The following is a 57,671-nucleotide window of genomic DNA, read 5'->3' on the forward strand; positions in this document are numbered from 1 at the left end:
GCTACAAATTAAAGTTCGAATAGTTACAAACAACTACAAACCAATTAATTACAATATAAATTATGTATGCTTTTTAATAAAGAAAGAAAATAAAATCTTATATGAACTGTTCATGATAGATACAAAAACAACTTTTATTTGTGGATAAAATTTCAATAAAAGAGCATTATAATAACGATACTTTTTCATTTTTTAAAAAGGCAGAGTAATAATCAGGAATATTGCTTTCTTCAATACCACGCACAGTTTCTTCAAGCGGATAAGCTATCTGTATAATTTCTGGAAAAATCTGTTCTTCATCTAATCTTAAAATTAAATAGGAAGCTAATCTGTTCTCTTCTTTCGAACGACCTACAGAACCACAGTTAACTGCCCATTTTCTATTCTCAAACTGTTTTTTAAATGATAAATGAGTATGGCCCATTACAATTAAATCAGCCTTTGAATCTTCCAGCATATTCATAAAAACCTCATCATTTTCCGACTCATATAAATAAGTATCATTGCTTTCCAGACTGGAATGCAACAGTTGAATATTCCAATGCTTATTCCCTATTTTATAGTTTAACTTTAAATGAAAAGGAAGTTCAGCTAAAAATTTTTTATTCTCTTCTGTGATGTATTTCTTAGAATGATCAATAGCAATAAATCTTGCCTCCGTTTCTTCTTCTGAATGCTTACTTAAAGGAAAAACAGGTAAATCAAAAGCGATTCGTTCATCATGGTTCCCCAATAAACATGGGATATTCAAGTTTTTAATTTTTTCTATTACTTCATTTCCCCAAGGAGCAAAATCAACAAGATCACCTAAGCAGAATTTTTGACGGATTCCTCTTTGCTCAATATCATTCAACACCGCATCCAGCGCAGGAAGATTTCCATGCACATCACTAAAAACTGCTATCTGTATCATTATCATTCAATTTACATAACAAATTTACAAGAGAATGATGAGATCAGGATGAACAGACTGCATGACATTTTACATAAATACAAATATTTTAACTATCATTTTTATAATAGATAAGTATTAATTATACTATTTTAATTATACAAACTTCCATCATAACTTTGCAGAGTAAAATTTAAACAATCATAAAAAAATGAAAAAAGTACTAATCATCAACGGAGGACAAAATTTCGGACATTCCGGAGGAAAATATAACCAGACTATTGCAGAAAATACATTAGAAGTTCTTAAGGAATTTGAAAATGTAGAAGTAAAAATAACCAATGTGAGTGAAGAATATAATAAAAATGAAGAAGTTCAAAAGTTTGTCTGGGCAGATTATATTATTTATCATACTCCGATCTGGTGGTTCCAGCTTCCGAATGGATTAAAAAAATATATTGATGAAGTTTTCACTGCAGGTCATGCCAAAGGAATTTACATGAGTGACGGAAGAAATGCGGCCAATCCTGAGATCAACTATGGTACAGGAGGAATGCTTGGTGGTAGAAAATATATGCTAACAACAAGCTGGAATGCACCTGCAACCGCATTTACACTTCCGGGAGAATTTTTCAATGAAACCAGTGTAGATGATGGACCTTTATTTGGGTTCCATAGAATGAACGCCTTTGTTTCATTAGAAAAAATGGAAAGCTTCCACTTCCATGATGTGGAAAAGAATGCTAATATAGAGCGTGATATGAAGCTTTACAGAGATCATGTGAGAAACGTATTTGAAAAAGAATTAAAACCGGAATTAGTATAATGAAAATTCACCTTACAGCAGTTATAAAAGCCAAAGAAGAGCATCAATCAGAAGTATGGGAAGTTCTTCAGAATATGGTAAAAGAAACAAGAAAAGAGGAAGCATGTGAACTGTACAATCTTCATCAGGGAATTGAAGACAAAAACCAATTCGTCTTCTATGAAATCTGGAAAAGTGAAGAGGGGTTAGCACAGCATAACCAACAACCTTATATTCAAGATTTCGGGGCTTTGGTTGATGAAAAACTTCAGGAGAAACCTCAGATTTATATCACTAGCCTTATTTAATCATGAAAAAGACAGCACTTTTATTTCTTACCCTTTTCACCATTGGATTTATTCAGGCACAACATCAAAAATCTACTTCTATGAAAAAGAAAATTTTATTTGTCGTAACCAGCCATGATAAAAAAGGCAATACAGGCGAAAATACAGGATATTATTTAGGCGAAGTTTCTCATCCATGGGAAGTTCTTCACAAGGCCGGCTATGAAATTGATTTTGTGAGTCCGAAAGGCGGAACACCTCCGGTAGACGGATTCGATTTAAAGGATCCTGTAAACAAAGAATTCTGGGAAAACAAGGAATATAAAAACAAAATCGATCATTCTTTACAACCATCACAGGTTAATTCAAATGATTACTCAACCATCTTTTATGCAGGAGGACATGGAGCGATGTGGGACTTTGCAGACAACACAGAATTGGCAGGTATTGCTTCAAAAATCTATGAAAATGGAGGGATTGTAGCAGGTGTATGTCATGGCCCTGCCGGCTTGGTGAATATTAAGCTTAATAATGGGAAATATCTTGTAGACGGGAAAAAGATCAATGCTTTTACCAATGAAGAGGAATCTGAAGTGAAATTAACAGACGTTGTTCCTTTCTTGTTAGAAAACAAACTAAAAGAAAGAGGGGCCAAATTTGAAAAATCAGGACTTTGGCAAAATCATGTGGTTACAGATCAACGAGTAATTACAGGGCAGAATCCACAATCTGCAAAGAGCGTTGGGGAAGCCATATTAAAAGAATTAAATAAATAATTTTATAACAATAAAATGGAATATAGAAAATTAGGAAATACCGATCTTGAACTATCTGTGATTACACATGGAGCCTTTGCAATCGGTGGAAATATGTGGGGAGGAAATGAAAAACAGGATTCTATTAACTCTATTCACGCCTCATTAGATCATGGGGTAACTTCTATTGATACCGCCCCATTCTATGGTTTCGGGTTGAGTGAAGAAATGATAGGACAAGCAATTAAAGGAAAAGACCGTTCAAAAATCCAATTATTAACCAAATTCGGGTTGGTATGGGATGGAAGCAATAAGGGAAAGGGAGAATTTTTCTTTGATGCTGAAGATGACGGAGAAACAGTTCCGGTTTATAAGTTTGCTTCTAAAGAAAATATCATCAAAGAGGTTGAAGAAAGCTTACAAAGACTAGGAACAGATTATATAGACCTTTTGCAACTTCACTGGCCAGACAACACAACTCCTATCTGCGAAACAATGGAGGCTATGGAATTATTGATTCAACAAGGAAAAATCCGTACTGCCGGAGTAAGTAACTATACCGTTGCACAAATGGAAGAAGCCAACAGAACACTGAAACTGGCAAGCAATCAGGTTTCTTATAGTATGTTGAACCGTACTATCGAAAATGATCTTGTCCCTTATTCTTTGGAAAATAATTCTGGAATCATCGTGTACAGCCCAATGGAAAGAGGACTTTTAACAGGTAAATATTTCAAAGAAGACAAATTGAAAGATAATGACCACAGAAACGGTTATTTCTCGCAGTTTGATTTAAATAAAGTAAAAACTTTTCTTGAAAAAATAGAACCTATCGCTCAGGAAAAAGAAGTAAGTCTTTCACAATTGGTATTGAGATGGACAACTCTTCAACCGGCAATTACAGTAGTATTGGCAGGAGCAAGAAATGCACAACAAGCCATCGAAAATGCAAAAGCAATGTCTATAGATCTATCTAAAGAAGAACTGGAATTTATCAATTCGGCTTTACATCAGCTTTAAATTCTTTTTCTATAAACAAATAAAAAGCTCCTTTTGAGGGAGCTTTTTTAATTATCATTTGTTGACAAATAATAAATCTTTTTATTTTGCAATCGGAAGATGTGTGCTCACTGCGATTCTGTTCCATGCATTGATGGTTACAATTGCAATGATGATCTGAGCAATCTGAGCTTCGTCAAAAATTTGTTTAGCCTTTTGATAAGTTTCCTCAGTCAAGCCGTCATGGCTAATCAATGTAATTTCTTCTGTCATCGCCAAAAGCACCTGCTCATCTTCTGTAAAGAAATCTTTTGCTTCTCTCCAGCCTTCCAAAATGAAGATTCTTTGTGGAGTTTCTCCATATTTTAAGGCATCTTTTGTGTGCATATCAAGGCAAAAAGCACATTTATTGATTTGAGAAGCCCTGATCTTAATCAATTCTTTCTGAATATGGCTTAAAGAAATGGTTTGTAAATAACCCTCTAATCCCATCATCGCCTTGTAAGCCGCTGAATCTACTGTTGCAATATTTAATCTTGCGCTCATTATATTATTATTTTTTGGTTAATTGATCTATACTAAAAGAATATCGTTGCTGAACAGCCAGTAAAAGAGCTGCTGCACTTCCCACCCAAACAGAATAATTGAGTGGAGCTTTAGAACCTAATGCAATGGTCATAGACACTGCAAAAATCAGCAATAAAATACTAGTCCCATATGCTGCTATTTTGGTTTTAAATCCTAAAATCAACATCAATGGAAACAGAATTTCCAGAAAGGTGGCTGCATATGCTGAAAAAGTACTCAATGCTTCCGGAAGAAAAAAGGTCAGCTGTCTTGTATATTCTTCAAAACTGGCCATACTTCCCCATGACGAATTTTCTTTGCTCCATAACCCGAACCGGTCTGCCACTGCAGAAAGCATGGTTACCCCGAGAGCAAGTCTTAAAAATAGCTGCGGAAATTGATTTTTCGTATCTGTCATTGTATTGGCTTTTAATAACATGACAAATTTCCGGTTTCTAATCCGTAAAAATCTTAAACTGGTTTAAGAACGTAATTTTGCTCTGATTTCACTCAGATATTCTGGCGTAAAACCCAAAAAGGAAGCAATTAAGTATTGCGGAATTCTTTGGATAAACCAAGGATACAAAGTACTGAAATGCACATAATATTCTTCTTTTGTCATCTCATAAATATAACGGATTCTTTTTTCGGCAGCAGCATAAGCTGTTTGGTATACCATTCTGAAATAGCGTTCCATAATGGGATGCTTTTCCAATAAAAGCTCCTGAGACTGAAAATCAATGGTTAAAATTTTGGAATTCTCTACAGACTGAATATTAAAGCTTGATTTTATCTGTTTTTCAAAAGCAAAAGTATCTGACATCCACCAGTTTTCTATAGCAAACTCCGTGGTTTGTTCTACTCCTTTTTCATTGACAAAAAACTTTCTCAGACATCCTTCCAAAACAAAATACTTCAACTTACAAACATCACCCTCAAGCATCAGGTTTTCTTTCTTTTTTACTTTTAAAACCTGAAAAAAAGAAATGATGGAAGCAAATTCCTCGTCATTGACCGTAATGAATTTATCTAAATGTGCTTTGAAAGTTTCCATTGTAAAATTTAGTAACCAAACTTAACTTTATTTTTTTAGTTTTACAATGAGAAAATATTGAATCATGGAAATCATTGCTAAAATTCTGATCGCAGTCGTTGCACTGGAACATATTTATATTCTTTGGATGGAAATGTTTGCATGGGAAACAAAAGGAAAAGAAGTTTTCAAAGCTGCCCTTCCTGCAGAAATGTTTAAACCCACCAAAGGATTAGCCGCCAACCAGGGCCTTTATAATGGTTTTCTGGCTGCAGGATTGATCTGGTCATTTCTGATTAAAGATCCGCAATGGCAAACGAATGTAGCACTCTTCTTTTTAGGATGTGTAGCCGTGGCAGGAATCTATGGAGCAATTTCAGCGACTAAAAAAATATTTTTCGTTCAGGCTTTACCTGCTATCCTTGCCATTATTGCTGTTTTATTGAAGTAATTTCATTGCCCGTATTTTTAAAGATCTTCTTAAAAATATATACATGATCAATACCCTCTTATCTTTTATGATAAGAGAAAAATTACTATGAATATTTCCTCCCATCATCAGACTTAAAACCAGCTTCTTACGTCTCAAAAAATCCATTTAATATAAAATTCGTAAATTTGCATCGTCATAAAAGATTGATACACAATATTTTTATATTGACCTGCATTGTGATGAGATGTAGAAATTCAAGTTGTTCAGTACACATATCCGTAATTACTTCATCAGTAATTTAATTGTAGAATCGATGTAAAAGATTAAGTTCTTTTTACACGATACACTCTTTTTCTAGAGTATAATCTATTGAAATATTTAAAATAAACATAAGGCCTTAGGTGCTTTGTGGTCTTATTTTTTTTGTGAAAAGCTTCTATCATGATAAGAAGCTTAGTAGATTATTTTATGCTATCATCACCAGAACAACAACGTAAAATGGGGTATAATGAATTGGTGTACAATTTTTTATACCATTAATTAAAAAATCTGAATATGGAAAAAAATGAAAACAGTAGAAAAGTAAAACTTAAAGTTGAAGATCTGACTATTATTTTTGGTAAAAACAAAGAGAAAGCACAGGAACTTTTAGACAAAGGTTTTTCCAAAAAGGAAATTCTTGAAAAAACAGGCTGCACCATAGGAATCAATAAAGCAAGCTTTGAAATCTATGAAGGTGAATTCTTTGTCATCATGGGATTGTCAGGAAGTGGAAAATCCACTTTATTACGCTGTCTAAACAGACTGAATGAGCCTACTTCAGGAAAAGTATACATCAATGACGATGATATTACCAGTAAAAACAATAAAGAACTTCTGGAAGTAAGAAGAACGGAAATGAGTATGGTGTTTCAAAAATTTGGATTGCTGCCTCATCATACTATTTTAGACAATGCCGGTTTCGGACTGGAAATCAGAGGAGAAGACAAAGCTTCCCGTGATGAAAAAGCACAGAAAGCACTGGACATTGTAGGATTGAATGGTTTCGAAAATCAGTATCCTTCCCAACTTTCAGGAGGAATGCAGCAGAGAGTAGGATTGGCGAGAGCTTTGGCCAACGATCCTGAAGTATTGCTGATGGATGAAGCTTTCTCCGCACTGGACCCTTTGATAAAATCTGAAATGCAGGATCAAATGCTTGAGCTGCAAAATACATTGCAAAAAACCATTGTCTTCATTACCCATGATCTGGACGAGGCCATTAAAATTGGAGACCGTATCGTTATTATGAAAGATGGTGTCATAGAGCAAATAGGAACAGCGGAAGACATTTTGACTAATCCTGCAAGCGACTATGTAAAAGCATTTGTAGAGAAAGTGGATCGTAAAACAATTATCACCGCCAGATCTTTGATGTTCGACAAAGCTACGGTGGTACGTTTCAGAAAAGATGGTCCTGAAGGAGCTTTAAGAAAAATGAGAGCAACAGGATTGGAAAACTTACCTGTCGTAGATTTTCAAAATAAATTCCTGGGGTTTGTGATCCTTAATGATGTCGTTCGAATTGCAAAAAAGAAAGAACCTACAGTAGAATCAATTATCAACAGCAACGTTCCTTCAGTTTATCCGGAAGTTACCGTAGAAGAAATGCTACCGTTAATTTCAGGAAATAAATCGGCTATCGCCGTGGTAGACGAAAACAATAAATTTTTAGGTCTTATCACCCAATTATCTCTCATCATAGAAGCTACTAAGTTTAACGAAGAAGAGATCATTGAATTAAAAGAAATCGCAAACAATCAATAAGATGAATAAAACTATAGATATAGGTCAATATGTAGAAACTGCAATCAATTGGCTCACAGAAAATGGAAAACCTGTATTTGATGTCATAAAACACGTAGGAAACTCTTCTATTATGGGAATTGAATGGGTTTTGGTACACACTCCCTTTTATGTTATCATTCTCTTTTTTACGCTGCTCGCATTATGGAAAGCCGGAAAAGGCATCGCTGTTGTCACGGCAGCCGGGCTAAGTTTAATATTTTTAATGGGATTATGGAAAGAAACCATGGAAACCCTAGCCCTTATTTTTGTAGCAACCATAACGGCCCTTATTATTTCTATCCCTCTGGGAATTTGGGCTGCTAAAAGTAAAATAGCCGCCAAAATTATCCGCCCTTTACTGGATTTAATGCAGACAATGCCTGCATTTGTTTATCTGATTCCAGCTGTACTATTTTTCAGTATCGGTAAAGTACCCGGAGCTTTTGCAACCATCATTTTTGCAATGCCGCCTGCGGTGCGATTAACGACATTGGGAATTGAAGCCGTTCCGAAAGATATCGTAGAAGCCGCCAGAGCTTTTGGAGCGACCAACCGTCAGATTCTATTTAAAGTAGAACTTCCTTTAGCCATGAAAACGATTTTAACAGGGATCAATCAAACCATACTATTATCTCTATCCATGGTTGTTATTGCAGGAATGATTGCTGCAGGTGGTCTAGGTGAAAAAGTATTGGAAGGAATTAATAATCTGGATATCGGATTAGGATTCGAAAGTGGTTTATCCGTTGTGATTTTAGCCATTATCCTTGACCGGATTACCCAAGGATTTGTAAAGAAAAAACAATAAGATGAAACAATTAAAATATCTATTTTTTCCCTTTTTAATAGTGGTATTGGCTGCATTAAATTCGTGTGAAAATATAAAAAACTCTAAATATATTACCATAGGAATGGTAGATGGCTGGGCGGAAGATGTGGCGATGACCCACGTTGCTAAAGCCATTTTGGACCAGCAGGGATATCATGTCATTATTCAAAAAGCCTCTACAGATATGATTCTGGCTTCGATGAATAATGAAGATACAGACCTTTTCATGGGAGTCTGGCTTCCTTACACGCACGCTAAAAAACTTGCTAAATTTCCTGGATTGGTTCATCTTGGAACCAATTACAACAACGGCCGTATAGGATTGGTTGTTCCGGAATATGTGCCTGTTCATTCCATTGAAGAACTTAATCAACATCAGGAGCAATTCGATCATAGAATCATTGGAATTGAGAAAGGTGCCGGATTAACAACCGGAACGGATAAAGCCATTATTGATTATAAACTGGATTATAAACAGATCAACTCCTCTACCATTGCCATGATCACCGAGTTACAGAATGCCATACAACGAAAAGAATGGATTGTGGTAACGGGATGGCAGCCTCACTGGATGTTTGGCAAAATGAAGCTTAAGTTTCTTGATGATCCCAAAAAGATCTTTGGTGAAGCAGAGCAGATTAAAACCTATTCCAGAAAAAGCTTTGGTAAAGATCATCCGGATTTAGCCAAATTCTTTTCCAAAGTCCATTTTGATGATGAAACGATGTCTGATCTTTTAATGAAAATGGAACAGAGTAAAAATAAAGAAGCCACCGCTAAGGAATGGGTAGAAAACCACTCTGAACTGGTCAAGTTATGGTTAGATAAAAATTAATATAACGATATAATTTGGTATTACTTAAAATCCTCAACTCTCCATGAGTCTGAGGATTTTTTTATTGACACTCTATGATTCAGAAGAATTCATCGATTCTTTGATCTTTTCTCTATGGATTATACCCCAGTTAACCAGCGTTTCTGTCACCGGAAATACAGATTTCCCATACTCTGTCACTGCATACGTTACCGTGATGGGTTTTGTATCCTGAATCGTTCTTGTGATCAAAAGATTGGTTTCCATTTCTTTTAATTCTTTGCTCAGCATTTTAGCGGAAATCCCCTCAATACTGCGTTCCAGCTTTTTAAAATGAATCATTTGATCTGGTCTGTTCGTCAGATATCTTAAAATCATCAGTTTCCATTTTCCTCCCAATACATCCAGACTGTCACGCATTGCAAACAACTCTTCCGTACAGCTGGCTTCTCTTTCGATGCCGTTTTCTATGATTTTTGCCATAATAGTTTCATGAAGGTAACTAGTTACCATTAGTTAACTAGTAGCAAATATAAACTATTCCCTCTTTACATTTGTACATCAAATTAAGAGTATGAAAGCAATTATTTTAAATGAAAAATTTCAGCTTGAAGATGGAATTACAAATCAGCCACAACCTAAAAACAATGAAGTCTTAATTCAAATCAAGGCAAGTGGCTTTAATCCTATCGATTATCAAATGCTGGAAAATGAATTGGAACGAAAATTAATCAAGTCACCCATATTAGGCCGTGAGTTATCCGGAATTATTGTAGAAAAAGGAACGGATGTCACTCAATTCAACATTGGAGATGAAGTATTTTGCGGAAGTGGCTCTATGGGAAGTAATGGGACTTATGCAGAATACATTTCAGTTCCGGAATCCATTGTTTCCCTTAAACCAAAAAATATTTCGTTTGAGCAGGCGGCTGCTATACCATCAGCAGGACTTACTTCGCTGCAAATTTTTAACCGTTTACAATTACAACCCGAGCAAACCATTCTTGTAACCGGAGCAGCCGGAGGAGTGGGATCATTTTTAATCAAAATTTTACTCGCTCATCATATTCAAAATTTCATTGTAACGGTGGGCAGTGAAGAAAACAGGCAAATGCTTATCAATTTAGGAGTAAAAAACAATCAGATAATCAATTACAAACAGGAAAATCTGGCCGAAAAGATTTTAAAAGCCAATAATAATCTTCCTTTTGATATTGGAATTGACCTCGTAGGAAATTATATATCTGAAATCACAGCTGATGTTTTAAAGATCAACGGAACTTATGTAGATGTGACTGCTTTAGTAACAAAAGATGCCCATGAAATGCTCTTCAATAAAGGATGTCTGATTATGAATATCTCTAATTATAGCTACAGCATGATCAAAAAGTATGATTATTACCAAAACAGCTTGATCGAAATTAAAAACCTGATTGAAAGCGGAGCTATCCCACCACCACAACACAAAGTAATAGGAGACCTTTCCCTGAAAACGGTTCTTCAGGCACATTCTATACTTAAAAACAACCAGACGCAAGGTCATAAACTTATCATGAAACACTCATCAACCCATGAATAAAATACCAAGACGCATTGTAACAGGAATCAAAAACGGAAAGTCCATCATTGTGGAAGATCAGCAGGTAAAAAATGCAGTAGAACATCTTCCGGGACTGATTATTTCAGACATCTGGAATACTCAAAATACTCCTGCAAGCTTAGATTTTGAAACCACAATTCCCAACACAGGATTTCCACAAACCCCAAAAAACGGAACCTATTTCAGGTATGTGGTCATTCCACCGGATAAAGATTTAGGTGTTGAGTTTAAAAAAGGAGAACCTCATCCCATGATGCATCAAACTCCAACGCTGGATTACATTATTATTCTTTCCGGAGAACTTCATCTGATTATGGAAGAAGGAGAGACAATTCTTAAACCTGGAGACATTGTCATCCAAAGAGGAACCAACCATGCATGGAGCAACCGGTCTGATGAACCTTGCATTCAGCTGGCGGTGTTGATCGATGCTGAAATTTAATATTAAAAAATTTCCCACAGATCACACAAATACCACAGATAAAAACTCACGCAGATCTAGCGGATTATGCAGATTTTACATAAACATCTGCGTAATCTGCGTAATCTGCGGGAAATAAAATATAAACAGTATTCAATTTTATCGCAGATAAAATCTTTGCGTCTTAAAAAGGATTAAGGAAAGATAAAACTTTGCTTCTTTGCGTTTTTCCAACCAAAACCATCCGATTACAAAGCAGAAATTTCCAACAGCTTCTGCGTCATTTTTTCAGGCGTCATCTGTCCTTCCTGATAATACACCAGATTCTGATGCTTATCCAGAAATACCCACAAAGGATAAACTGGCTGGTTTTTGTTTTTTGATAAAGCCAATGCTAGTTCATGAATTCCTGAACTTCCATTGGATAAATACTCAAATTCCTGCCCTTGAAAATGGATCTTATTCCTTGTTTTCTCTGCTTCAAAATTGATCAGATAAAAATTATCATTCATCATTTTAACAAGATCCTTATCCTTATTTAAACGAAAGGATTCAATTTTGCAAACTATACACCAATCCGTATAAAGATGGATTACTACCGGTCTTGGAGATTCTTTTTGCAGAAATTCCAGCTCAGAAAAAGTGCCTGTCTTCATCTGAGACAGATAAAAACAGGGCACTAACATTAAAAATAAAGCTATTTTTTTCATTTCAGGGTATATTTTACACCCAGAAACCCTCTGATACCTTGCATTGGGGCATACCCATAGGCTGTATCGAAAGTATAGTGGTTAGGGTTGTTGACAGGGTCATCAACATGTTTATCAAATGGGTCAAACGGTCTCATCAGAGGATCTTTAGGAGTAAAGTTGAATAAGTTTTTCACCCCGCAATACACTTCAAATCCGGATTTGAAGCTTTTTGAAACCTGAATATTCGCCAGAGAATAAAATGGTGAATACTCCGGACGGTAGTCATTCGGTAAAATGGGAAGTCTCATTGGACCATAAAACTGTCCAGTGAAATCTATGGTCAGATTACTCGGAAATTTATAGGTAATATTATAGGTACCACTCCACTTTGGAGCGTGTAGCTGCTGTGTTTTTTGATTTTCATTGTCAAATTTCTGATACACATCAAGGTAGGTTACTCCTAAATTGACACTTAAAGGAAAAGAAAAGCTGAAATCTACATTCAAGGAAGCCCCCCTTGAAATTCCATACCCTTGAAGGTTGTCATAAATAATTTTATTCGGGTCAGAATCAAAATCACCAACGATTTTATTACTGAAATAAGTATAAAACGCAGAAGCATCCAAATTCACCATACGGTTTCCTACAGGTATTTTCCAGATGTAATTTAAATTTCCGTTGACAGATCTTTCCGGCTTCAGGTCTGATTTCACAACAACTTCCCTTGAACCCGTCAATGCTGCATGGTCTTCCGTAAATAAGTTTACGACTCTAAATCCTGTCCCAAAATTGAATCGTAACGTATGATAAGGATTAGGTGAAAACTTCCAAGCTAATCTTGGAGAATGCACTGAGTGATGTACCTTATCATAATCATATCGATAACCCAATAACAGGGTATTTTTATCATTGATCTCCCACTGATCCTGAACAAATGCACCCCATATCGGAGACTTCATTGGTGCATTGGTTACTCCGTCTGAAGCTAAAGTTCCCGGTGTATTATCATCATAGAATGTTCTTTTAAATGTAAATCCGGCTGTAATATCGTGCTTACCGAAACTTCTGTCCCAATACGTTTGCACAAAAGCCACTTTCTGCAGAGCATTGAAAGGATTCGATCCGTAAAAGGAGTTCTGATCATGATAATTGTAAGAAAACTGGGTAACAATATGTTCTTTCATAGGCCATTCATACAACCCGAAAATTTCTGCTCTATTGGTATAAATGCTTTCTCCATACACCTGATCACTTCCACGGAAAGATTTGTTCCATTGCATTTCTCCCCCAAAACGATCTTCATACAAATATCTCATGGCAAAGCTTGCCTGTCTGTTTTCCTTTCTTTTAAAATTCCATTTATTAAAAACTGAGATTCGGCTTTGTAAAGCTGCATCAGCGAAATTATCTTTATTCTGATCTATTCTTTCCTGAAAGCTGAAATAATTTAAACTTAACAATGAAGCAGCATTCTTTCCTACATTAAACTTTGTAGAAAGATCAAGATTATTCTCACTCCACGTACTGGTCATCATATCTACACTTAGTTGAGGGGCTGTCAGTGCATTTTTGGTGATAATATTAATCACTCCACCCATTGCTTCAGAGCCATAGATAGAAGATGCAGGACCCTTTACCACTTCTATTCTATCCACAAGGCTATTGGGAATTCCGCTCAGTCCATATACTGTGGAAAGAGAACTTACAATTGGCATCCCGTCAATCAGGATCATGGTGTATGGTCCTTCCAGTCCGTTGATATGAATATCTCCTGTATTGCACACGGAACAGTTCAGCTGTGGTTTTACTCCATTGACCATCGCAATAGCCTCAAAAATACTTGGCGTCGGGTTTTTCTGAAAAAATTTCTGGTTGTAGATTTCCACTGCAACCGGACTTTTGGATCTGCTCATTGGCTTTATAGTACCAGTTACCACTACATCCTCAATATTACTCGTCTTGATCTCTTTCTTGAAAACCTTTGTAGAATCTGTGTTTTTATGTTGATTTAAACTTAAACTATCCGTCTCCTGTGCAAAACAATAGGAAGATAGAAAAGTAATAGAAAATAATATTCGCTTCATGAAATTAAAATTGTTAGACAAATCTAACAATTATTTTTGAATTACAAAACTTGCTGAAAAATATTTGATGAATTCAATTCATGAAAAATGATTAAATTTGAGAAACTACATATGAAAGTAAAATGAGATATCATCTAGCGGGAAACATCCCACCAAAAAGGCATACTATCTTTAAGTCTCCAGAGGATAAATTTTACTATGAACAGCTTTTCGGAACAGAGGGCTTTCACGGTATTTCTTCTCTGTTATACCATATTCACCGTCCTACACAGATCAAATCAATCGGAGAACCGAAAGATGTAACTCCCAAGATTGCGGTGGAAAAAAATGTTGCTCCAAGAATGTTTAAGGGAATGAATGTAACTCCTGAAGATGATTTTATGGACAGCAGAAAGATCCTTTTGATGAATAATGACCTGAAAATGGGATTGGCAAAGCCAAGAAAATCAATGGATTATTTCTATAAAAATGCAGAATGTGATGAGCTTTTATACGTTCATCAGGGAACCGGAATTTTAAAAACTTTTATAGGAGATCTTGAATTTGTAACCGGTGATTATCTCATTATTCCAAGAGGTACAATTTATCAGGTAGAACTTAAGTCTGACGATACTGTATTCTTTGTACTGGAAAGCCACTCTCCTATTTATACTCCGAAGAGATACAGAAATGAATTCGGGCAACTTCTGGAACATTCTCCATTCTGCGAAAGAGATATGATTGCTCCCGTTTTCAAAGAGCCGGTAGATGAAAAAGGAGAATTTTTAATTAAAGTAAAAAAAGAAAACCAGATTACAGACTTCATCTATGCAACACACCCATTTGATGTGGTAGGCTGGGACGGATATTTTTATCCTTATAAATTCAATATTAAAAACTTTGAACCTATTACCGGAAGAATTCACCAACCCCCACCGGTTCACCAGAATTTTGAGGGACACAATTTTGTAGTTTGTTCATTCTGTGCAAGAATGTACGACTATCACCCATTGGCGGTTCCTGCTCCTTATAACCACTCCAATATTGATTCTGATGAAGTGTTGTTCTACACAGAGGGAGACTTCATGAGCCGTAACCATATTGATCTTATGGACTTCACTCTTCACCCAGGCGGAATTGTACATGGACCTCATCCAGGTGCCATGGAAAGAAGTATCGGTAAAAAGTTCACTGAGGAATATGCCGTAATGGTAGATCCTTTCCGTCCTTTAAAAATTACGGAAGAAGCCTTAAAAGTGGAAGATCCATCTTATAAAACTTCATGGTTAGAATAATTTCATCTTGGAAATAAACAGTTTTAACTCTTTCAGATCAAGTACAAAAGTCACAATAGTAAAGAGCCTAAACAATTTTATATAAAAGTATTACTAATTACATACAAAAGACGCTTTAAATCCTTTATTTAAAGCGTCTTTTTTCGTAAATTTGTGAGGCATGGTTAACATCTATAATCATCATTATTTTCATAACAAACCCTAAGTAATGGTGGTTAAATAAAAATCAATATTACATGTTAGAAAGAATCAGATTAGAAAGTCTACACCAAAAGGTAACAACAGCTGAAAATGCTGTAAAAATGATTAAAGACGGTATGATCATAGGATCTAGCGGCTTTACAAAGGCAGGCGACAGTAAGGCTATACTGCCAGCACTTGCCGAAAGAGGAAAAACGGAAGACCTGAAGGTCACTTTAATGACCGGTGCATCATTAGGGCACGGTACTGATGGGAAATTAGCAGAAGCTAATGTATTGAAGAAAAGGATGCCGTTTCAGGTAGATCCAATCTTAAGAAACAAAATCAACAATGGTGAAATTCTCTTCATCGACCAGCATTTAAGTGAAAGTGCCGAGCTTCTTCACACCAAAAACCTTCAAAGCATTGACGTAGCAATTATTGAAGCAGCCTATATTGAAAGAGATGGAAGTATTGTTCCTACCACCTCTGTAGGAAATTCTGTAACGTTTGCAGCTTTGGCTAAAAAGATAATCATCGAGATTAATACGGAGGTTCCCGAAGAGGTTTATGGAATTCATGACATCTACCAGGCTGAAGATTATCCTTACAGAAACGTTATTCCCATTGTAGCTCCATGGAACAAGATCGGAAGAAAAAGTATTCCTGTAGATCCTAATAAAATTGAAGCCATTGTTTTCACCAATCTTAAAGACAGCCCTGCAGACATTGCAGAACCAGATGAAAAGACAACAGCTATTGCCCAGCATCTTCTTGGTTTCTTCGAGAATGAAGTTCGTTTAGGTCGTCTTACAGATCGATTACTTCCCCTACAGGCGGGTATCGGTAAGGTTGCTAATGCAGTTCTAACAGGCTTCAAGGATAGTAATTTTTATGATCTTACAATGTTTTCCGAAGTGCTTCAGGATAGTACATTTGACTTGATAGATTCCGGTAAATTGAGTTTTGCTTCAGCATCATCTATTACCGTTTCCAAGGAATGCTATGAAAGAGTTTTAGGAAATCTTTCAAAATATAAAGACAAATTTGTTTTAAGACCTCAGAATATCTCCAACACTCCTGGACTTATCAGAAGATTAGGAGTTATCGCTATAAATACCGCTATTGAATTTGATATTTATGGAAATGTAAACTCTACGCATATCGGAGGAACAAAAATAATGAACGGAATTGGAGGTTCTGGAGACTTTGCCAGAAATGCCTACTTAAGTATTTTCGTAACACAGGCTGCATCCAAAGGAAATAATATCTCTCACGTTCTGCCAATGGTTTCTCATACAGACCACACAGAGCATGATGTAGATATCTTGGTTACAGATGTCGGATTGGCTGACTTAAGAGGACTGGCTCCTAGAGAAAGAGCACAGAAGATTATTGATAATTGTGTACACCCTGATTATAGGGAAGAATTGCAGTCTTATTTCGACAGAGCATGTGAAAGAGGTGGTCACACTCCTCATTTGCTGGAAGAAGCATTCAGCTGGCATTTGCGATTCTCCGAAACAGGAAGCATGAAACAAACAACAGATATTGAAGTTCCTAATTAGGAATATCATTACCCCTATGAAAAGGACCGAATGCCATGCATTTGGTCCTTTCTTTTTTATACATTTATTTCTTCAGCCGATATGACAAAAGTCTTCTAATATCTGTGAAATATTTAGAATAAGTAAGGATTATAAAGATTATCTTTGATAGAAGATAGGTATTTTATGAGACAAAAAGATAATATCAACCCCCTGTCATGAATATTATTAAAAAAGTAAAATATGCAAAATTACATAAGCGCAGAAGAAGCAATATATACGATCAAAAGCGGTAACCGTGTATTTTTTCACGGTAGTGCATGTACTCCCAATTTCCTGATTGACGAGGTAGCAAGACAATCACACCGATTAGAAAATGTAGAAATGGTATCCATTACCCAACAGGGAAATGTAGAGATTGCAAAACCCGAATACAAAGACAAATTCTTTATCAATTCTTTATTCGTCTCAACTCCTGTACGTGATGCAGTAAACTCTGACAGAGGAGATTTTGTACCGGTATTTCTAAGTGAGATCCCAATTTTATTCAGAAAAAACATTCTTCCTCTGGATGTTGCGCTGGTAACAGTTTCCCCACCGGACAGACATGGTTTTTGTACATTGGGAACATCAGTGGATATTGCAAGAGCTGCCGTTGATACAGCAAAAACAATTGTTGCCCTTGTTAACCCAAGAATGCCGAGAACCCACGGAGACGGAATGATCCATATCAGCAGAATTCATAAACTGGTTTGGCATGAAGAAGAACTTCCAACCGTAGATTACAGCTCAAAAGTAGGTCCTGAAGAAATGCTTGTAGGAAAAAATGTAGCAGATCTTATTGAGGATAAATCTACTCTTCAAATGGGTATAGGAACCATTCCTGATGCCGTTTTAAAATGTTTAAGCAACCACAAAGATCTGGGAATTCACACCGAAATGCTGAGTGACGGAGTGATTGATCTTATCCAAAATGATGTTATCAACAATAAATACAAAGGCTATAACGATAATAAAACCATTACCAGCTTCTGTTTTGGAACCAGAAAGCTCTATGATTATGTAGATGACAATACTGTTTTTGCATTCAGAGATGTAAGTGAAGTTAACTTTCCAATCAACATCATGAAGAACAAAAAACTGGTTGCCATTAACTCAGCTATAGAAATTGACCTTACAGGACAGGTATGCGCAGATTCTATCGGAACTTTACAATACAGCGGTATTGGAGGACAAATGGACTTTATGCGTGGTGCAGCATTGAGTGATGATGGAAAACCTATCATTGCTATAACAGCAAGAACAAAAAAAGGAATCTCAAGAATTGTCCCTTTCCTGAAGCAAGGAGCAGGTGTTGTAACCACAAGAGGACATATTCACTATGTCGTTACAGAGTATGGAACAGCCTATCTGTATGGAAAAAACCTACGTCAAAGAGCACAAGAACTTATCAGCATTGCACATCCTGATGACAGGGAGATGCTTGAAAGAGCAGCCTATGAAAGATTTAAGCACTGATAATCAACTGTTAATATTTCAAATATCTTTTTTTATTTAAAATTAAAAAACATATATTTAACTCTATCAAATAATTCACAAAAAAGCCTTAACATTTTGGCAGTATTTTTGATAAAACTCTTTCTAAAACAAGGAATTTGAAGACTATATATAATTCGATACGAGAAGAAGTTGCAAAGCATTCTAAAGTAAGGAATTCTGTTTTGGGGAATGTGAATGAATGGAAGAGAAGCCATTATATTATTCTTTCCGAAATTATTAAAAACGAACTATCTGAATCAGAAGAACTTAAAGGCGGTAAAAAATTCGAAATTGGTAATACTATTTCGCATGTTACCTTACAACGATTTTTTGAAAATGACTATCAGGATAAAACCCACAGTGATCTGAGGTTTTTAAAAACGCTGGACAAAATCTGCATTTTTTTGGGGCATAAGGATCTTAATGATTATGTCCTTTCCGTAAGGGATATACATCAACATCAACAAGAAGTAGATGAACATTCATTTGTGACGCAGATGGTGTATGACTATTGTGCTACTGCTTTCGAATTTTGCAAACAGTTTCCTAATCATAATACTGAACTCTTCAAAGATTTAGTATTTGATGATTCTCCATTTCTCGAAAGAGTTTCCCAATTCAGTAAAGAACTGTGTGACAAAGATTTTCATTTGGTAACCAAAAACAACCGTTCCAATTATGAAGTATTTGATCTTAACATCGTTACTGATGAACCGGACAAAAAAATATTGGAATCTCAAGAATTTTGGAATCTATTATTTAAAGTAGGAGAAACAGGAGAAGAGCATTTCGTTAATCAACTCAGTACACAGATCTATTTTATCCGAAAAATAGACAATATCTGGAAAATCTGGGATAATTACAATCCGGATGCCGGAAGCTTAAACAGAAAAATAGAAACCAACTAAAAATAAGAAAGCCGCAGAGATAATCTGCGGCTTTCATGTTCGAAATATTTTTTTCTCACTTGTTTTTTGTAATACAAATGTAAGGGCTTGATTTTAAACTAAAGAAACTTAAATATACTTAAGTGAACTCTTCTTGAACTTTATGTTAAATATATTCAATGAATCGGCCGTAATACTTTCGCAATGTCCAAGTTTTTTGTATTTTGCATACCAATAAAATAAAAGTAAAAGAGAAAATATGTCAACACTTACATTTGCCGAGAAAATTGCTCAAGCAGAGAATTTCTTACCAATTAACGGTACAGATTACATTGAGTTTTATGTAGGAAATGCAAAACAGGCTGCTCATTATTACAAAACCGCTTTCGGTTTTCAGTCTGTAGCTTATGCTGGTCCTGAAACAGGAGTAAGAGACCGTGCATCTTATGTGCTTCAACAAGGAAAAATCAGATTGGTACTAACAACAGGACTTACATCTGACTCTCCTATCAGCGAACACGTAAAAAAACATGGTGACGGAGTAAAAATTTTGGCACTTTGGGTAGATGACGCTTACGCAGCATTTGAAGAAACTACTAAAAGAGGTGGAAAACCATATTTAGAGCCTGTAACTTTAACTGATGAGCAGGGTGAAGTAAGAATGTCCGGAATCTATACCTACGGAGAAACAGTTCACATGTTTATTGAAAGAAAAAATTATAACGGAGCATTCATGCCTGGGTATGAAAAATGGGAAAGTAACTACAACCCTGAAGAAGCAGGCCTACTTTATGTAGACCACTGTGTAGGAAATGTAGACTGGAACAGAATGATCCCTACGGTAGAATGGTACGAAAAAGTAATGGGATTTGTAAATATCCTTTCTTTTGATGACAAGCAGATCAACACAGAATATTCGGCATTGATGTCTAAAGTAATGTCAAACGGAAACGGTTTTGCAAAGTTCCCTATCAATGAACCGGCAGAAGGTAAAAAGAAATCTCAGGTAGAAGAATACCTTGATTTTTATGAAGGTGAAGGAGTACAACACATTGCAGTTGCTACTAAAGATATTATCCACACTGTAACTGAATTGAAAAAACGTGGCGTAGAGTTCCTTTCTGCTCCACCAGAAGCATACTATAACATGGTTCCTGAAAGAGTAGGTCATATTGATGAAGATCTTAAAAAACTTCAGGACTTAGGTATACTTATTGATCATGATGAAGAAGGATATCTATTACAGATCTTTACTAAGCCTGTAGAAGACCGTCCTACCCTATTCTTCGAAATCATTGAAAGACATGGCGCACAAAGTTTTGGTGCCGGAAACTTCAAGGCTTTATTCGAAGCATTGGAAAGAGAGCAGGAAAGAAGAGGTAATCTTTAATTTTACATTAAGAATAGCAGTTTTGTCAGAATTCAGAATTCTGGCAAAACTTTTTTTATAAAACACAACATATGAAAAAAATTATAATCGGAATTTTATTCTTTGGAACATTAGGCCTAAAAGCACAATATGGATCATTGAACTCAATTCTAGACAGACTTGAAGCAAGAAGAGGCATCAATCAAAATCTTGAAAGTGTAAATATCGACAACAAAAAGTTTGTTTTCATTAAAGATGAGACAGACCATACAGAAAGAGATTTTATTGTTATCAAAGGAAATAATGCTACTTATGTAGAGGTTTTCGATGATAAAGCTACTGGCGAAAGCAGCTCCAATGTTTTTACCGGTGATATTGTCAGAAAAAAGAATATCGTTTCCTTAAGAGCAAATGTGCTGGAGGGTAAAAAAATCCCAATGCCTGTTACTAAAACTCTATTGCTGACAAAACAAGACAATATTCTCTACCTCATCGATGTTAATACCCGAGACCGATGGATTGATGAAGAATCTTACTCGAAAAAGGCAAAATAAACATCTTGGGGAAACTTCTCAGGATGATATCTAATCTAATTTAAATCTAAACTTATGAAATCATTTGTAGACTATTCCTCAAATTCGGATTTTTCTATACATAATATTCCTTTCGGAGTTGCAGTTTTCAACAAAGAATATATCGGCTGCTGCACCAGAATCGGAGATCAGGTTATTGACCTTGCAACCCTTTATGATCTTGGTTATTTTGATGATATTGAAGGATTGGACGACAATGTTTTTGAAGCCTACACCATCAATGAATTTATTGAATTGGGTAAACCTGTTACCAATGCTGTTCGTACAAAAATCCAGACATTACTTCAGGAAGGTTCGGCATTATCAAAAGACCAAAAAACTATTGAAGATGCATTTTATGACCTCGACAAGGTAAAAATGATGATGCCTGTTCACATCCCGAATTACACAGACTTCTATAGCAGCATTGAACACGCTACCAATGTAGGAAAAATGTTGCGTGATCCAGCTAACGCTTTATTACCTAACTGGAAGCATTTACCGGTAGGTTACCACGGAAGAGCTTCTTCTATCGTTGTTTCAGAAACGGAAATCAACCGTCCAAAAGGTCAGATGAAACCTGCTGACGCAGACAAACCTATTTTCGGGCCTTGCAAGCAATTAGATTTTGAATTGGAAATGGCTTTCATCATCAACAAAAATACGGAGATGGGAGAAAGTATTTCTACTAAAGATGCTGAAGATGCCATCTTCGGAATGGTTGTTTTCAACGACTGGTCTGCAAGAGATATTCAAGCTTGGGAATATGCTCCGCTTGGGCCTTTCCTTGCGAAAAACTTCGGTTCGTCTATTTCTCCATGGGTAGTTACTCTTGAGGCTTTAGAACCATTCAGAACTTTTTCTCCTACACAGGATCCTGAGGTTTTGGAGTATTTAAAATTTGAAGGTGACAAAAATTACGATATCAACCTTGAAGTATATATCCAACCTGAAAACGGAGAGCAAAACCTAGTCTGTGAAAGCAACTACAAATATATGTACTGGAACATGGCACAGCAATTAGCTCATCATACCATCAACGGATGCAACATGGAAGTGGGTGATATGTATGCAAGCGGAACGATCTCAGGAAGTGATCCTAAGTCTTTCGGTTCTATGATGGAATTAACATGGAGAGGTCAAAATCCTTTATCATTAAGCAACGGTGAAGAAAGAAAATTCATTGAAGATAATGATACAGTTACCATGAAAGCTTGGGCTGAAAAAGATGGTGTAAGAGTAGGTTTCGGTGAAGTTTCTGGTAAAATTATCCCAACACTTTAGTTTTTCACCACAAAAGTCACAAAAGAATTTATGATTACGCAGTCATTTTTAACAGATTTGACCTATAAAATAAACGGAGCATGCATAGAAGTTCACAAAATTCTAGGGCCTGGTTTATTGGAAAGCGTATATCATAAATGTCTGGAAGAAGAATTTAGATTAAGAAATATTAGTTTTAAATCTGAACTGAAAGTTCCGGTACATTATAAAGGAAAAGAAATTAACTGTGATTTCTTTTGCGACTTTTTGATTGAAGACCTAGTTGTGGTAGAATTAAAGTCAGTTGAAAAGCTTAATGATATTCATAGAGCTCAACTTCTTAACTATATTAACTTAATGAAGAAACCCAAAGGCATTTTAGTCAATTTTAATGTGAAAAATCTATATCACGAAGGACAAGAAACCTTTGTGAATAAATATTACGATATGCTTTTTTAAACTTTAAAGATTAAAGCTATTTTACTTAAAACTTTTGTGACTTTTGTGGTTAAATAAAAATATGAAAACAGTAATCCCCTCTGAAATAACCTCCGTACAGCTACAGACAATCATGCAAACAGCCGTTTCACCACGTCCTATTGCATTGGCTTCTACGGTAGATAAAGACGGTAACAATAATTTATCTCCATTCAGTTTTTTCAATATGTTCAGTACAGTTCCTCCGATCTTGATCTTTTCGCCATCAAGGAGAGTACGTGACAATACAACGAAACATACTTTAGAAAATGTTTTGGAAGTTCAGGAGGTTGTGATTGGAACAGTAAATTTTCCAATTGTACAGCAAATTTCTCTGGCATCTACAGAATATGAAACCGGAGTAAATGAGTTTATAAAATCTGGTCTCACGATGAAAGATGCAGATCTTGTGAAGCCAAAACTTATTGAAGAATGTCCTGTTAACTTTGAATGCAAGGTTTTAGAAGTAAAATCTTTGGGAGATCAGGGTGGTGCTGGTAATCTGGTAATCTGTGAGGTTCAGAAGATTCACATCAGGGAAGAATATCTGAATGAAGCAGGAAATCTGGATCAGAAAAAACTGGATATGGTGGCCCGACTAGGTGGCAACTGGTATTCCAGAAGTAATGAAAACAGCCTTTTTGAGGTTCCAAAACCCTTGGTCACCAAAGGAATTGGGTTTGATCTTCTTCCGGATGCTATTAAGTACAGTAAAGTATTCACAGGGAATGATCTTGGAATGCTTGCCAATACTGAGGTTTTACCTGCAGGAGATTTCCATGCTGATGAAAACATTCATACTGATGCCCAGAAATTACTTCTGGAAAGCAAAGTTGAAGAAGCATGGGTTGTACTTACCATAAAATAATATAAAAAGAAGCCTGACATTTCAGGCTTCTTTTTACTTTCTATGCTTATTAAAAGATTTTATTTCTTTTCAGTACCTGGAATTTTTCCTTTTTCATTGAAATCTGAAATATTACCGTCCTTATCAATGGAAACATTCAAATTATCATTTTTAGAATCGTAATAAATGCTTGTCGCATATCCCGGACAGTCATGCTGCTTACAACCTGTCAGCTTATAAATTCCATTTTCTGAAGAAATAGGCCCTTCTACATTGAAATTCTTTACCATCTCATCATATTGAGTCCCGACAAGTTTTTTCAATCTTTCTGTGATGCCTTTATCTTCGAAGAACTTAATGTCATGAGGATACTTATCCACATTTTTGGTAATAATATTCATTGTTCCTGAAGCAGAAGAAGGTGTTGTTGCAACCGAATCTGTTTTGGGTGTCGTCACGGAATCCTTAGGCGTTACTGTAGCCAAAGTATCGTTGCTTACAGAAGATTCTGTTTTTGTTTCTTTTTTACATGAAACAACACATAATGAAAGCGCAAATGCACCTGCAATAATTCTTTTCATAATTATACTGTTATGGTGGTTAATTTATAACAACGCAGTTTTAAACGTTTTATTTCAATTTTTCTTTTATAAAATCAATACATCTTTCGGTTACGCTATGTAAATCTTTTGGTAAATCAGCATTTGTCCATGGCTCTTTCGCTCCGAAAGTATGGTTAGCATTTTCAATCAGAAACAGTTCGGAATTGGGATGAAGAAGGTGAAGATGTTCTGCCTGTTTTACCTCCACTGCTTCGTCCTCTGTTCCATGAATAATCAGCATATGAGCTTTGGCCATTTCTGTTGCTCTTTCAACATCAAAGCGATGAATATTCTGCTCATAATTTTCATAAAACTGATAGTAATGAGGCATCTCCTGCTTTGTGCGACCATTAATGGCGTAGTATACTCCATGTTTTTTCCAGTTTTCAAAAGCCTCTCCTTTAGGAAAACGGTCTAATGTATCCACACTTGCTAATGTAATCAAGCCATTGATTCTTTCATCTTCAAAAGTCTTAATGATGGAAACCCCTCCTCCTCTGCTGTGTCCTATCAAAACAATTTTTTCATCATCCACATGAGGATCTTTAGTAAAATGATCAATAACAGCTCCAAGGTCAGAAAGCTCTTTAGAATAATTATTATTACCAAAAGCTTCAAGATCTCCAAAGTTATAGGGATCATTCATCGTTGTTCCGTTATGCGAAAAATTAAACTTCACAAAGAAAAATCCTGCTTCAGCAAACTTTTCTGCCATCAGATTCCAGGCACCCCAGTCTTTGTAGCCTTTATATCCGTGAACAAATATCACTAAGGGAAGTTTTTGTAAGGTATCTTTATAAAAAGCATCAGCAAGAAAGCTTCTTGTTTCCTTATTTTCAATAGGTATATTCTTTTCATTAATCAAATTCATAGGTCAATAAATATCTTTTATATTTAAGGTGTTTGATAATGGAAATTTATGAAAAAAACTCTGCTTTTCCTTAATAACTTCTTCTTTTATTTTAAATCCAATAGGATCCGAAGTGTATTTTTTGTAAGCAATTCTTATTATTTCCTGTATAAAACGTGAGAAAAGGAATTCACTAAAAAGATTATTAAAAAATAACCTTATTTTTGCTTCATGCAGAATTTAAGAACAGTAACCGTAACGCGTTACATTCTGCCACTGAGGGAGGGAGGTTCACTTCCTGCTCTGGCAGAAGCTGATGATGATTTTAAATATGTCTTAAAATTCCGTGGTGCCGGCCATGGGGTAAAAATGCTTATCTCCGAACTTTTGGGAGGAAAGATTACAGAAGCCCTTGGATTAAAGATCCCTGAACTGGTTTTTGTAAATCTGGAAGCTGATTTCGGAAGAACAGAAGCTGATGAAGAAATACAGGATCTCTTAAAATTTTCTGAGGGTCTGAACTTGGGACTGCATTATCTTTCAGGTTCTATCACCTATGACCCCAGTGTAAATGTTGATCCTCTTCTGGCATCAAAAATCGTATGGTTGGATGCATTTATTACCAATATTGATCGTACGTTTAGGAATACCAATATGCTGATGTGGCATAAGGAACTTTGGATTATTGATAATGGAGCCTCGTTCTATTTTCACCATTCGTGGCAGAACTTTGATGCTGCAGCAAAGACTCCATTCAAATATGTGAAAGACCATGTACTTCTTCCTAAAGCTAAAATGCTGGATGAAGCGGATAAATTTGCTCATGAGGTATTGAATGATACCCTTTTCAGAGACATTGTTAATTCAATTCCTGAGGACTGGTTACAATGGAATGACGCTGATGAGACTCCTGATGAAATTCGTGAGATTTATTTTCAGTTTCTGAAAACCCGATTAGAAAATTCTTCAATCTTTGTAAACGAAGCGAAAAATGCAAGAGGATAAAATATATGAATATGCGGTAATACGCCTGGTGCCTAAAGTTGAGAGAGAGGAGTTTTTCAATATAGGGCTGGTGATGTTTTCTAAAAAGGAAAAATTCATTAAGGTTGAATTTTATTTATGCCCTGATAAATTCAAGCTGATGCACAGCAAACTGGATTATGAGGATGTCATTCAAAATCTGGAAATCTTTCAGAAAATTGCTCACGGAGAGAAAGATGGCGGACCTATTGCACAGCTCGATATTCCTGAACGTTTTCGCTGGCTGACCGCTGTAAGAAGTGCTGTTGTACAAACTTCAAGACCTCATCCCGGAAAATCAAGGGATCTAAATATCACTTTTGGTAAACTTTTTGAGGAGTTAGTAAAGTAACATATTTCTTAAAAAAATTTCACTATGAAATCATTTATAAACAACATATCAATCTACAGGTTTTTCACAAACCTGTTTTTTGTTTTATTCTTTAGCTCTTCTCATTTATTTTTTTCGCAGAGCTTCTCACAAGTTCCTAACCAGGCTCCTTCTGTAAAAAGTACATTACTTCCTGAAATAGCCAATCTATCTGAAGATATTGTCTATAAAACCAACAGAAAAGGAAATGCAGTAAAACTGGACGTTTTCACCCCCAAAAATGTTACTTCAGGTCAATTGCTTCCAGTACTAATCTATGTTCATGGTGGTGGATGGATAGAAGGAGATAAAATAATCCACTCAGACAATTATGTTGAAACTACCATTGCTAAGCTGATGGCAAAGCAATATGCTGTGATCAGTATTAATTATACTCTTCTGAATGACAGTACTCATTTTCCTTTGCCATTGGAGGATACCAAAGATGCTATAAGATGGGTAAGAAAAAATGCAGAGCAATATCATTTTGACACAAATAATATTGGGTTATTTGGTGCCTCAGCGGGAGCTCACCTCTCTTTGCTTGCTGCTTACACTCCGGACAATACTTATTTGGGTAATCCTGAGCTTTCTTCTTATTCTGCTAAAGTAAATTATGTAATTGATCATTATGGTCCTGCAGATCTGAATAAGCTTTTCCACACAAAATTAGGAACAATACCGGTCGCTATGATTGGATTAATGTCAAAAAAGATTGTCAGTTTACAGCAGAATCTAGTGAAAGGACTTTCAGGATATAATCTTAAAAAAAACCAGGAAAGAGCCATTAATTATCTTGAAACCATATCTCCCGTTAATTTTGTTTCTGGAGGTGTACCTACTTTAATTGTTCAGGGAAATAATGACAAAATTGTTCCTTTAAACCAATCTAAAAAGCTTCACAGAAAATTAAACAGAGCCAAAATACAGAACTCTCTGATCATCGTAGACGGAGGTGTACATGGCTTTGGTACTACTGATAAAGCTTATCTGGATCAACTTACAGACCAGATGGTAGATTTCATTCTTTCCCAGAAAAAATAATATACATCATATTATTTAAATAAAATATAAAATATTGAAAATCAAATTAATAAATAAAACAATATAGAAAATTTGCTAGATTGATATACATATTGATATTTCTTAATTGAGAATTAATTACCTTGGCTATTATTTAAATTATTAATAATAAAAAAGCCTATAATTTAATTATTTATCAATAAAAACAAGCAATATGGAATCTTTAAATAATATCAATGCGCTTACTCTCATATTTGTATCTGTTCTTATTTTTGCGATAGCTTACCGCTTTTATGGTATTTTTATTGCCAATAAAGTTCTCCGACTTAATGACGGGAATATGACCCCCGCCGTAGAATTTGCAGATGGTAAAGATTATGTTGCCACCAATAAAAATGTACTTTTCGGGCATCACTTTGCGGCTATTGCAGCGGCAGGGCCTTTGGTAGGGCCTGTTCTTGCGGCACAATTTGGATATCTTCCCGGTGCATTATGGATATTGATAGGCTGTGTTCTGGGAGGCGGAGTACACGATATGATTGTACTCTTTGCTTCTGTAAGACATAAGGGGCAGAGTCTTGCCACTATTGCTTCCAAAGAAATAGGAAAAGCAACAGGAACTGTAGCAGGTTTTGCCATCCTTTTCATTCTGATCCTTACGCTGGCAGGTTTATCATTAGCTTGTATCAATGCGATGCATGAAGCTTCATGGTCTCTTTTTACAGTAATCATTACCATGCCCATTGCTATTATTATGGGACTCATCATGCGCTATAAAAAAAACAGTGTTCTTTTCGCAAGTATTCTTGGAGGTATTCTTTTGATTGCCGGAATTATCGGGGGACACAGCCTAATGCAGAATGCTACGATAAATAATCTGTTTTCCTGGGATATTAAAACAATTTCCATAGCGATTCCGCTATATGGTTTTATTGCTTCTGTATTACCGGTATGGCTTCTTTTGGTGCCAAGAGATTATCTTTCGACTTATTTAAAGATAGGAACTATTATTATGCTGGCTATTGGAGTAATTGTTATTCATCCTACCATACAGATGCCGGCTATTACAGCTTTTGTAAATGGTGGTGGTCCTATTATTGGAGGTCCGGTACTTCCTTTTATATTCATTGTGATTGCCTGTGGAGCGATTTCCGGCTTCCATGCTGTGATTGCTACGGGCACAACTCCGAAAATGCTTAATAAAGAAAGAGAAATTCTTTTCGTAGGCTACGGAGCCATGCTAGTAGAAGGTTTTGTAGCATTGATGGCGCTTATTGCTGCCTGTACCCTAATGCCTGGTGATTATTTTGCAATCAATACTCCCAAAGAAGCTTATGATTCATTTCTTGCAGCACATCCTTCCCTACACGGTGTAGATATTGATTATTATTCACAGAAAATAGGTATTGATCTATATGGCAGAACCGGAGGGGCGGTATCTCTGGCTGTAGGAATGGCTCATATCTTTAATAAGATCCCTTATATGGATCAGCTGACAGCATATTGGTATAATTTTGCAATTATGTTTGAAGCTGTATTTATTCTTACTGCTATTGATGCGGGGACAAGGGTTGGACGCTTTTTTTTACAAGAAATGCTAGGCTCTGTTGTTCCAAAATTTAATGATAAAAATTGGATTCCGGGAATTATTATCAGCAGTCTTCTTTTCACATTTGCATGGGGATATCTGGTGTACACCGGAAATGTAAACAGTATCTGGCCGTTATTTGGAATCAGTAATCAGTTGCTCGCTGCCTGCGGACTTATCGTCTGTACAACAATGTTGATAAGGATGAAAAGAGGGAAATATGCTTTATGTTCAGCTATTCCTGGAGTTTTCATGGCGGGGATAACATTCTGGGCAGGTTATATTCAGGTGACCGCTATCTATATTCCTAAAGGACAGTATTTACTGGCCGTTTTAGCCGCAACGGCAATGATTCTTATGCTTATTGTATTTATAGGAGCTTTCAGAAAGTGGTATCAACTACTTAAGATCGATACAACCGAAATTGACCATTATGGTGAAGCGGTAAAGGAGCTGGTAGAAAGATAAGACTCATTATAATAAAGAAAAAACAGTTCAGAAATTCTGAACTGTTTTTTTATAAGCATTATCTGTTATTTTATTTAAAAATTGAAATTAAGTCTGGAGAACACATACCTTCCGTTCTGACCGAACTGTGAGGTGGAACGTGAGTAGACAAACTGATCATTGTTACTGGATGCAGGAAGATTTTTAGTAGGATAAATATCAAACAGATTGTTTACCCCCAAAGTCAATCCTATATTTTTTGTAAACTGATAGGCTACGGAAAGATCAGTAATAATCTTATCTCCTATTTTCTGGTGTTCATTAAATTCTATAATTCCGTCTCCATTGGCATCAAGAACATCTGCCCCTGTTACTTTTCCAAAATAAGTATTTCTTAGATAGAAACTAGCACCTTTCCATGTCAATGTGTGAGAAAGGCTGGCTTTTACTCTTGGCACTGCTTCTTCCAGATAAACTCTTGATTTTTCGGAAAAATAAACCTTTTCTAACTCCGGAGACTGTAATAATCCTGAGGAATGAATATTCCCAACCTGCTTGGTCTGGTTAAGGTTTATTGCAAAGTTATTATCCAGTTTTATACCAGAAAATCTTGCATTGTGAGAAATAACAACGTCTACACCTTTCGTTTCAGTATCAATAGCATTGGTAAAGAACTGAGCAGCATTGATGTTTAGTTTCTCATAGATTTGTTTTGCGGCATCAGGAACACCTGCTTTTAAGAATTGATCTGTAAGGAGAACTCTGTTGTTGATTCTTGTAAAATAACCGTCTGCAGTGAACGTTAAGTTCACGGATGGAATTTTATAGGTAAACCCTACACTTGCAGATTTTGAAGTTTCCTGCTTCAGTTTTGGCATTCCTAATGCTCCTGCAACCTCAGAATCATTGCTAAATGTTCCTACATCCAAAAGTACTCCATTAGGAAGCTGTGGTGAGGTTACAAACAGCGTAGAAGTCACGTTATAATAAATCTGGTGAATAGATGGCGCTCTAAACCCTGTAGAACCTGCCAATCTTACATTAAAGTTAGGAGCAACCTTAATTCTTGAAGCCAATTTATAATTGAAAGTAGAACCGAAATCTGAATAATTTTCATATCTCGCTGCTGCATCTACCAAAAGCCAGTTGGTGAAGTTAAATTCAACATCTGCATAGGCAGCTACTGACTGTCTGTTTTTGTTCACTGCATTTTCCGGTCTAAACCCATTAAACACCTGCGATCCTCCAGGAAGTGCTGCGCCGAAGAAATCAGTAGGTCTTTTTGCAGCATCTCCATCCCATATATTTCCATATTGGTCATAGGTAGTGTATGAAGCTTCTTCTCCTGCTGTCATTTTAAAATTTTCAAAGCGATGCTCTCCTCCAAATGCTACATTCAATCCTTCAAATGCATCATATTTTTTAGAGAAATCTAAATTGATTGTATTTTGAGTAAACCTCAGCCCACCAGCATCAAACTCATTTGGTGAAGCAAACCTTAGAGAAGTATTTCCGGTATTTCCTATATTATACGTGAAAGAGTTTTGTCCAAAAGTATTACTGAAGTCAATATGCCATCCATCCCACTTTCCTTTAATTCCTGCGGCCAATGAGATATCCTGAATATCTGTTCCAATTTGCGGAAGATAACCACTAGGGTATAATCCTGTAAATGTTCTGCTTTCGCTTGGTCTTCTGTAAAATCCTCCGGAAGTACCATGTCTTAAACTGTAACCACCAAAAGTATACACTTTCCAGTTGTCACTTACAGGTATCTCAGCATTCACAAAAAGCTGGTGATTATTAAGTTTAGACTGCCCTACCTGCATATTAAAATCCTTTCTCGTTTGCCCTCTGTAAGCCAACTCCTGATCAGTAAAATAATTAAGTTGATCTCTGGTAAAGTTGGCAGATTTCAAAACATTTTGTAATCCTGAAATGGTATTAGCTCCCTGGATAGCATTTTGCAAATCCGGAGAAAAATAGCTTACATTCTGTGCATACTGATGAACGTAATTTACGATCTGCTGTGAATTGGGAGTATCTTTAATATCGCTGAAAAGAGATGAAAGGTTCACTCCGTCATTCAGTGCACGTTGTTCAATGGCATTATAAGCATTATAAATAGGACCGTTCTCTGTTCCGGCTCTGTACGTAGGGTTTCTGAACTGAGATGACCAGGTGATGTTAAAGAAACCACCTTTTGTACCTATTTTATTTCCATAATTCAGATCCAACTGAATATTCTGGCCGTCAAAATTTCCTGTATGATCATTGGCTGTAGGCGTTAAATTTCCTCCATAGCTGATCTGGCCCGCCAGTTTTCCTGTATCTCTTTTAAGTTCAAGGTTCATTACTCCGGCAATAGCGTCTGATCCATATTGCGCTGCAGCTCCATCCCTAAGGACTTCTATTCTGTTTAAAGCAAAGGATGGAATAGCATTCAGGTCGGTTCCTACGGTTCCTCTTCCTGGTGTTCCGTTCACATTCACCAATGCTGAAGTATGCCTTCTTTTTCCATTAACCAATACCAATACCTGATCTGGCCCTAATCCTCTCAACTGAGCAGGATCCAAATGGTCTGTACCATCCGAATTGGTCTGAACCGTAGAAGTAAAAGATGGTGCAATGGCATTTAATATCTGTCCAATGTTAGATTGTGGAAGAATTACAGAAGCTTCCTTTAGATTGAAGACATCTACAGGAACCGGACTGTCTATCTTAGATCTTGCCCCGGCTCTTGAACCCAGTACCACAACTTCTTCTACATTATTGATTTTGTCTTTATTTGTTTTTATACTGTCTTTTTCCTGACCGTAGGTAAATACTCCTAGGAAAAATAAAACAGAAGCGGAAAGAATAGTTTTCTTATTTTTCATATAGTTTACTCAATTAATTGAACATTTATGTTTTTTTACAGAGCGCAAATGTAAAACTTATTTATTAGTCTACAAAACCAATAGACTTTGTTTTTATAAAAAATATTGATTGTTTATTTCTATCCCTTATTAAAAATACTACTTTTAAAGTAAACTATATTGATTTTAACAAAAAAAAGGCGAACCCAAAAAATTGAGTCCGCCTTTTTTTATGTTATTTTTAGCTTAGATCTTAGTCAGTTTAGCATATTTCAGAATTAGGTTTTTCTCTCCTTCATGTATGAAAACAACTTTTGCTTTAATATTTTGAGGATCAGTACCATCCAGAAAAGAAACTTGTCCTATTCCGAAACGATCATGTCTCACCTTATCTCCAACTTCAATATCCTGAGAGGAAGCTCCGCTTGGATTAATGATTTTTGCCGTGCTCACAGGTTTTAATTTTCTCTGTTCAGGAGCCGGTGTAGAATTATCTCCTCTGTCAATGGTCTTTTTCTCAACTTTTTTGAAAGCTTTCTGCTCAGATGGATGCTCATCAAAAATATTGGATCTCACCCCTGAATTGTTGATAAATCTTTTCTCCAGTACAGGATTAAGAAACTCAATATATTCATCATCAATCTCGCTTAGGAACCTTGATGGTTCAGCATCTGTAATTTTCCCCCATTGAAAACGTGACACTGCATAGGAGAAAAACACTTGCTTTTCTGCCCTTGTTAATGCTACATAGAACAATCGTCTTTCTTCTTCAAGATCTTCTCTCGTTGCAGAGCTCATAAAACTCGGGAAAAGATTCTCTTCAAGACCCACCAAATGTACCACCGGGAATTCCAATCCTTTTGAAAGGTGAATGGTCATCAATGAAACCATATCATCTTCAAGGTTTTTATCCTGTGTATCTGCTGAAAGGGCAATGTTTTCAAGGAAATTAGAAAGACTTGGATCTCCATCTTCCAGCTGCATCTGTTCTTCAATAAACCCTTGCATAGAGTTCATCAATTCCTGAACGTTTTCTACTCTTGAAATTCCTTCTGGCGTCTGGTCATCCTTTAAAAACTTGATTAAACCGCTTCGTTTTGCAACCTCCATGGCAACGCTGTAGGCAGTTTCAGTCTTTAGTAGTACTTGAAACGCTTTGATCATAGACCAAAAATCGTTTAATTTGTTTAAAACACCATTATTTAAGCCCAACTGAGGAGCATACATCGGTAAATTATCCAATACCTTTGAGATAGAAACGTTTTGTGCATCTGCAAAAACAATCAGTTTATTCTGAGTGGTTTCTCCAATTCCTCTTGTAGGATAATTTATGATTCTCATCAATGCCTCAGAATCATTTTCATTAATTAAAAGACGCAGGTATCCTATTAAATCTTTAACCTCTTTTCTTTGATAAAATGAAAGACCTCCATATACCTTGTAAGGAATATTTTTACGTCTTAAGGCATCTTCAAATGCTCTGGTCTGAGAGTTTGTCCTGTATAAAATAGCAAAATCGCTGTATTTTCTCTGATCACGGTTACGAAGTTCCCAGATATTTCCGGCTACAAAGTTGGCCTCATCAGCATCTGATAAAGAACGGTATATTTTAATTTTGTCTCCTTCTTCATTATCACTGAAGACATTTTTCTTAAACTGCTGCAAGTTTTTCGCAATGACAACATTGGCTGCATTCACGATATTTTGGGTCGAACGATAGTTCTGTTCCAGGGATACTGTAATAGCATCCGGATAATCCTTTTTAAAATTCAGGATGTTGTAGATATTTGCTCCACGGAATGAATAAATAGATTGCGCATCATCTCCCACCACACAAATATTCTCAAATTTTGAAGCCAATGCTTTTACAATAAGATATTGAGAATGGTTGGTATCCTGGTACTCATCTACCATGATATATCTGAACCTGTCCTGATATTTCGCAAGCGCCTCAGGGAAACGGGTCAATAGCTCATTGGTTTTTAACAATAGATCATCAAAATCCATAGACCCATTTCTGAAACAAGCATCCACGTATCTTTGATAAATCTGTCCGATAAATTTCATGTTCGCCTTTTCATCAGCTTCCATCAGTTCCGGATTATTGAAATAGGCCTTTACAGTAATCAAATTGTTTTTGTAGGTTGAAATTCTGGCCTGAACTTTTTTGGGCTTGTAAAGATCAGCATCAATGTTCATGTCTTTCAGAACCTTTTTGATCACATTCAATGCATCCTGCTGATCATAAATGGTAAAATTAGACGGATAACCAAGATAGTGAGCTTCAATTCTTAGAATTCTTGCAAAAACAGAGTGAAAAGTTCCCATCCAAAGGCTTCTTGCATTGCTGTCTCCTACTACCTTTGCGATACGCTCTTTCATTTCACGGGCCGCTTTATTGGTAAAGGTAAGGGCAAGGATATTGAAAGGGTCTATTCCATTGTGTATTAAATGGGCTATACGCATGGTAAGCACACGTGTTTTTCCGGAACCAGCTCCCGCAAGCACCATCAAAGGTCCTTGTAAAGAGGTAACGGCTTCATATTGTGATTCGTTGAGTCCTTTCAAATAATCCATACTGCAAAAAATTTTGGGAACACAAAATTAATGTATTCAAAGGAGAATTCAAATTTTGATTAGAGAAGTTAAACATTAGAAGCTAAATATTAGCGTCGCCAGCTATTGAAACGGAGGTCTTTTTCATTTGAAAATAAAACTCTTCAACACATTGTTTCTAACTTCCACCCTTTAATATCTAAGTTCTGACACCTATTTATGTAACATTTAATTCACTTTTTCTACTAATTGATAAACAATTTCAAACTTTATGAAAAAACGTCTTATTTCTGCTGCGGCCGTAGCTTTCTTCGGGCTTATGCTGAATGCACAGCAAATAAAATTCGAAGAGTATGATCTTCCCAATGGTCTTCATGTAATTCTTCATCAGGATAATTCAGCTCCGGTAGTAACAACAGGAGTAATGTATCATGTAGGTGCAAAGGATGAAGTAAAGGGAAGAACTGGTTTTGCACACTTCTTTGAACACCTTTTATTTGAAGGAACCCCTAATATTAAGAGAGGCGAATGGTTTAAGATCGTATCTTCAAATGGTGGTGACAATAACGCCAATACAACCAACGACAGAACCTATTATTATGAAACTTTCCCATCCAACAACGAACAACTTGGACTTTGGATGGAATCTGAAAGAATGCGCCATGCCGAGATCAATCAGGTTGGAGTAGATACACAAAGAGAGGTGGTAAAAGAGGAGAAAAGATTGAGAATGGACAACCAGCCTTATGGGAACCTTTTTTCAACCATTCAAAAGAATTTGTTTACCAATCACCCTTATAACTGGCCTACCATTGGCTCTATGGAGGATCTGAATGCCGCTAAACTTGAAGAGTTCCAGGCTTTTTATAAAAAATTCTATGTTCCTAACAATGCAACTTTAGTCGTAGCAGGAGATATTAAACCTGAACAGACTAAGAAGTGGATTGCAGAATATTATGGAGCTATTCCAAAAGGAACTGTTTATCCAAAGGATTTCCCTAAGGATGCCCCCATCACTCAGGAAAAAGAAGTTACAGCAACTGACCCAAACATTCAGCTTCCTGCCTATGTTTTTGCTTACAGAACTCCTGCCAATAAAGAAAAAGATGCGTATGTTCTAGATATGCTTTCTTCTTATTTAAGTAATGGTAAATCTTCTGTTTTATACAAAAAACTGGTAGATCAGGATAAAAAAGCACTTCAGGTAGCTGCCTTTAACCAGGGGCTTGAAGATTATAGTATTTTCGCATTTTTTGCGATTCCAATGGGACAGACTACCAAGCAGACTCTACAAACTGACATTGATGCTGAGATCAAAAAGCTTCAGACCACTTTAATTTCTGATGAAGATTATCAGAAGATTCAGAACCAGTTTGAAAATCAGTTTGTCAATCAAAATTCAAGCATTCAGGGTATCGCAGCTTCTTTAGCAACCAATCACGTATTGATGGGAAATACAAATCTTATCAATAAAGAAATTGACATTTACAGGTCTATTACAAAGCAAGATCTGCAAAATGCAGCTAAAAAGTATCTGAATTCTAACCAAAGAATCATCATCAACTACGTTCCTGAGAAAAAATAATTTACCCATGAAAAAGCAATTCACCTATATAGCAGCGGCATTTTTATTTGCAGGAATGCTTTCCGCACAAAAAATAGATATTAATGCAATGCCAAAACCGGGACCTACTCCTGCCGTTAACATTGCTAAACCAAAAACCTTTCAGCTAAGCAACGGACTTACTGTAATGGTTGTTGAAAACAATAAACTACCAAGGGTAAATACCACTCTTACCATGGACAGACCTCCGTACTATGAAGGAAATATAGCCGGAGTAAGCCAGATTATGGCGGAACAGCTTGATAATGGTACTACAAATCTTAGTAAGGATGAGTTTAATAAAAAGGTTGACTTTTTAGGAGCCAATCTAAGTTTTTCCTCTAATGGCGCTTCTTCCAACTCTCTGTCAAAATATTTCCCTGAAGTATTGGGGCTGATGGCAGATGCTATTGTAAACCCAAAATTCTCTGCCGAAGAGCTTCAAAATGCGAAAGAAAGAACTATTGAAGGCCTAAAAGCTGACGAGAAAAATGCATCTTCTATTGCTGAAAGAGTATCCAATGCTTTGAAATATGGCAAAAACACTTCAAGAGGAGAGTTTGAAACGGTAGAGTCCATCAGCAAGATCCAATTGGCAGATATCCAGAATATTTACAATAAATACTACGCTCCGGAAAATGCTTATTTAGTAATTGTAGGAGATGTAAAATTTGATCAGATCAAACCTTTGGTTGAAAAATCCTTTGGAAACTGGAAGAAATCAAATACGAAGTTTGCTGCTTTAGAGCCTGCCTCCAATGTTTCTAAGACAGAGATTAACGTAGTGGATGTTCCGTCTGCTGTACAATCTGTATTAGAAGTAGGAAACCTGAATACTCTTACAATGAAAGATCCGAACTACTTCCCTGCAACTATTGCCAATTATATTTTAGGCGGTGGTGGTGAAGCCAGACTTTTCATGAACCTTAGAGAGAAAAACGGATTTACATATGGTGCTTATTCTAGTATGCAGCCGAGTAAATATTCTCCTAATTTTTCTGCTGAAACAAGTGTAAGAAATGAAGTCACAGATAAGGCCATTAAGGAATTAATGAATGAACTTAACGCTATTTCTACGGTAAAACCTGAAGAACTTGAAAATGCTAAAGCAAGACTAAAAGGAGCGTTCATTATGTCTCTGGAAAAACCAGGAATCGTTGCCAAGTTTGCTTTGGATCAAAAGGTTCAGGATCTTCCGGCAGATTTCTATACCAACTATTTAAAATCTATTGACAAGGTAACTGCAGCAGATGTATCTAACGCAGTAAAAGCAACCATCTTGCCTAACCAGAGTAGAATCTTCGTTGCCGGTAAAGCTTCTGATATCGCTGAAGGGCTTGAAAAATTAGGTTATCCTGTAAAATACTTTGATAAGGAAGCAAATCCTGTTTCAAAACCGACAGCACAAAAGGTGGATGCCAATGTAACAATTGGTTCTGTAGTGGATAAATACATCAATGCTGTTGGAGGATTGGCAGCCGTTCAAAAAGTAACCTCCGTTACTGCTGATGCCACTACCAAAGTACAGGGAATGGATATGAGCATAAAACTGATTGAGGGAAAAGGAGGAAAAATGATGATGGAAATGAAAATGATGGGTAATACTCTTCAGAAGATCGTTTTTGATGGTAAAGATGGATATGCAGAAGCACAGGGGCAAAAAATTCCGCTGAATGAGCAGCAAAAATCTTTGATGGCTGAATCAGAACCTTTCCCGGAACTTAATTTTGCAAAAAAAACAGATTTAAAACTAGCCGGTATTGAAAAATACAATAATGAGGATTCTTATGTTGTAAAAGGGTCAAAACAAACCTATTATTACAGTGTAAAGACAGGTTTGAAAACAGGTGAAATAAAAGCCGGTGAAGGAGGTTCTATTCCTACAAGCTTTGCCGACTATAAGGATGTATCCGGTGTAAAACTTCCATTTACCATTATCCAGAACATGAGTGGAATGGATATTAATCTGGCAGTACAATCTTATCAGCTGAATCAGGCTAAGGATTCTGATTTTAAATAAAATAAATCATTTTTATAGAAAAAAGGCTATCTCACTCTTGGGATAGTCTTTTTTATTGGTTGATTCTTTTTCAGATTTTAATGTCTTTTGAAACACCAACTACATCTTCATAAAAATAATTTTTGTGGAATTTCTGATACTCTAATGAGTCTGTCTACCTATTTTAAGCGTAAAATCATTATTTTATTTTTAATTTTTCGCAGTTGATCCACATTTACCAACATCTTTTTTTGTCATTCAGTAAAAAAACATTAAATTTGCCCATTCAAAAAGATATCAGAATTAATGGATACTATATTTACACTATTGATGGTTCTTATTATGGTTGCCAGTGTTTTATTGGTGATTATTGTTATGGCTCAAAACCCAAAAGGTGGAGGTCTTTCCAGTACTTTCGGAGGGGCATCACCTGCTCAGTTTGGAGTACAGAGAACCAATGATTTCATGGAAAAAGCAACATGGACTCTAGGCGGAACTATCATCGTTCTTATCCTTTTAAGCGTTGTTATTACTGGAAAACCATCACAAGTGGCTCCGGGACAACAACCAGTAAAGAAAGAAGCTCCGGCTAAGCAATCGGCTCCTGCTTCTTCTAAAACAGCTACACCGGCTCAAGCACCAGCTACACCGGCAAAATAAGAAGATTATTTGTCTACATATAACAAAAGCAACTCAATGTGAGTTGCTTTTTTATTGGGTAGTATTGACCTTATTTAATGTAAAGAAAAATTAAAGTTCTTTATTTCAACTTGATTTTCTCAATCTGATAGCGAAGCTTTAAACCTGCCTTTAGAAAGGAATATTGCATAGGCTTAGTATCTTTATAATACTTATCAATAAAGATCTGCATAGCTCCATAAAAACGTTTCAGGTAAAAATCATTCTTTATCGTACTTTCTCCTTTATAATGAAGAATGGAAACCTTTCCGTAATAATAGTTCTTATATCCTTTTCTTAGCAAGGTGTAGCAAAGATCAATATCTTCTCCATACATAAAATAGGATTCATCCAAGCCGCCGATATTTTTGTAAATATCTTTTTTTATCAGTAAAAAAGCACCTGTAATTACTTCTACTTCTGAAATCTCATTTTCCTCTATATCGTTTCTATAATAGGATTTGGAGTTATTGTTTTTTAAATTGGTAAATAACTTTTCAAAGGAATTGAACATATCCGGTACAGAACGTTTACTTTCGGGCAGGAAATTTCCTTCTGCATCATGCATTCTTACGCCAAGGCATCCAAATTCAGGCTCGGCATCAGCAAAATCCAGAAGTTCTTTCATATAAAAACCCTCTAATTCTGTATCTGGGTTTAAAAGCAACAGATATTCTCCTTTCGCTTCTTGTATTGCCTGGTTATTTGCTTTTGAAAAACCACCATTACTTTTTGAAGATATAAATTGTACACTCGGAAATTCGGGGATAAGATCACCCCAAGAGCTGTCTGTAGAAGCATTATCAATTACAATCACTTCATATTCTACCTTTTCTACATATTTCTGAATAGATAAAAGGCAGTTCCTGAGTAATTGGGTAACGTTATAGTTAACAATAATAATTGACAACTTCATATTAATCCTTTTCGTTATATGGCAATCTATTGATGATGGATCTTCCTAATGAAATTTCATCGGCATATTCAAGTTCATCACCTACTGAGATTCCCCTGGCAATACTTGAAAAGTTCACCTTAAAATTTTTAAATTTTTTATAGATATAATAAGCTGTTGTATCTCCCTCCATCGTAGCACTCAATGCAAAAATAAATTCCTTTACCTTACCATCATTGAGTTTTCTTTCAATACTTGGAATGTTCAACTGGCTGGGCCCTATTCCTTCCATTGGTGAAATTTTCCCGCCCAGAATAAGATATTTCCCTGTATATTTCCCTGTATTTTCAATGGCAATAACGTCACGTACGTCTTCAACAATACAAATAAGTTCACCGTTTCTTTTTTCATTACTGCAGATTTCGCAGATCTCAAAATCAGAGAAATTATGACATTCTTTACAGTATTTTATTTCGTTAACAAGATTAATCAATGAACTTCCAAGACTTACTGCTCTGGAGCTGGGTTGCTTCAATAAATGTAATGCTAATCTTAAAGCTGTTTTTCTTCCAATTCCAGGCAAGCCCGAAATCTCATCAACTGCCTTTGCCAAAACTTTACTTGGGTAATCCATAGCTACAAAAATAAGGATTATTTGAGGAAAAATGGCAAATTATAGATCGCTATTTTGGGGATAAATAGGGATATTTTGAATTCTAAAATAGAAAATAATTATAGTTAATTCACTTTGCTTATCATTTTTCAGTAAAAAAATCAGAATTCACTCTTCAGATTAAAAATTAAAGGAAGTTCTATTCTTGAATCTTTCATCATTTGTTTTTAATATCTAGTTTCACACAATGTCTCATTATGATCTTTTATTATTTTAACATAATATCCTTATCTTCCATAACTCTAAAAAAACAGCTATCTTTGCGCCTTAAATATGAAAAAAATAAACTAACATGGTACTTAAAAATTTAAACTATCCTCTGGATTTTAAATTCAAAATTTCTACACTGGCAAGTGACTTCAACATTACGGATAAAAATGGGAATTATGTAGCGTATGTACGTCAGAAAATGTTCAAGCTGAAAGAGGATGTTGTTGTTTTCAATGACGAGAGTAAAACTAAGGAACTTTTTAGAATCAGAGCTAATAAATGGATTGACTTCAATGCATCTTATTCTTTGAATGACATTGTTGACAATAAAAATTATGGTAGATTGGCAAGAAAAGGAATGCGTTCTCTTTGGAAATCAAGCTATGATATTCTGGATGCTAATGACCAGCCTAAATTTAAGGTACAAGAAGACAATGCATGGGTAAGATTCTGGGATAGCTTCGTAGGTGAACTTCCTATCATCGGAATGTTTACAGGATATTTTCTTAACCCATCTTATACTGTAACAGGTATTGACGGAAAAGCTTACTTCAAACTGAAAAAAATGCCTTCATTCTTTGGAAGAAGATTTCAATTGGATAGATTAATTGATATTGACGACGAGGAAGAAAGCTTAGTAATCCTTTCATTATTAATGATGACTCTTCTTGAAAGAGCAAGAGGCTAAAAATAAAATCACAAACACATGAAACACCTAATCATTTTCTTTTCTGCACTTCTATTGGTAGCTTGTAAAAAAGATAAAGAAACAGTTTCCGGTTCTACTCCGATAGATTCTGCAAACATCGTTAAGGATTCTACTGCTGCTAATATTTCATCAGGAAAAATCTTAATTGAAAACATTCCATTTCCAGAAGAAATCAAGGAATGTTCATGCTATTTTGCAAGAAACAAAGCTGATTTCGAAGCTGAAAAATACATCTATGCTGATGATGCTGGTAAAACGGCCTACATGAAACTGGATGGTAAAAGACTGGCGATGAACCTTATTTCTTCAAGTGACATGGAAGTGGATGAAGAACTTACCAAAGAAATAGAAAGTAATGATTACAAAATCTCTGTAAAAGGTAAAAAGATCAAAGGTGAAGAGGCACTTCTATTTGAAGGTACTCTTACCATTGAAAAACCTGACGGATCAGTCATTACAACACCGATCTACGGAGAGTGTGGATGTTAATAAGTGACATTACAAAAAAGACAAAGGGATAAAAAAGCGGATTAGCCGATTCGTTATTTTTCCGTTTTGCCCTCCAAACCCATACAAAAATGCTTCTGTATTTCACAGAAGCATTTTTTATTTCGTAAATTTGAGAAAAATAAATTTCAATGGAATTATCTAATATAGAACCGCAGATAATCTGGAAAAACTTCTCCAAATTAAACGCAGTTCCAAGACCATCAAAAAAAGAGGAAAAAGTAATTGCTTTCATCAAGGGGTTTGGTGAAAATCTAGGATTGGAAACTACTGTAGATGAAGTAGGAAACGTAATTATTAAAAAACCGGCTACGGCAGGAATGGAAAACCGTAAGTCTATCGTACTTCAGTCTCACCTGGATATGGTTTGCCAGAAAAACAATGACGTTAATTTCGATTTTGAAACAGAAGGGATCAAAATGGAAATTGATGGTGACTGGGTAAAGGCAAAAGGAACAACTCTGGGAGCTGATAACGGTTTAGGAGTAGCTACCATTATGTCTATCCTTGAAAGTTCAGATATTCCACACCCCGCATTGGAAGCTTTATTCACTATTGATGAAGAAACAGGAATGACTGGAGCTATAGGTTTAAAACCAGGACAGCTTACAGGAGAAATTCTATTAAACCTTGATACGGAAGAAGATGACGAGATTGACATAGGTTGTGCCGGAGGTGTAGATGTTACCATCACTCAAAATTATGCTGTAGAAGCTCCAAAAGGACAAATTGTAAGACTTGAAGTTAAAGGTTTACAAGGTGGTCACTCCGGAATGGACATCCATAAAGGTTTTGGAAATTCAAATATTATCCTTGGAAGACTTCTTTACGTTGGATTGGAAAAACAAAATCTTGAAATTGTTTCTATTGACGGTGGAGGATTAAGAAATGCTATTCCTAGAGAAGGAGCAGCTGTTGTTTCAGTAAGAAATGCAGGTGAATTTATTGAAGCAGCGACCATTCTTAAAAAAGAAATTCTAGAAGAATTTGCTTCTGTAGAACCAGGAATCCAGATCAATATCGAAACCTCTACATCTTCTGATAAAGCTGTATCTGAAATAGATTCTAAGAAAATCATTCTTACATTAAAAGCTCTTCACAACGGGGTTTACAGAATGAGCCCGGATGTAGCCAACCTTGTGGAAGCTTCCAACAACGTAGCAAGAGTTGAATTAAAAGGTGGTGAACTTAAAATCTTAAACCTTACAAGATCATCCGTAGATTCTTCTAAATATTCTACAGCAGAGCAATTAAAATCTGTAGCAGAATTAGCAGGAATGAATGTAGTATTCAGTGGTTCTTACCCAGGATGGAAACCAAAACCAGGCTCTGAAATTGTACAGGTTATGGAAAAAATCTATACAGAGAAGTTTAATGAGAAACCTCATGTAGTAGCTTGTCATGCAGGACTTGAATGTGGTATCATCGGAGCTAATTATCCTGAGATGGAAATGGTAAGTTTTGGACCAACCATCAGAGGAGCACACTCTCCTGACGAAAAGGCAAATATCCCGTCTGCTCAGAAATTCTGGAGCTTCTTAAAGGATATTTTAGCAAATATTCCTCAGAAATAGAACATTAAAATAACTATATTGAATATCCAAAGTCTTTTGATTTTGGATATTTTTAATTTAAACCTACAGACTTTATATTAACCAAATAAGGACAGATAGATTAAAAATACATAACATATAAAAAAACTAGGCATATTTTCTTATCTTATTTGGTCTTAAAAAAAACATATAAATTATGAAGAGTATTACCGTATTCTGCGGCTCAAGTTTTGGCTCGCACAATATTTACAAAGAACAGGCATTTCTGCTGGGACAAACCTTAGCAAAACAAAATATACAGCTTATTTATGGCGGTGCAGATGTAGGTCTGATGGGAGCCGTAGCAGATGGAACCTTAAGTGAAAACGGAAAAGTAACCGGAGTACTCCCCCACTTTTTACAATCCAAGGAAATTGCCCATAAAAACCTGACCGAACTTATCCTCGTGGAAACCATGCACGAAAGAAAAACGAAAATGAATGATCTATGTGATGGCGTTATCGTTCTTCCGGGCGGCTATGGAACATTGGAGGAATTTTTTGAAATGATCACATGGGCGCAACTTGGTCTTCACAAAAAACCAATCGGGATTTTAAATATTGATGGATTTTATGATGATCTAATCAATCTGGTTCAAAATATGGTGGATAAAGGATTCTTAAAGCAAGTGAATAGGGATATGCTTCTGATTAGTGAGAATATTGACGACCTTCTTGAAAAGATGAAAAATTACGAGGCTCCTACCGTTGGAAAATGGATTTCTAAGGAAGAAGTTTAAATTCTATACTATTTTAATATCAATAGGAGCTACAATACAAAGTAAAACCCGTCCGGATTTTCCGGACGGGTTTCTTATTAAGATTAAAAAATATTTCTAAGGATAAGGAGCAATTTCCACTTCAAGTCCTTCCATTGCATCGGCAATATGTAACTGACATCCCAATCTGCTATTATCTTTCACGTGGAAAGCTTCAGCAAGCATAGCATCTTCTTCATCTCCCATCGACTCTAGCCCTGGGTCATTAATTACATACACCTGGCAGGAAGCACACATCGCCATTCCTCCACATACACCAATAGTACCTTCTTCAGCCAATTCATAAGCACGAATGATCTCCATTAAGTTCATGGACATATCCGTTGGAGCTACAACATCATGAATTACACCTTCTCTATCGGTGATTTTAATATTAACGTCTGACATAATTCTGCAAAATTAGTCAATTTTTTTCACAACAGCCTTCTCTGCTTCCTTACGGCTTCCATCGAACCCGTCTACTCCACTTACTGTTGTATATTTTAATACGAATTTTTTACCCGGATTAAGTCTGTTGTATACACTCTGACACATCAAAGTAGCCTCGTGGAAACCACAAAGAATCAACTTCAGTTTTCCAGGATATGTATTGATATCTCCAATAGCGTAAATACCATCAATATTTGTCTGGTAATCAAGAGCGTTGTTTACTACGATTGCATTTTTCTCGATATTTAATCCCCAGTTTCCGATCTCACCCAATTTTGGAGTCAACCCGAATAACGGAATGAAATAATCAGTTTCAATTTCGTAAGCATCTTCACCATCTTTCTGTACAGTAATTGCTTCTACTTTTCCGTCACCCTTGATACCGGTAACTTCTGCAGGAGTAATTAATTTAATTTTCCCTTGATTTTTCAGCTCCTGAACTTTCTCTACAGAATCCAAAGCTCCTCTGAACTCATTTCTTCTGTGAATCAAAGTCACTTCACTTGCAACATTGGAAAGGAAAACACTCCAGTCTAATGCAGAATCTCCACCTCCGGCAATAACAACTCTTTTATTTCTGAAATGTTCAGGTTCTTTAACGAAGTATTCCAGCCCTTTTTCCTCATAATCAGCTACATTATCAAAAGTAGGTTTTCTAGGTTCAAAAGTTCCCAATCCTCCTGCAATAGCAATAGCCTTACATCTGTGAACTGTTCCTTTATTTGTAATCACCTCAAACCACTCATCATCAACCTTTGTATAAGAAACAGCGGTTTCCCCTAAAGTAAACCCAGGTTGGAACTGCTTGATCTGCTCCATCAAATTATCCACCAATTCTCCAGCATTCACCGAAGGATACCCTGGAATATCGAAAATAGGCTTTTTCGGATAAAGTTCAGCCAATTGCCCTCCCGGCTGTGGAAGTGCATCAATAATGTGACACTTCATTTTTAAAAGACCAGCTTCAAAAACTGCAAAAAGTCCTGTAGGACCTGCACCTATGATCAATATATCAGTGGTTATCATAATTTAGATAATTTAATTATACATGTAACTGCAAATTTACTAATTTTAATGCGAAGCATATTTAATTGATTCTAAATAAAAACCTGAGATTTGTCAAATATCTATCATTTAAGATATTAAATTTGGCAATGTTTTTGTAAATGTCTTATTATGAAGAAAATTTTAACCCTTTTTGCAGTACTTATATTCTTTTTAGGCTCTGCCCAGATTGATAACATCGCAGACGGCGAATCCATCACTCTCAGGATCCATTATGGCTTCCTGAATGCCGGAACCGCTAACCTTACCACTAAAAAGACTACCTACAAAGGGATACCCCACTTATATGTAAAAGGTACAGGGGAAACTACAGGTGCCGTAAAGGCTTTCTTCAAAGTAGAAGACCTATATGAAAGTTTCATCAATACAGAAACGGGATTACCAAGTTTCTATGTAAGAAATGTACGCGAGGGAAGCTATCGTCAGCACCTTGAGACAGCTTTTAATCATGATAATAACACATTGATCTTAACGGATAAAAAGACCCCTGCCAATGGCTCTAAGGTAATAAAATCGGTGAAAGGAGTTCAGGATATGCTTTCATGTTTCTATTATCTGCGAAGCAAAAGCTCTGATGAATTGAAAGTAGGAACCATTATCAATATGAATGTATGGATTGATGATGAAATGTTCCCTTTTCAGCTAAAGGTAACAGGAATTGAAAATCTGAAAACCAAGTTCGGAACCATCAGTAGCCTAAAAATTATTCCGTCTGTGAAAAGCGGACGAGTATTTAAGGAAAAAGAAGGAGTAACGATGTGGGTTTCCAATGATGCCAATCATATCCCTTTACTTTTAAAGGCAGAACTGGCTGTTGGTTCCTTAAAGGCTAGTATTGATGATTATAAAAATGTAAAGTATCCTTTAAAGTTTAGTAAATAACAAACATTTAGTTTTTAAATATCAAGTCTGTAAATTTTACAGGCTTTTTTTATTTTCCAATGTAATACATCCTGAACACCAGTTGTCTTTATTATAGAGGCAGATAAAGAGCTGCAGCGTGTCAATACTTCATTGAGGGAAGTAGGGGCATAAGAAACAGACACGTGTAAATTTTTCAATAAGATCAGTTTTTAATTACGTTTTGTTTCTTAGGTCAGTAATTAAAAACAAAAACCTCCGGAGCTCCGGAGGTTTGATTTTTTATAATGTCTTGAATTGCTCCAAGGTTCTGATATCGTTTTCAAAGAACATTCTGATATCACTCATTTGGTAAAGAAGCATTGTAATTCTTTCAATACCCATTCCGAATGCATATCCTGAATATTTCTCAGAGTCAATATTTACATTTTTCAATACAGCAGGATCTACCATTCCACAACCCATGATTTCTAACCAACCTGTACCTTTTGTAATTCTGTAATCTGTTTCAGAGTTTAATCCCCAGTATACATCAATCTCAGCACTTGGCTCAGTGAACGGGAAATAAGATGGTCTCATTCTGATCTTGGATTTTCCGAAAAGCTCAGTGGTGAAGAACTGGATCGTTTGCTTTAAATCTGCAAAACTTACATTTTCATCAATATATAATCCCTCTATTTGGTGGAAAATACAGTGAGAACGTGAAGAGATTGCTTCATTTCTGAATACTCTTCCCGGAGATAAAATTCTGATTGGCGGCTGGTTTTCTTCCATATAACGGGTTTGTACAGAAGAAGTATGCGTTCTCAAAAGAATATCCGGATTTTGTTCAATAAAGAAAGTATCCTGCATATCTCTTGCCGGGTGGTATTCCGGAAGATTCAATGCTGTAAAGTTATGCCAGTCATCTTCAATCTCAGGACCATCTGCTACCGCAAAGCCAATAGATTTGAAGATTTCAATAATTCTGTTTTTAACCAGATTGATCGGATGTCTGGACCCCAATTCCAACGGAAAAGCAGGTCTTGTAAGATCTTCTTTTTCTACAACAATAGAAGACTCAGAAGAATTTTTCAAATCTTCTAATTTCCCTGCAACAGCCTGTTTCAAGGAGTTAATCTTTTGTCCGAATTCTTTCTTCTGGTCGTTAGGAACTTCTTTTAATGTTTCGTAAAAATCATTTAGAACTCCTTTCTTACCATTATACTTGATTCGGAAATTTTCGATTTCCTCTTTAGATGCAGTATTGAAGCCGTTTACTTCGATCAGTAGTTCTTCTATCTTTTCTATCATTATTTTACCCTTTCAAAATGTTTTGCAAAAATACGACTTTTAAGTTTAATAATAAGTCAGTCATAAAAAAATCTGCCTCTTTTTCGGGAGGCAGACTTCAATCACTTATTTCACTTAAATAAAAAAATTATTTCTTTTCTAAAGCTTTAACGCTGATCTGAAGAGTAACCTCATCCTTAATCACACCGTTTTCAGCAGGAGCCTGGAACTTTACCCCAAACTCTTCTCTCTTGATATCCTTAGGCTCAGTAGCAACACTTACTTCTCCATTGTTCACAGAAACATTCGCTTTAAACTGAACAGGCTTGGTAATTCCTTTAATTGTTAAATTACCATCCAAAAGAGTATTATAATCACCTTCAGTAGTAGGAGTAACCTTTGTAATTTCAAAAGAAGCTGTTGGAAATTTTTCAACTTCAAAGAAATCACCACTCTTAAGATGACCGTTTAATTTCCCCATATCTTCAGGACTGTCTTTTAAGTCCAAAGAAGTTAATGAGTTCATATCAGCAACAAATTTACCGCTTTCAAGCTTTCCATCCTTCACCGTAACATCTCCACTTTCGAATTTAATATTTCCAAAATGGCTCGTATTCTCAGATTTAAATACTTTATATCCTTTCCATTCAACCTTACTGTTTAGTGTATCCAAAGTGTACTGGCTACCATTCTTGGTAGTCGTCACCTCATTACTTTCACTGGTAAGCGGTTTATCTTTTTTACAAGAAACCACTACAGCAGCAATAAATAAAGCAGGAATAGCTAACGAAAACAGTTTTTTTCTCATTTTTGATTTATTTTTATTACTTCCGCTAATATAATAAAAAAAATTGTGTTTTCATAAAAACCTTACATTTGTAATATGCTATTAGAAATAAACAATTTATTTTTCTCTCATACCAAGGAAAAACCCCTGTTTCAAAACCTTAATTTAAGGTTTGAAGCCGGCAGGATTATTGCCCTGGCAGGAGAAAGCGGATGCGGAAAATCAACACTTCTCGGTTTAATCTACGGGCTTCTTAACTGGGAAAGTGGAGACATAATTTTTAATGGAAACAAGCTTTTGGGACCCAAAGGAAATCTTGTTCCCGGTGAAGCTGAAATGAAGTTCGTAGCACAGAATTTTGACCTGATGCCTTATGCTACCGTTGCCGAAAATGTAGGAAAGTTTATTTCAAATATCAATTTAGCTCAAAAAAGAAAAACCGTCATGGAGCTTCTGGAAGTAGTAGGGCTTCTGGAGTTTGCTGATGTGCTTCCAAAATACTTAAGTGGTGGTCAACAACAAAGAGTTGCCATTGCCAGAGCACTTTCTGTACTACCCAAACTTCTTATTTTAGATGAACCATTTAGTAATCTGGATTTCCCAAGAAAAATTGAACTTAGGGAAAGACTTTTCAGATATGTAAAACAACATCAGATATCTCTTATCATTTCCACTCACGAACTTCAGGATATCATGCCGTGGCTGGATCAGATTGTTATTCTTCAGAATGGAAGATTAATTCAGAATGACACCCCTGAAGAAACCTATCGAAACCCCTACAATGTCTATGTCGCCAAATTATTTGGTGAAGTAAATATTTTCAGTGAAGATGAAATTATTGATTTTGGACTTTCAAAACCTACATACTATCCTAAAGAGATTAAAATCTCCGAAACCGGCGTTGAGGCAGAAATTCTTGAAAGCAGATTTGCAGGAAACTATTATTGGAATAAGATTAAAGCAAGAAATAAGGAACTTATAATCTATACCGATGAGAAACTGAATACCTCTGTGACCGTTTCATTTATTTAGGAATAAAATACTAAAAAGATAAAGTTGTGAAAGGAGTATTGGCTCGTAGTTTTCACTCTATCCCATCAACATAACTTATACATTTTCAATATGCTGTGGATAAAAAAAAATACAAACATAAGAATTGGTTCTAAAACTTTTTCTTACATTTGTATCTCTACAGCTTAAGGAAATTTTTGGTTAATTCTCTTTCTGCCTCCTAGACGGACATCAGCAATCTTGCGATTAAGTCTATTGAAAGATTACACTGTCCAATCTTTTCCTTTTTTTATTGACGGACCTTTACAGTTTAACACCAAGCCCAGTCTTTAAAAATAAATTATTTTATGCTTTCTTCACAAATTCAGACTTTAAAGCCATTGCTCCAAAACCATCTATTTTACAGTCGATATTGTGATCACTTCCTGGTCTTAAACGAATATTTTTCACTTTAGTACCCGCTTTTACCGGTTTAGGTGCTCCTTTTACAGGAAGATCCTTTACTACCACTACAGAATCACCATCCTGAAGTTCATTTCCGTTAGAGTCCAATATTTTACCCTCGCTTGCTGCTTCTGATGCTGTTTCCTCAGGATTCCATTCGTAGAAGCACTGAGAGCATACCATCATGTTATCACTTGGATAGGTAAACTCGGAACTACATTTCGGACAAAGTACTGTATCACTCATATTTTAATTTTTTGCAAAGGTAGAGCTTTTTGAACGTTGAAGTCAAGAGTATAAAGGTGAGATATCAGAAAAAGGAAACATAACCTTAAAACACAAAATCTAAACTCTCAACTTAAATTCGTATTTTTGCAGATTCAAACAGCGAAGCAAATTTATGGAACTTATTCACAGAAACTTGGCAATCGGAATTCACGATGCCTTACTAGAAACATTTTTTGAAAAAAACAAATATGCAGATAAAGTTATTGAAAGACTTTTGAAAGCAAACAGAAAATGGGGAAGCCAGGACAGAGCCGTTGTTTCTGAGATTTTCTACAATATCATCCGTTGGAAAAAACGCCTTGAGTATTATATGGGTGAAGGGATAAAACCCAGCAATATTTATAAACTTATCCTTGCTTACCTTCTTTGGAGCAAAACCAATTATAAAAAGTTTGAAGAATTTGACGGAATTAAGATTGCAGACATTCTTACTAAGCTTAAGAAAAATACAGTTCCTACTAAGGCAATAGAACATTCTATTCCAGACTGGTTGGCTGAAACACTAGAAAAAGAACTGGGAGCTAACTGGGAAAGAGAAATGCTTGCCCTAAATGAACAGGCACCAACTGTTTTAAGGTCGAATTCTTTAAAAACAACTACAAAGGAGCTTATTTCTGATCTTTCGGACGAGGGAGTTGTTTCTTTCTCTATCCAAAATTATCCTGATGCAGTACAACTTGAGGAGAAAAAGAATGTTTTCCTTACTACCGCTTTTAAAGAGGGATTATTTGAAGTTCAGGATGCCTCTTCACAAAAAATCGGTTATTTTCTTGACGTTAAAGAAGGGCAGAGAGTTGTAGACGCATGTGCAGGAGCAGGTGGAAAAACTCTTCATTTGGCTGCTTTAATGAAAAATAAAGGTCAGATTATAGCGTTGGATATTTTTGAGTGGAAGTTGGCAGAATTGAAGCGTCGTGCAAAAAGAGCTGGTGCTCATAATATTGAAACACGTATGATTTCCGACAACAAGGTTATTAAACGTCTTCATGAAAAAGCAGACAGACTATTGATTGATGCTCCATGTTCAGGTCTTGGGGTTTTGAAAAGAAATCCGGACAGTAAATGGAAGATTGATCAGGACTTTATCGACAGAATAAAAAAGGAACAACAGCAGATTCTTCAGGATTATTCTAAAATGTTGAAAATAGGTGGAAAAATGGTATATGCGACATGTTCTATTCTACCATCTGAAAACAATAAGCAGGTAGAGGAATTCCTTAAAAATAATCCGGGTTATAAAATGATCAAGGATGATAAGGTAATGCCTAGTGAAGGATATGACGGATTCTATATGGCATTGATCGAAAGAATTTCTTAATTCATTTTTAAAATATAAAGATAAAAACTACTCTAAAGGGTAGTTTTTTCTGTTTTTTAAACTATTTATTAAAAATATAGTGTAACATTTTACACCCATTCTCTACTAACTCTATAGATTAACCCGTTTTGATGCAGCAAGGCTACTTCCATTAATTGAAATAGTACTCCTGCAACCTCATCCATTATGTATAAAAGAAATATAATCAACTTTTTGGCGATCTTCTTATTCTGCCTGTATTCAGCACAGGCCAAGGAAGTATGCTGTATCAGTTCTTATAATGGAAAGACGCTATCAGTTACAAACCGGTATCAAACAAACTATAATTTCACCTCCTATTCATTTTTAAAGCCTGGAAAGATCATGTCAGCAAGCCAACATGATATTACGCTCATCTATGATACATATAGGGAAGAAATAAGCCCCCACAGCCAAAGTTTCGCAAAAGGCACAGATGTCAGATTATGGAATATTACAGAAGCTTTACTAAAGGTCCTATAAAAACAAAACCTTCTTGCATGAGAATTGCAAGAAGGTAAAAACACAAATGATGAAAAAAAATTATTTCGAGCCACAAAGAAAGGACTAAAATTCATATAATAAATTACCATAGATTAATAAATATGTCATTTTTATTTCGTATAGAGGTTACACTTATTTTAGCCCAACGAAAAAAATTAACCAAAAAACGTACTTATCACTTAAAATAGTTAATATTTTTCTTTGAAACAAGCTATTTAATTAAAAATATCAACTATTAGTATTTTTTAATTGTTATTTATAAACAACACTTATACTTTTGTTTCATAAATAATAAAAATATGTGTGGAATTGTATGTCTATTTGACGCCAAGCAGAAAACCGAAGTACTAAGACCCCAGGTTTTGGAAATGTCAAAAAAGATCCGTCACAGAGGACCGGATTGGAGTGGGGTTTTTCAGGATGAAAAAGTAGTGTTCTCTCATGAAAGACTTGCTATTGTAGATCCTACTTCAGGAAAGCAGCCTCTATTTACAAAAGATAAAAAGATCGTATTAGCCGTAAACGGTGAAATCTATAACCATAGAGAACTAAAAGAAGAATTTCCTGATTATGAGTTTCAGACACTATCTGACTGTGAGGTAATCCTGGCTCTTTATCAAAAGTATGGAAAAGACTTCGTTGAAAAACTGAACGGAATTTTCGCATTCTCCTTGTATGACACTGAAAAAGACGTTTATCTCATTGCCCGTGATCACATGGGAATCTGTCCTCTATATCAGGGATGGGATAAGAACGGAAACTATTATGTAGCTTCTGAATTGAAAGCATTGGAAGGCGTTTGTAAGAAAATTGAAACTTTTTTACCCGGACATCTAGTTTACAGCAAAGATGGCAGTGAACTACAACAATGGTACACAAGAGAATGGGACAGCTTTGATCATGTAAAAGATAATGAAACAGATATTTCAAAATTGAGAAAAGGTCTTGAAGATGCTGTTCACAGACAATTGATGAGTGATGTCCCTTATGGAGTATTACTTTCCGGAGGCTTGGATTCCTCTGTTATCTCAGCAATTACTGCAAAATTTGCAAGACAGAGAATTGAAAGTGGAGACACTCAAGAAGCATGGTACCCAAGACTTCACAGTTTTGCTGTAGGACTGGTAGGGTCCCCGGACCTTGTTGCTGCCCAAAAAGCAGCAGAGCATATCGGATCTGTTCACCATGAAGTAAACTTTACTGTTCAGGAAGGATTGGATGCTGTACGTGATGTGATCTATCATTTGGAAACTTATGATGTAACCACCATCAGAGCCTCTACCCCAATGTATCTTTTAGCAAGAGTAATCAAGTCAATGGGAATCAAAATGGTACTTTCCGGAGAGGGTTCAGATGAACTGTTCGGAGGTTATTTATACTTCCACAAAGCGCCTAACGCTAAGGAATTCCATGATGAAACAGTAAGAAAGTTAGGAAAACTTCACCTTTATGATTGTTTAAGAGCCAACAAGGCATTAATGAGCTGGGGAATAGAAGGCAGAGTTCCTTTCCTAGACAAGGAATTCATGGATATTGCCATGACCATTAACCCAAAAGACAAAATGATCAATGTTCCTGAGGGGAAAATTGAAAAATGGGTACTAAGAAAAGCCTTTGAAGATCTTCTTCCTGCATCTATTGCATGGAGACAAAAAGAACAATTTTCAGATGGTGTAGGCTACTCTTGGATCGATACTTTAAAAGAGGTTGCAGAGAAAGAGGTTTCTGACGAGATGATGACGAATGCAAGATTCAGGTTCCCGCTGAACACGCCACAGAATAAGGAAGAATACCGATACAGAACCATTTTTGAAGAGCATTTCCCAAGTGAAACAGCTGCAGCTACGGTTCCTTCTGTTCCATCCGTTGCGTGCTCCACTCCTATTGCTTTGGAATGGGATGAAGCGTTCAAAAAAATGAATGACCCGAGCGGAAGAGCTGTGAAAGTGCATGAAACATCTTACTAAGAATATGAGGTTTTGAAATTTTTACAAAATTAATTATGAAAGGTCAATTCATTGTAGTTCTGAACTTTTCATAGAACATGACCATTCACGATTCGCTTACGAGACAAACATTTAATTTTAAAAATTGGACTTTTCCGAGTTCTAATATTCGGGTTCTAATTTCTAAAATTCACACAAAATTTATCAATCCTGTAGCAATACAGGATTTTCTTTTGAATTAACAGCAATAATATCGACATAATTTAGCTGACAATCAAAAATAATATCTAATAAATAATTATATTTGGAAAACGAAAATATCAATTATAAAAAAATGAGAAGAAACCTTACTGTTTTATTTGCCTTATTATCCATAAGTTTTGCTTTTGGACAGGGAAAATACGGCAAATACCTGAACTCAAAAAAGCTTGCTTTGGCTTATAAAAGTGTGAAAGATGCTGATAAAGATGACTACTATCAACAATTTTACTGGTTGGTAAAGGCTGAACAACTTAAAACTTATCCTCACCTTAAGGATATCAAACCTATAGTTCTGTATCAATTTGTAAAAAAAGTGAATCCTCAGAATCCAACAAAAAAACTGGATGACAGAAGTAAGGAATTAAGAGCAACTGCAGAATTATCTTTAAATCAATATTTTAAAAACAAGAATTTTGAAAATAATTCTGTTTTAATGTATAACCTTGAAACCTATGTAGACCCTTCAAAAGGACAATTTTACACTAAGGTTGACCCTGAAAAGATCAAGGAAATGGTTCCAAAGGAATTGTTTGCTTTCAACTCGGTTAACAGAAACATGGGAGAAGAGAAAACGTATTATCTTTGGGTTGACAAGAAGAAAGATGATCTGAACATTATAGATATCATTCCTAATGAAAAAGAAGATAAGGCATTCTACACAAGATTAAAACAATATCTTCCTAGCTATAAGTTTTCAAAATATGTTCCATCTGTGAAAAAAGGGAACAAATCGGATAAAACGGATGTTGAATATTACTACATCATGCCGTTTGAGCAAAACACCGATAACATTGAATATAAAACAAAGGATTTCAAAAATTTCACTTTAAGCCAGTATAGAAAAGCCGGTGACGAATGGAAAGGAGTAGAAAAACCTAGAAAATAAATTGAAAAGTCCTGTGATATCTCGCAGGACTTTTTTAATTTTATATGGATTTCTTTATCTAAGAATCAAATTGCTTAAAGCAAGCATTTTTTTCAAATAAAATAAGTCTGGACGTTTTTGAATATTCCAGCCTGTAGAACATGACGGAAACAAGCTCTCAACCGACACCCATAAAAAAAATTCTCCCCCTGATTCTGGCCACTGCTATTTTTATGCAAATGCTGGATTCTACAATTCTGAATACTTCCCTGCCCTCCATCGCAAAGGATCTTCATGAATCTCCATTAAATATGCAGAATGCCATCATCAGCTACGTTCTGACACTGGCTGTTTTTATGCCAGCGAGTGGTTTTTTGGCAGATAGATTTGGAACAAAAAAGATCTTTATCTTCTCCTTGGTTTTATTCAGTCTTGGTTCGTTATTTTGTTCATTATCTCAAAACCTGACTCATTTGGTTATTTCAAGGGTAATCCAGGGAGTTGGCGGAAGTTTGATGACCCCGGTTGGAAAATTAGCTCTTATTAAAACATTTGACAAAAGTGAACTTCTTAAAGCCATGAATTTTGCCATTATCCCTGCTCTTATCGGCCCTGTATTAGGTCCGTTAGTTGGAGGTTATATGGTAGATTATCTTTCCTGGCACTGGATATTTCTTATTAATATTCCTATTGGTATTCTGGGTATTATTTTAGGCTTAAAATTTATGCCCAATTATAAATCTGATGATGTTGATTTTGATCTGAAAGGTTTCTTAATCTTTGCAGCAGCTTCTCTCCTACTTTCTGTTTCTTTGGAACTTTTCGGAGACATACAAAACATCACGCCTGTGCTTCTTGTATTTATTTTAGGCTTCCTTTTTCTTTATTATTACTATAAGCATGCAAAAAGAGGAGGCAATCCTATCTTTCCATTAAATTTATTTCAGGTAAGAACCTTCCGTGTTGGAATTGTGGGAAATCTGGCCACCAGACTTGGAATCAGTTCTGTTCCACTACTCCTTCCGTTGATGATACAGATTGCCTATAAACAATCGGCAGTAACTTCGGGATGGATTATTGCTCCAATGGCTTTAACGGCCATATTCGGGAAATCATCAGTTATTAAAATTCTGGACAAATATGGTTATCGACAAACCCTTATGGTGAATACATTCATCATTGGAACCCTAATCTGTCTATTGGCGATTCCTGATATTCACACTTCCCTGTATTGGTTTGTCCCCATTATTGCGGTGCTAGGATTCTTCAACTCCATTCAGTTTACCTCCATGAATACGATTTCCATTGCGGATCTTAGAAACTTCCAGACCAGTAGCGGAAATTCTTTGATATCCGTAAATCAGCAGCTTGCCATTGGGTTTGGTATTGCATTCGGATTGATTGTATTAAAGTTATTTGAAAATACAGATCTAATTCAGGGTGAGATTCACAATGCTTTCCGATACACATTTCTCACGGTAGGAATACTGACTATTTTATCGGGATTTGTCTTTAGAAGGTTACATATTTCGGATGGTAAAAATATGAAGTCGAAAGAAGAATAAGGGTAAGCAAAACGGTAAAAGAGTAAAGGGTGCTGACAATGCACAATATGTTACCACTTTGGCTCAATACGAACTTATCACAG

At 35.9% G+C, this 57,671-nt stretch carries 55 protein-coding genes; 37 read left to right on the forward strand and 18 right to left on the reverse strand.

The features are described 5' to 3' along the window. Positions 1-166 precede the first annotated feature (166 nt). Positions 167-913, reverse strand: a complete 747-nt coding sequence (locus tag C1638_RS16070) for a metallophosphoesterase family protein (RefSeq protein WP_109622640.1) — start codon at positions 911-913, stop codon at positions 167-169. A 190-nt stretch (positions 914-1,103) separates the two neighbouring features. Here C1638_RS16070 and C1638_RS16075 point away from each other — a divergent pair, with 190 nt between their 5' ends. The 4 genes from C1638_RS16075 to C1638_RS16090 are packed head-to-tail and all read left to right on the forward strand — an operon-like array spanning position 1,104 to position 3,759. Further along, positions 1,104-1,718: an NAD(P)H-dependent oxidoreductase gene (locus tag C1638_RS16075; RefSeq protein ID WP_109622641.1), complete on the forward strand. Its 615-nt coding sequence runs from the start codon at positions 1,104-1,106 to the stop codon at positions 1,716-1,718. Further along, positions 1,718-2,005 carry a putative quinol monooxygenase gene (locus tag C1638_RS16080; RefSeq protein WP_109622643.1) on the forward strand — a complete coding sequence of 96 codons (288 nt, stop codon included), beginning with the start codon at positions 1,718-1,720 and terminating at the stop codon, positions 2,003-2,005. The genes C1638_RS16075 and C1638_RS16080 overlap by 1 nt, the downstream gene beginning before the upstream one ends. A gap of 2 nt (positions 2,006-2,007) precedes the next feature. Then, complete coding sequence (locus tag C1638_RS16085) at positions 2,008-2,760, forward strand: type 1 glutamine amidotransferase domain-containing protein (protein WP_228428187.1); 753 nt, start codon at positions 2,008-2,010, stop codon at positions 2,758-2,760. A gap of 15 nt (positions 2,761-2,775) precedes the next feature. Continuing rightward, positions 2,776-3,759, forward strand: coding sequence for an aldo/keto reductase (locus tag C1638_RS16090; RefSeq protein ID WP_109622645.1), 984 nt, complete (start codon positions 2,776-2,778; stop codon positions 3,757-3,759). 81 nt (positions 3,760-3,840) lie between these two features. Here C1638_RS16090 and C1638_RS16095 read toward each other — a convergent pair whose 3' ends face one another. From C1638_RS16095 to C1638_RS16105, 3 genes are all read right to left on the reverse strand, one after another. After that, positions 3,841-4,284, reverse strand: a complete 444-nt coding sequence (locus C1638_RS16095) for a carboxymuconolactone decarboxylase family protein (protein WP_109622647.1) — start codon at positions 4,282-4,284, stop codon at positions 3,841-3,843. Between the two features lie 7 nt (positions 4,285-4,291). Continuing rightward, complete coding sequence (locus C1638_RS16100; RefSeq protein WP_228428189.1) at positions 4,292-4,723, reverse strand: DoxX family protein; 432 nt, start codon at positions 4,721-4,723, stop codon at positions 4,292-4,294. 63 nt (positions 4,724-4,786) lie between these two features. After that, complete coding sequence (locus tag C1638_RS16105) at positions 4,787-5,359, reverse strand: Crp/Fnr family transcriptional regulator (protein WP_109622651.1); 573 nt, start codon at positions 5,357-5,359, stop codon at positions 4,787-4,789. 64 nt (positions 5,360-5,423) lie between these two features. Between C1638_RS16105 and C1638_RS16110 the strand changes: the two genes are divergently transcribed. The 4 genes from C1638_RS16110 to C1638_RS16125 all read left to right on the forward strand — a co-directional run bounded on the left by C1638_RS16110 (position 5,424) and on the right by C1638_RS16125 (position 9,262). Then, on the forward strand, positions 5,424-5,789 hold the full coding sequence (locus C1638_RS16110) for a DUF1304 domain-containing protein (RefSeq protein ID WP_103234821.1): 366 nt from the start codon (positions 5,424-5,426) through the stop codon (positions 5,787-5,789). A 537-nt stretch (positions 5,790-6,326) separates the two neighbouring features. Further along, positions 6,327-7,577, forward strand: a complete 1,251-nt coding sequence (locus tag C1638_RS16115; RefSeq protein WP_109622652.1) for a quaternary amine ABC transporter ATP-binding protein — start codon at positions 6,327-6,329, stop codon at positions 7,575-7,577. A gap of 1 nt (position 7,578) precedes the next feature. Beyond that, positions 7,579-8,406, forward strand: a complete 828-nt coding sequence (locus C1638_RS16120) for an ABC transporter permease (protein ID WP_076356605.1) — start codon at positions 7,579-7,581, stop codon at positions 8,404-8,406. 1 nt (position 8,407) lies between these two features. After that, on the forward strand, positions 8,408-9,262 hold the full coding sequence (locus C1638_RS16125; protein WP_109622654.1) for a glycine betaine ABC transporter substrate-binding protein: 855 nt from the start codon (positions 8,408-8,410) through the stop codon (positions 9,260-9,262). Positions 9,263-9,334: 72 nt separating this feature from the next. Here C1638_RS16125 and C1638_RS16130 read toward each other — a convergent pair whose 3' ends face one another. Continuing rightward, positions 9,335-9,724, reverse strand: a complete 390-nt coding sequence (locus tag C1638_RS16130; RefSeq protein WP_109623246.1) for a winged helix-turn-helix transcriptional regulator — start codon at positions 9,722-9,724, stop codon at positions 9,335-9,337. A gap of 91 nt (positions 9,725-9,815) precedes the next feature. On the opposite strand from C1638_RS16130, the gene C1638_RS16135 reads away from it, so the two are divergent. After that, positions 9,816-10,820 carry an NADP-dependent oxidoreductase gene (locus C1638_RS16135; protein WP_109622656.1) on the forward strand — a complete coding sequence of 335 codons (1,005 nt, stop codon included), beginning with the start codon at positions 9,816-9,818 and terminating at the stop codon, positions 10,818-10,820. After that, entirely contained in the window at positions 10,813-11,283 is a 471-nt protein-coding gene (locus C1638_RS16140; protein WP_109622658.1) for a cupin domain-containing protein, read from the forward strand. The genes C1638_RS16135 and C1638_RS16140 overlap by 8 nt, the downstream gene beginning before the upstream one ends. A gap of 227 nt (positions 11,284-11,510) precedes the next feature. Here C1638_RS16140 and C1638_RS16145 read toward each other — a convergent pair whose 3' ends face one another. Both C1638_RS16145 and C1638_RS16150 read right to left on the reverse strand, forming a co-directional pair. Continuing rightward, a complete protein-coding gene (locus C1638_RS16145; RefSeq protein WP_109622660.1) occupies positions 11,511-11,972 on the reverse strand; it encodes a thioredoxin fold domain-containing protein in 462 nt (153 codons plus the stop codon). Continuing rightward, positions 11,969-14,038, reverse strand: a complete 2,070-nt coding sequence (locus C1638_RS16150) for a TonB-dependent receptor plug domain-containing protein (protein ID WP_109622662.1) — start codon at positions 14,036-14,038, stop codon at positions 11,969-11,971. Before C1638_RS16150 ends, C1638_RS16145 begins: the two co-directional genes overlap by 4 nt. A gap of 122 nt (positions 14,039-14,160) precedes the next feature. Here C1638_RS16150 and C1638_RS16155 point away from each other — a divergent pair, with 122 nt between their 5' ends. The 9 genes from C1638_RS16155 to C1638_RS16195 all read left to right on the forward strand — a co-directional run bounded on the left by C1638_RS16155 (position 14,161) and on the right by C1638_RS16195 (position 24,014). Next, positions 14,161-15,312, forward strand: a complete 1,152-nt coding sequence (locus C1638_RS16155; RefSeq protein WP_109622664.1) for a homogentisate 1,2-dioxygenase — start codon at positions 14,161-14,163, stop codon at positions 15,310-15,312. 236 nt (positions 15,313-15,548) lie between these two features. Further along, positions 15,549-17,060, forward strand: coding sequence for a succinyl-CoA:acetate CoA-transferase ScpC (gene scpC, locus C1638_RS16160; protein ID WP_109622665.1), 1,512 nt, complete (start codon positions 15,549-15,551; stop codon positions 17,058-17,060). Positions 17,061-17,282: 222 nt separating this feature from the next. Continuing rightward, entirely contained in the window at positions 17,283-18,557 is a 1,275-nt protein-coding gene (locus tag C1638_RS16165; RefSeq protein WP_109622667.1) for an acetyl-CoA hydrolase/transferase family protein, read from the forward strand. 137 nt (positions 18,558-18,694) lie between these two features. Beyond that, positions 18,695-19,486: a hypothetical protein gene (locus tag C1638_RS16170; protein WP_109622669.1), complete on the forward strand. Its 792-nt coding sequence runs from the start codon at positions 18,695-18,697 to the stop codon at positions 19,484-19,486. A gap of 238 nt (positions 19,487-19,724) precedes the next feature. Further along, on the forward strand, positions 19,725-20,855 hold the full coding sequence (gene hppD / locus C1638_RS16175; protein ID WP_109622676.1) for a 4-hydroxyphenylpyruvate dioxygenase: 1,131 nt from the start codon (positions 19,725-19,727) through the stop codon (positions 20,853-20,855). A 71-nt stretch (positions 20,856-20,926) separates the two neighbouring features. After that, complete coding sequence (locus C1638_RS16180; RefSeq protein WP_109622678.1) at positions 20,927-21,388, forward strand: hypothetical protein; 462 nt, start codon at positions 20,927-20,929, stop codon at positions 21,386-21,388. Between the two features lie 54 nt (positions 21,389-21,442). After that, positions 21,443-22,690, forward strand: coding sequence for a fumarylacetoacetase (gene fahA / locus C1638_RS16185; RefSeq protein ID WP_109622680.1), 1,248 nt, complete (start codon positions 21,443-21,445; stop codon positions 22,688-22,690). 30 nt (positions 22,691-22,720) lie between these two features. Next, positions 22,721-23,128: a GxxExxY protein gene (locus C1638_RS16190; protein WP_109622683.1), complete on the forward strand. Its 408-nt coding sequence runs from the start codon at positions 22,721-22,723 to the stop codon at positions 23,126-23,128. Positions 23,129-23,189: 61 nt separating this feature from the next. Next, on the forward strand, positions 23,190-24,014 hold the full coding sequence (locus C1638_RS16195) for a flavin reductase family protein (protein ID WP_109622685.1): 825 nt from the start codon (positions 23,190-23,192) through the stop codon (positions 24,012-24,014). 59 nt (positions 24,015-24,073) lie between these two features. Here the strand turns inward: C1638_RS16195 and C1638_RS16200 are convergent, their stop codons facing one another. After that, a complete protein-coding gene (locus tag C1638_RS16200; protein ID WP_109622687.1) occupies positions 24,074-24,574 on the reverse strand; it encodes an Ivy family c-type lysozyme inhibitor in 501 nt (166 codons plus the stop codon). 49 nt (positions 24,575-24,623) lie between these two features. Beyond that, positions 24,624-25,466, reverse strand: coding sequence for an alpha/beta hydrolase family protein (locus tag C1638_RS16205; protein WP_109622688.1), 843 nt, complete (start codon positions 25,464-25,466; stop codon positions 24,624-24,626). Positions 25,467-25,676: 210 nt separating this feature from the next. Here C1638_RS16205 and C1638_RS16210 point away from each other — a divergent pair, with 210 nt between their 5' ends. The 4 genes from C1638_RS16210 (at position 25,677) to C1638_RS16225 (ending at position 29,917) form a co-directional block, all read left to right on the forward strand. Continuing rightward, a complete protein-coding gene (locus C1638_RS16210) occupies positions 25,677-26,450 on the forward strand; it encodes a HipA family kinase (protein WP_109622690.1) in 774 nt (257 codons plus the stop codon). Then, positions 26,437-26,820, forward strand: a complete 384-nt coding sequence (locus tag C1638_RS16215; protein WP_109622692.1) for a DUF3037 domain-containing protein — start codon at positions 26,437-26,439, stop codon at positions 26,818-26,820. The genes C1638_RS16210 and C1638_RS16215 overlap by 14 nt, the downstream gene beginning before the upstream one ends. A 24-nt stretch (positions 26,821-26,844) precedes the next feature. Continuing rightward, entirely contained in the window at positions 26,845-27,882 is a 1,038-nt protein-coding gene (locus C1638_RS16220) for an alpha/beta hydrolase (RefSeq protein WP_109622694.1), read from the forward strand. Positions 27,883-28,075: 193 nt separating this feature from the next. Next, positions 28,076-29,917, forward strand: coding sequence for a carbon starvation CstA family protein (locus tag C1638_RS16225; RefSeq protein WP_185140438.1), 1,842 nt, complete (start codon positions 28,076-28,078; stop codon positions 29,915-29,917). A 74-nt stretch (positions 29,918-29,991) separates the two neighbouring features. Here the strand turns inward: C1638_RS16225 and C1638_RS16230 are convergent, their stop codons facing one another. Then, on the reverse strand, positions 29,992-32,775 hold the full coding sequence (locus C1638_RS16230; protein ID WP_109622696.1) for a TonB-dependent receptor plug domain-containing protein: 2,784 nt from the start codon (positions 32,773-32,775) through the stop codon (positions 29,992-29,994). Between the two features lie 225 nt (positions 32,776-33,000). Then, positions 33,001-35,331 (reverse strand): ATP-dependent helicase, encoded by a 2,331-nt coding sequence (locus tag C1638_RS16235; protein WP_109622698.1) that lies wholly within the window; start codon positions 35,329-35,331, stop codon positions 33,001-33,003. Positions 35,332-35,581: 250 nt separating this feature from the next. On the opposite strand from C1638_RS16235, the gene C1638_RS16240 reads away from it, so the two are divergent. The 3 genes from C1638_RS16240 (at position 35,582) to secG (ending at position 39,572) form a co-directional block, all read left to right on the forward strand. After that, a complete protein-coding gene (locus C1638_RS16240; protein WP_109622700.1) occupies positions 35,582-36,895 on the forward strand; it encodes a M16 family metallopeptidase in 1,314 nt (437 codons plus the stop codon). 7 nt (positions 36,896-36,902) lie between these two features. Further along, positions 36,903-38,933, forward strand: a complete 2,031-nt coding sequence (locus tag C1638_RS16245; RefSeq protein WP_109622702.1) for a M16 family metallopeptidase — start codon at positions 36,903-36,905, stop codon at positions 38,931-38,933. Between the two features lie 285 nt (positions 38,934-39,218). Then, complete coding sequence (gene secG / locus C1638_RS16250; RefSeq protein WP_109622704.1) at positions 39,219-39,572, forward strand: preprotein translocase subunit SecG; 354 nt, start codon at positions 39,219-39,221, stop codon at positions 39,570-39,572. Positions 39,573-39,672: 100 nt separating this feature from the next. On the opposite strand, the gene C1638_RS16255 is transcribed toward secG, so the two are convergent. Both C1638_RS16255 and recR read right to left on the reverse strand, forming a co-directional pair. Beyond that, on the reverse strand, positions 39,673-40,512 hold the full coding sequence (locus tag C1638_RS16255; protein WP_109622706.1) for a glycosyltransferase family 2 protein: 840 nt from the start codon (positions 40,510-40,512) through the stop codon (positions 39,673-39,675). Next, positions 40,508-41,119 carry a recombination mediator RecR gene (gene recR / locus C1638_RS16260; RefSeq protein ID WP_109622708.1) on the reverse strand — a complete coding sequence of 204 codons (612 nt, stop codon included), beginning with the start codon at positions 41,117-41,119 and terminating at the stop codon, positions 40,508-40,510. The genes C1638_RS16255 and recR overlap by 5 nt, the downstream gene beginning before the upstream one ends. 331 nt (positions 41,120-41,450) lie before the next feature. Between recR and C1638_RS16265 the strand changes: the two genes are divergently transcribed. The 4 genes from C1638_RS16265 (at position 41,451) to C1638_RS16280 (ending at position 44,915) form a co-directional block, all read left to right on the forward strand. Then, positions 41,451-42,056, forward strand: coding sequence for an LURP-one-related/scramblase family protein (locus tag C1638_RS16265; protein WP_076356553.1), 606 nt, complete (start codon positions 41,451-41,453; stop codon positions 42,054-42,056). Between the two features lie 18 nt (positions 42,057-42,074). Beyond that, entirely contained in the window at positions 42,075-42,566 is a 492-nt protein-coding gene (locus C1638_RS16270) for a hypothetical protein (RefSeq protein ID WP_109622710.1), read from the forward strand. 149 nt (positions 42,567-42,715) lie between these two features. Then, on the forward strand, positions 42,716-44,158 hold the full coding sequence (locus C1638_RS16275; protein WP_109622712.1) for an aminoacyl-histidine dipeptidase: 1,443 nt from the start codon (positions 42,716-42,718) through the stop codon (positions 44,156-44,158). A 175-nt stretch (positions 44,159-44,333) separates the two neighbouring features. Next, complete coding sequence (locus tag C1638_RS16280; protein WP_109622714.1) at positions 44,334-44,915, forward strand: LOG family protein; 582 nt, start codon at positions 44,334-44,336, stop codon at positions 44,913-44,915. 96 nt (positions 44,916-45,011) lie between these two features. Here C1638_RS16280 and C1638_RS16285 read toward each other — a convergent pair whose 3' ends face one another. Beyond that, complete coding sequence (locus C1638_RS16285) at positions 45,012-45,341, reverse strand: 2Fe-2S iron-sulfur cluster-binding family protein (RefSeq protein ID WP_109622716.1); 330 nt, start codon at positions 45,339-45,341, stop codon at positions 45,012-45,014. Between the two features lie 12 nt (positions 45,342-45,353). Then, positions 45,354-46,409, reverse strand: coding sequence for an NAD(P)/FAD-dependent oxidoreductase (locus C1638_RS16290; protein ID WP_109622718.1), 1,056 nt, complete (start codon positions 46,407-46,409; stop codon positions 45,354-45,356). Between the two features lie 150 nt (positions 46,410-46,559). Here C1638_RS16290 and C1638_RS16295 point away from each other — a divergent pair, with 150 nt between their 5' ends. After that, entirely contained in the window at positions 46,560-47,330 is a 771-nt protein-coding gene (locus C1638_RS16295) for a DUF3108 domain-containing protein (protein WP_109622721.1), read from the forward strand. 261 nt (positions 47,331-47,591) lie between these two features. Here C1638_RS16295 and pheS read toward each other — a convergent pair whose 3' ends face one another. Both pheS and C1638_RS16305 read right to left on the reverse strand, forming a co-directional pair. Beyond that, positions 47,592-48,602 carry a phenylalanine--tRNA ligase subunit alpha gene (gene pheS, locus C1638_RS16300; RefSeq protein ID WP_109622723.1) on the reverse strand — a complete coding sequence of 337 codons (1,011 nt, stop codon included), beginning with the start codon at positions 48,600-48,602 and terminating at the stop codon, positions 47,592-47,594. A 127-nt stretch (positions 48,603-48,729) separates the two neighbouring features. Beyond that, positions 48,730-49,389, reverse strand: a complete 660-nt coding sequence (locus C1638_RS16305) for a YceI family protein (protein ID WP_109622724.1) — start codon at positions 49,387-49,389, stop codon at positions 48,730-48,732. 75 nt (positions 49,390-49,464) lie between these two features. Between C1638_RS16305 and C1638_RS16310 the strand changes: the two genes are divergently transcribed. After that, complete coding sequence (locus C1638_RS16310) at positions 49,465-50,400, forward strand: sulfate/molybdate ABC transporter ATP-binding protein (RefSeq protein WP_109622726.1); 936 nt, start codon at positions 49,465-49,467, stop codon at positions 50,398-50,400. 324 nt (positions 50,401-50,724) lie between these two features. Here the strand turns inward: C1638_RS16310 and C1638_RS16315 are convergent, their stop codons facing one another. After that, positions 50,725-51,069, reverse strand: coding sequence for a zinc ribbon domain-containing protein YjdM (locus tag C1638_RS16315; protein WP_109622728.1), 345 nt, complete (start codon positions 51,067-51,069; stop codon positions 50,725-50,727). Positions 51,070-51,223: 154 nt separating this feature from the next. Between C1638_RS16315 and C1638_RS16320 the strand changes: the two genes are divergently transcribed. The 5 genes from C1638_RS16320 (at position 51,224) to C1638_RS16340 (ending at position 57,588) form a co-directional block, all read left to right on the forward strand. Beyond that, positions 51,224-52,429, forward strand: a complete 1,206-nt coding sequence (locus C1638_RS16320; RefSeq protein WP_109622730.1) for an RsmB/NOP family class I SAM-dependent RNA methyltransferase — start codon at positions 51,224-51,226, stop codon at positions 52,427-52,429. Between the two features lie 186 nt (positions 52,430-52,615). Next, the gene (locus tag C1638_RS16325) at positions 52,616-52,930 is read left to right on the forward strand and encodes a hypothetical protein (protein ID WP_109622732.1); all 315 of its coding nucleotides are present in this window, start codon (positions 52,616-52,618) and stop codon (positions 52,928-52,930) included. Positions 52,931-53,250: 320 nt separating this feature from the next. Then, positions 53,251-54,918, forward strand: coding sequence for an asparagine synthase B (gene asnB, locus C1638_RS16330; protein ID WP_109622734.1), 1,668 nt, complete (start codon positions 53,251-53,253; stop codon positions 54,916-54,918). Positions 54,919-55,201: 283 nt separating this feature from the next. Continuing rightward, the gene (locus C1638_RS16335; RefSeq protein WP_228428191.1) at positions 55,202-56,044 is read left to right on the forward strand and encodes a hypothetical protein; all 843 of its coding nucleotides are present in this window, start codon (positions 55,202-55,204) and stop codon (positions 56,042-56,044) included. Between the two features lie 140 nt (positions 56,045-56,184). After that, positions 56,185-57,588, forward strand: a complete 1,404-nt coding sequence (locus tag C1638_RS16340; protein ID WP_109622738.1) for an MFS transporter — start codon at positions 56,185-56,187, stop codon at positions 57,586-57,588. The last annotated feature ends 83 nt before the right edge of the window (positions 57,589-57,671 follow it).

Origin of the sequence: Chryseobacterium oncorhynchi, assembly GCF_002899895.1 — a bacterium.
Lineage (GTDB): Bacteria > Bacteroidota > Bacteroidia > Flavobacteriales > Weeksellaceae > Chryseobacterium > Chryseobacterium oncorhynchi.

What these genes read in the sequence shown, in the direction of transcription:
- C1638_RS16075 (WP_109622641.1), top strand. Translation starts at nt 1,104, where the DNA reads ATGAAAAAAGTACTAATCATCAACGGAGGACAAAATTTCGGACATTCC.
- C1638_RS16110 (WP_103234821.1), top strand. Translation starts at nt 5,424, where the DNA reads ATGGAAATCATTGCTAAAATTCTGATCGCAGTCGTTGCACTGGAACAT.
- C1638_RS16265 (WP_076356553.1), top strand. Translation starts at nt 41,451, where the DNA reads ATGGTACTTAAAAATTTAAACTATCCTCTGGATTTTAAATTCAAAATT.
- C1638_RS16100 (WP_228428189.1), bottom strand. Translation starts at nt 4,723, where the DNA reads ATGACAGATACGAAAAATCAATTTCCGCAGCTATTTTTAAGACTTGCT.
- C1638_RS16340 (WP_109622738.1), top strand. Translation starts at nt 56,185, where the DNA reads ATGACGGAAACAAGCTCTCAACCGACACCCATAAAAAAAATTCTCCCC.
- C1638_RS16140 (WP_109622658.1), top strand. Translation starts at nt 10,813, where the DNA reads ATGAATAAAATACCAAGACGCATTGTAACAGGAATCAAAAACGGAAAG.
- hppD (WP_109622676.1), top strand. Translation starts at nt 19,725, where the DNA reads ATGTCAACACTTACATTTGCCGAGAAAATTGCTCAAGCAGAGAATTTC.
- C1638_RS16105 (WP_109622651.1), bottom strand. Translation starts at nt 5,359, where the DNA reads ATGGAAACTTTCAAAGCACATTTAGATAAATTCATTACGGTCAATGAC.
- C1638_RS16120 (WP_076356605.1), top strand. Translation starts at nt 7,579, where the DNA reads ATGAATAAAACTATAGATATAGGTCAATATGTAGAAACTGCAATCAAT.
- C1638_RS16095 (WP_109622647.1), bottom strand. Translation starts at nt 4,284, where the DNA reads ATGAGCGCAAGATTAAATATTGCAACAGTAGATTCAGCGGCTTACAAG.
- C1638_RS16270 (WP_109622710.1), top strand. Translation starts at nt 42,075, where the DNA reads ATGAAACACCTAATCATTTTCTTTTCTGCACTTCTATTGGTAGCTTGT.
- C1638_RS16135 (WP_109622656.1), top strand. Translation starts at nt 9,816, where the DNA reads ATGAAAGCAATTATTTTAAATGAAAAATTTCAGCTTGAAGATGGAATT.
- C1638_RS16070 (WP_109622640.1), bottom strand. Translation starts at nt 913, where the DNA reads ATGATACAGATAGCAGTTTTTAGTGATGTGCATGGAAATCTTCCTGCG.
- C1638_RS16190 (WP_109622683.1), top strand. Translation starts at nt 22,721, where the DNA reads ATGATTACGCAGTCATTTTTAACAGATTTGACCTATAAAATAAACGGA.
- C1638_RS16210 (WP_109622690.1), top strand. Translation starts at nt 25,677, where the DNA reads ATGCAGAATTTAAGAACAGTAACCGTAACGCGTTACATTCTGCCACTG.
- C1638_RS16200 (WP_109622687.1), bottom strand. Translation starts at nt 24,574, where the DNA reads ATGAAAAGAATTATTGCAGGTGCATTTGCGCTTTCATTATGTGTTGTT.
- C1638_RS16195 (WP_109622685.1), top strand. Translation starts at nt 23,190, where the DNA reads ATGAAAACAGTAATCCCCTCTGAAATAACCTCCGTACAGCTACAGACA.
- fahA (WP_109622680.1), top strand. Translation starts at nt 21,443, where the DNA reads ATGAAATCATTTGTAGACTATTCCTCAAATTCGGATTTTTCTATACAT.
- C1638_RS16235 (WP_109622698.1), bottom strand. Translation starts at nt 35,331, where the DNA reads ATGGATTATTTGAAAGGACTCAACGAATCACAATATGAAGCCGTTACC.
- C1638_RS16150 (WP_109622662.1), bottom strand. Translation starts at nt 14,038, where the DNA reads ATGAAGCGAATATTATTTTCTATTACTTTTCTATCTTCCTATTGTTTT.
- pheS (WP_109622723.1), bottom strand. Translation starts at nt 48,602, where the DNA reads ATGATAGAAAAGATAGAAGAACTACTGATCGAAGTAAACGGCTTCAAT.
- C1638_RS16180 (WP_109622678.1), top strand. Translation starts at nt 20,927, where the DNA reads ATGAAAAAAATTATAATCGGAATTTTATTCTTTGGAACATTAGGCCTA.
- C1638_RS16285 (WP_109622716.1), bottom strand. Translation starts at nt 45,341, where the DNA reads ATGTCAGACGTTAATATTAAAATCACCGATAGAGAAGGTGTAATTCAT.
- scpC (WP_109622665.1), top strand. Translation starts at nt 15,549, where the DNA reads ATGTTAGAAAGAATCAGATTAGAAAGTCTACACCAAAAGGTAACAACA.
- C1638_RS16275 (WP_109622712.1), top strand. Translation starts at nt 42,716, where the DNA reads ATGGAATTATCTAATATAGAACCGCAGATAATCTGGAAAAACTTCTCC.
- C1638_RS16130 (WP_109623246.1), bottom strand. Translation starts at nt 9,724, where the DNA reads ATGGCAAAAATCATAGAAAACGGCATCGAAAGAGAAGCCAGCTGTACG.
- C1638_RS16240 (WP_109622700.1), top strand. Translation starts at nt 35,582, where the DNA reads ATGAAAAAACGTCTTATTTCTGCTGCGGCCGTAGCTTTCTTCGGGCTT.
- recR (WP_109622708.1), bottom strand. Translation starts at nt 41,119, where the DNA reads ATGGATTACCCAAGTAAAGTTTTGGCAAAGGCAGTTGATGAGATTTCG.
- C1638_RS16225 (WP_185140438.1), top strand. Translation starts at nt 28,076, where the DNA reads ATGGAATCTTTAAATAATATCAATGCGCTTACTCTCATATTTGTATCT.
- C1638_RS16305 (WP_109622724.1), bottom strand. Translation starts at nt 49,389, where the DNA reads ATGAGAAAAAAACTGTTTTCGTTAGCTATTCCTGCTTTATTTATTGCT.
- secG (WP_109622704.1), top strand. Translation starts at nt 39,219, where the DNA reads ATGGATACTATATTTACACTATTGATGGTTCTTATTATGGTTGCCAGT.
- C1638_RS16155 (WP_109622664.1), top strand. Translation starts at nt 14,161, where the DNA reads ATGAGATATCATCTAGCGGGAAACATCCCACCAAAAAGGCATACTATC.
- C1638_RS16295 (WP_109622721.1), top strand. Translation starts at nt 46,560, where the DNA reads ATGAAGAAAATTTTAACCCTTTTTGCAGTACTTATATTCTTTTTAGGC.
- C1638_RS16125 (WP_109622654.1), top strand. Translation starts at nt 8,408, where the DNA reads ATGAAACAATTAAAATATCTATTTTTTCCCTTTTTAATAGTGGTATTG.
- C1638_RS16115 (WP_109622652.1), top strand. Translation starts at nt 6,327, where the DNA reads ATGGAAAAAAATGAAAACAGTAGAAAAGTAAAACTTAAAGTTGAAGAT.
- C1638_RS16315 (WP_109622728.1), bottom strand. Translation starts at nt 51,069, where the DNA reads ATGAGTGATACAGTACTTTGTCCGAAATGTAGTTCCGAGTTTACCTAT.
- C1638_RS16230 (WP_109622696.1), bottom strand. Translation starts at nt 32,775, where the DNA reads ATGAAAAATAAGAAAACTATTCTTTCCGCTTCTGTTTTATTTTTCCTA.
- C1638_RS16090 (WP_109622645.1), top strand. Translation starts at nt 2,776, where the DNA reads ATGGAATATAGAAAATTAGGAAATACCGATCTTGAACTATCTGTGATT.
- asnB (WP_109622734.1), top strand. Translation starts at nt 53,251, where the DNA reads ATGTGTGGAATTGTATGTCTATTTGACGCCAAGCAGAAAACCGAAGTA.
- C1638_RS16165 (WP_109622667.1), top strand. Translation starts at nt 17,283, where the DNA reads ATGCAAAATTACATAAGCGCAGAAGAAGCAATATATACGATCAAAAGC.
- C1638_RS16215 (WP_109622692.1), top strand. Translation starts at nt 26,437, where the DNA reads ATGCAAGAGGATAAAATATATGAATATGCGGTAATACGCCTGGTGCCT.
- C1638_RS16280 (WP_109622714.1), top strand. Translation starts at nt 44,334, where the DNA reads ATGAAGAGTATTACCGTATTCTGCGGCTCAAGTTTTGGCTCGCACAAT.
- C1638_RS16085 (WP_228428187.1), top strand. Translation starts at nt 2,008, where the DNA reads ATGAAAAAGACAGCACTTTTATTTCTTACCCTTTTCACCATTGGATTT.
- C1638_RS16220 (WP_109622694.1), top strand. Translation starts at nt 26,845, where the DNA reads ATGAAATCATTTATAAACAACATATCAATCTACAGGTTTTTCACAAAC.
- C1638_RS16320 (WP_109622730.1), top strand. Translation starts at nt 51,224, where the DNA reads ATGGAACTTATTCACAGAAACTTGGCAATCGGAATTCACGATGCCTTA.
- C1638_RS16325 (WP_109622732.1), top strand. Translation starts at nt 52,616, where the DNA reads ATGTATAAAAGAAATATAATCAACTTTTTGGCGATCTTCTTATTCTGC.
- C1638_RS16145 (WP_109622660.1), bottom strand. Translation starts at nt 11,972, where the DNA reads ATGAAAAAAATAGCTTTATTTTTAATGTTAGTGCCCTGTTTTTATCTG.
- C1638_RS16290 (WP_109622718.1), bottom strand. Translation starts at nt 46,409, where the DNA reads ATGATAACCACTGATATATTGATCATAGGTGCAGGTCCTACAGGACTT.
- C1638_RS16245 (WP_109622702.1), top strand. Translation starts at nt 36,903, where the DNA reads ATGAAAAAGCAATTCACCTATATAGCAGCGGCATTTTTATTTGCAGGA.
- C1638_RS16205 (WP_109622688.1), bottom strand. Translation starts at nt 25,466, where the DNA reads ATGAATTTGATTAATGAAAAGAATATACCTATTGAAAATAAGGAAACA.
- C1638_RS16080 (WP_109622643.1), top strand. Translation starts at nt 1,718, where the DNA reads ATGAAAATTCACCTTACAGCAGTTATAAAAGCCAAAGAAGAGCATCAA.
- C1638_RS16310 (WP_109622726.1), top strand. Translation starts at nt 49,465, where the DNA reads ATGCTATTAGAAATAAACAATTTATTTTTCTCTCATACCAAGGAAAAA.